General features: G+C 74.6%; 50 protein-coding genes and 2 pseudogenes (2 of these 52 only partly in view). 28 read left to right on the forward strand and 24 right to left on the reverse strand.

Translation table 11 applies throughout. The features are described from left to right. From fusA to ACIPXM_RS33185, 4 genes are all read right to left on the reverse strand, one after another. Nucleotides 1-1,560: the 5' portion of an elongation factor G gene (gene fusA, locus ACIPXM_RS33170; RefSeq protein WP_401663220.1), read on the reverse strand. It extends 510 nt beyond the left edge of the window; only the first 1,560 of its 2,070 coding nucleotides appear in the window; its start codon is at nucleotides 1,558-1,560; the stop codon falls past the left edge of the window. A 430-nt stretch (nucleotides 1,561-1,990) separates the two neighbouring features. Beyond that, nucleotides 1,991-3,244 (reverse strand): ThuA domain-containing protein, encoded by a 1,254-nt coding sequence (locus ACIPXM_RS33175; RefSeq protein WP_401663222.1) that lies wholly within the window; start codon nucleotides 3,242-3,244, stop codon nucleotides 1,991-1,993. Continuing rightward, the gene (locus ACIPXM_RS33180; protein ID WP_401663224.1) at nucleotides 3,241-5,436 is read right to left on the reverse strand and encodes an RICIN domain-containing protein; all 2,196 of its coding nucleotides are present in this window, start codon (nucleotides 5,434-5,436) and stop codon (nucleotides 3,241-3,243) included. The genes ACIPXM_RS33175 and ACIPXM_RS33180 overlap by 4 nt, the downstream gene beginning before the upstream one ends. Before the next feature lie 80 nt (nucleotides 5,437-5,516). Then, nucleotides 5,517-6,911, reverse strand: coding sequence for a ricin-type beta-trefoil lectin domain protein (locus ACIPXM_RS33185; RefSeq protein ID WP_401663226.1), 1,395 nt, complete (start codon nucleotides 6,909-6,911; stop codon nucleotides 5,517-5,519). Between the two features lie 418 nt (nucleotides 6,912-7,329). Between ACIPXM_RS33185 and ACIPXM_RS33190 the strand changes: the two genes are divergently transcribed. Both ACIPXM_RS33190 and ACIPXM_RS33195 read left to right on the forward strand, forming a co-directional pair. Further along, nucleotides 7,330-8,301 (forward strand): LacI family DNA-binding transcriptional regulator, encoded by a 972-nt coding sequence (locus ACIPXM_RS33190; protein ID WP_401663228.1) that lies wholly within the window; start codon nucleotides 7,330-7,332, stop codon nucleotides 8,299-8,301. A 113-nt stretch (nucleotides 8,302-8,414) separates the two neighbouring features. Next, entirely contained in the window at nucleotides 8,415-11,549 is a 3,135-nt protein-coding gene (locus tag ACIPXM_RS33195; RefSeq protein ID WP_401663230.1) for a glycoside hydrolase family 3 protein, read from the forward strand. A gap of 90 nt (nucleotides 11,550-11,639) precedes the next feature. Here ACIPXM_RS33195 and ACIPXM_RS33200 read toward each other — a convergent pair whose 3' ends face one another. From ACIPXM_RS33200 to ACIPXM_RS33210, 3 genes are all read right to left on the reverse strand, one after another. Continuing rightward, the gene (locus ACIPXM_RS33200) at nucleotides 11,640-12,713 is read right to left on the reverse strand and encodes a tetratricopeptide repeat protein (RefSeq protein ID WP_401663233.1); all 1,074 of its coding nucleotides are present in this window, start codon (nucleotides 12,711-12,713) and stop codon (nucleotides 11,640-11,642) included. Beyond that, nucleotides 12,710-14,002, reverse strand: a complete 1,293-nt coding sequence (locus ACIPXM_RS33205; RefSeq protein ID WP_401663236.1) for a tetratricopeptide repeat protein — start codon at nucleotides 14,000-14,002, stop codon at nucleotides 12,710-12,712. The genes ACIPXM_RS33200 and ACIPXM_RS33205 overlap by 4 nt, the downstream gene beginning before the upstream one ends. A 157-nt stretch (nucleotides 14,003-14,159) precedes the next feature. Continuing rightward, nucleotides 14,160-14,816 carry a hypothetical protein gene (locus ACIPXM_RS33210; RefSeq protein WP_401663238.1) on the reverse strand — a complete coding sequence of 219 codons (657 nt, stop codon included), beginning with the start codon at nucleotides 14,814-14,816 and terminating at the stop codon, nucleotides 14,160-14,162. Between the two features lie 509 nt (nucleotides 14,817-15,325). Between ACIPXM_RS33210 and ACIPXM_RS33215 the strand changes: the two genes are divergently transcribed. After that, entirely contained in the window at nucleotides 15,326-15,787 is a 462-nt protein-coding gene (locus ACIPXM_RS33215) for a DUF5709 domain-containing protein (RefSeq protein ID WP_401663241.1), read from the forward strand. 32 nt (nucleotides 15,788-15,819) lie between these two features. Here ACIPXM_RS33215 and ACIPXM_RS33220 read toward each other — a convergent pair whose 3' ends face one another. Beyond that, nucleotides 15,820-17,064 (reverse strand): SLC13 family permease, encoded by a 1,245-nt coding sequence (locus ACIPXM_RS33220; RefSeq protein WP_401663243.1) that lies wholly within the window; start codon nucleotides 17,062-17,064, stop codon nucleotides 15,820-15,822. 355 nt (nucleotides 17,065-17,419) lie between these two features. On the opposite strand from ACIPXM_RS33220, the gene ectA reads away from it, so the two are divergent. From ectA to ehuA, 8 genes are all read left to right on the forward strand, one after another. Then, nucleotides 17,420-17,965 (forward strand): diaminobutyrate acetyltransferase, encoded by a 546-nt coding sequence (ectA, locus tag ACIPXM_RS33225; protein ID WP_401663246.1) that lies wholly within the window; start codon nucleotides 17,420-17,422, stop codon nucleotides 17,963-17,965. Nucleotides 17,966-18,060: 95 nt separating this feature from the next. Next, complete coding sequence (ectB, locus tag ACIPXM_RS33230; protein ID WP_401663248.1) at nucleotides 18,061-19,365, forward strand: diaminobutyrate--2-oxoglutarate transaminase; 1,305 nt, start codon at nucleotides 18,061-18,063, stop codon at nucleotides 19,363-19,365. Between the two features lie 67 nt (nucleotides 19,366-19,432). Beyond that, nucleotides 19,433-19,861 (forward strand): ectoine synthase, encoded by a 429-nt coding sequence (locus ACIPXM_RS33235; RefSeq protein WP_401663250.1) that lies wholly within the window; start codon nucleotides 19,433-19,435, stop codon nucleotides 19,859-19,861. Nucleotides 19,862-19,944: 83 nt separating this feature from the next. Further along, complete coding sequence (gene thpD / locus ACIPXM_RS33240; RefSeq protein WP_401663252.1) at nucleotides 19,945-20,844, forward strand: ectoine hydroxylase; 900 nt, start codon at nucleotides 19,945-19,947, stop codon at nucleotides 20,842-20,844. A gap of 35 nt (nucleotides 20,845-20,879) precedes the next feature. Then, the gene (gene ehuB / locus ACIPXM_RS33245; protein WP_401663255.1) at nucleotides 20,880-21,896 is read left to right on the forward strand and encodes an ectoine/hydroxyectoine ABC transporter substrate-binding protein EhuB; all 1,017 of its coding nucleotides are present in this window, start codon (nucleotides 20,880-20,882) and stop codon (nucleotides 21,894-21,896) included. After that, nucleotides 21,893-22,573, forward strand: a complete 681-nt coding sequence (gene ehuC, locus ACIPXM_RS33250; protein WP_401663257.1) for an ectoine/hydroxyectoine ABC transporter permease subunit EhuC — start codon at nucleotides 21,893-21,895, stop codon at nucleotides 22,571-22,573. The genes ehuB and ehuC overlap by 4 nt, the downstream gene beginning before the upstream one ends. Then, the gene (gene ehuD, locus ACIPXM_RS33255; protein WP_401663260.1) at nucleotides 22,573-23,211 is read left to right on the forward strand and encodes an ectoine/hydroxyectoine ABC transporter permease subunit EhuD; all 639 of its coding nucleotides are present in this window, start codon (nucleotides 22,573-22,575) and stop codon (nucleotides 23,209-23,211) included. The genes ehuC and ehuD overlap by 1 nt, the downstream gene beginning before the upstream one ends. Further along, entirely contained in the window at nucleotides 23,201-24,043 is an 843-nt protein-coding gene (ehuA, locus tag ACIPXM_RS33260; RefSeq protein ID WP_401663262.1) for an ectoine/hydroxyectoine ABC transporter ATP-binding protein EhuA, read from the forward strand. The genes ehuD and ehuA overlap by 11 nt, the downstream gene beginning before the upstream one ends. A gap of 83 nt (nucleotides 24,044-24,126) precedes the next feature. On the opposite strand, the gene ACIPXM_RS33265 is transcribed toward ehuA, so the two are convergent. Continuing rightward, on the reverse strand, nucleotides 24,127-24,933 hold the full coding sequence (locus ACIPXM_RS33265) for a SigB/SigF/SigG family RNA polymerase sigma factor (protein WP_401663396.1): 807 nt from the start codon (nucleotides 24,931-24,933) through the stop codon (nucleotides 24,127-24,129). 329 nt (nucleotides 24,934-25,262) lie between these two features. Here ACIPXM_RS33265 and ACIPXM_RS33270 point away from each other — a divergent pair, with 329 nt between their 5' ends. Next, nucleotides 25,263-25,697, forward strand: coding sequence for an ATP-binding protein (locus tag ACIPXM_RS33270; protein ID WP_401663265.1), 435 nt, complete (start codon nucleotides 25,263-25,265; stop codon nucleotides 25,695-25,697). Nucleotides 25,698-25,812: 115 nt separating this feature from the next. Here the strand turns inward: ACIPXM_RS33270 and ACIPXM_RS33275 are convergent, their stop codons facing one another. Further along, nucleotides 25,813-26,331 carry an HPP family protein gene (locus ACIPXM_RS33275; RefSeq protein ID WP_401663267.1) on the reverse strand — a complete coding sequence of 173 codons (519 nt, stop codon included), beginning with the start codon at nucleotides 26,329-26,331 and terminating at the stop codon, nucleotides 25,813-25,815. A gap of 147 nt (nucleotides 26,332-26,478) precedes the next feature. On the opposite strand from ACIPXM_RS33275, the gene ACIPXM_RS33280 reads away from it, so the two are divergent. The 5 genes from ACIPXM_RS33280 (at nucleotide 26,479) to ACIPXM_RS33300 (ending at nucleotide 31,266) form a co-directional block, all read left to right on the forward strand. Further along, nucleotides 26,479-27,474, forward strand: a complete 996-nt coding sequence (locus ACIPXM_RS33280; RefSeq protein WP_401663269.1) for an aldo/keto reductase family oxidoreductase — start codon at nucleotides 26,479-26,481, stop codon at nucleotides 27,472-27,474. A gap of 75 nt (nucleotides 27,475-27,549) precedes the next feature. Next, nucleotides 27,550-28,392 (forward strand): N-formylglutamate amidohydrolase, encoded by an 843-nt coding sequence (locus tag ACIPXM_RS33285; RefSeq protein WP_401663272.1) that lies wholly within the window; start codon nucleotides 27,550-27,552, stop codon nucleotides 28,390-28,392. A gap of 67 nt (nucleotides 28,393-28,459) precedes the next feature. Further along, entirely contained in the window at nucleotides 28,460-28,720 is a 261-nt protein-coding gene (locus tag ACIPXM_RS33290) for a DUF6296 family protein (protein ID WP_401663275.1), read from the forward strand. Nucleotides 28,721-28,729: 9 nt separating this feature from the next. Then, nucleotides 28,730-29,071, forward strand: coding sequence for a hypothetical protein (locus tag ACIPXM_RS33295; RefSeq protein WP_401663279.1), 342 nt, complete (start codon nucleotides 28,730-28,732; stop codon nucleotides 29,069-29,071). Between the two features lie 164 nt (nucleotides 29,072-29,235). Continuing rightward, entirely contained in the window at nucleotides 29,236-31,266 is a 2,031-nt protein-coding gene (locus ACIPXM_RS33300; RefSeq protein ID WP_401663281.1) for a protein kinase, read from the forward strand. Between the two features lie 274 nt (nucleotides 31,267-31,540). Here the strand turns inward: ACIPXM_RS33300 and ACIPXM_RS33305 are convergent. The 4 genes and pseudogenes from ACIPXM_RS33305 to ACIPXM_RS33320 form a co-directional block, all read right to left on the reverse strand. Next, nucleotides 31,541-32,242: pseudogene (locus ACIPXM_RS33305) on the reverse strand (chitosanase); the annotation flags it as partial. A 105-nt stretch (nucleotides 32,243-32,347) separates the two neighbouring features. Beyond that, nucleotides 32,348-32,773, reverse strand: a pseudogene (locus ACIPXM_RS33310) (discoidin domain-containing protein); the annotation flags it as partial. Nucleotides 32,774-33,012: 239 nt separating this feature from the next. Then, entirely contained in the window at nucleotides 33,013-34,380 is a 1,368-nt protein-coding gene (locus ACIPXM_RS33315; protein WP_401663284.1) for a carbohydrate-binding protein, read from the reverse strand. A gap of 108 nt (nucleotides 34,381-34,488) precedes the next feature. Next, nucleotides 34,489-35,454 carry a LysR family transcriptional regulator gene (locus ACIPXM_RS33320; RefSeq protein WP_401663286.1) on the reverse strand — a complete coding sequence of 322 codons (966 nt, stop codon included), beginning with the start codon at nucleotides 35,452-35,454 and terminating at the stop codon, nucleotides 34,489-34,491. A 183-nt stretch (nucleotides 35,455-35,637) separates the two neighbouring features. On the opposite strand from ACIPXM_RS33320, the gene ACIPXM_RS33325 reads away from it, so the two are divergent. Further along, entirely contained in the window at nucleotides 35,638-36,414 is a 777-nt protein-coding gene (locus ACIPXM_RS33325) for a 2-phosphosulfolactate phosphatase (protein ID WP_401663288.1), read from the forward strand. Here ACIPXM_RS33325 and ACIPXM_RS33330 read toward each other — a convergent pair. From ACIPXM_RS33330 to rpmG, 3 genes are all read right to left on the reverse strand, one after another. Then, nucleotides 36,395-37,222: an aminoglycoside adenylyltransferase family protein gene (locus tag ACIPXM_RS33330; RefSeq protein WP_401663290.1), complete on the reverse strand. Its 828-nt coding sequence runs from the start codon at nucleotides 37,220-37,222 to the stop codon at nucleotides 36,395-36,397. The genes ACIPXM_RS33325 and ACIPXM_RS33330 overlap by 20 nt on opposite strands. Before the next feature lie 181 nt (nucleotides 37,223-37,403). Then, entirely contained in the window at nucleotides 37,404-37,526 is a 123-nt protein-coding gene (gene ykgO / locus ACIPXM_RS33335; protein ID WP_401663292.1) for a type B 50S ribosomal protein L36, read from the reverse strand. A gap of 68 nt (nucleotides 37,527-37,594) precedes the next feature. After that, nucleotides 37,595-37,759: a 50S ribosomal protein L33 gene (rpmG, locus tag ACIPXM_RS33340; protein WP_401663294.1), complete on the reverse strand. Its 165-nt coding sequence runs from the start codon at nucleotides 37,757-37,759 to the stop codon at nucleotides 37,595-37,597. 300 nt (nucleotides 37,760-38,059) lie between these two features. On the opposite strand from rpmG, the gene ACIPXM_RS33345 reads away from it, so the two are divergent. Further along, entirely contained in the window at nucleotides 38,060-40,084 is a 2,025-nt protein-coding gene (locus tag ACIPXM_RS33345; RefSeq protein WP_401663296.1) for a protein kinase, read from the forward strand. Nucleotides 40,085-40,209: 125 nt separating this feature from the next. Here the strand turns inward: ACIPXM_RS33345 and ACIPXM_RS33350 are convergent, their stop codons facing one another. Further along, nucleotides 40,210-41,346, reverse strand: coding sequence for a CU044_5270 family protein (locus ACIPXM_RS33350; protein WP_401663298.1), 1,137 nt, complete (start codon nucleotides 41,344-41,346; stop codon nucleotides 40,210-40,212). Then, entirely contained in the window at nucleotides 41,343-42,350 is a 1,008-nt protein-coding gene (locus tag ACIPXM_RS33355) for an RNA polymerase sigma factor (RefSeq protein WP_401663301.1), read from the reverse strand. Before ACIPXM_RS33355 ends, ACIPXM_RS33350 begins: the two co-directional genes overlap by 4 nt. A gap of 156 nt (nucleotides 42,351-42,506) precedes the next feature. Between ACIPXM_RS33355 and ACIPXM_RS33360 the strand changes: the two genes are divergently transcribed. From ACIPXM_RS33360 to ACIPXM_RS33380, 5 genes are all read left to right on the forward strand, one after another. Then, nucleotides 42,507-44,189, forward strand: coding sequence for a serine protease (locus ACIPXM_RS33360; protein ID WP_401663304.1), 1,683 nt, complete (start codon nucleotides 42,507-42,509; stop codon nucleotides 44,187-44,189). Nucleotides 44,190-44,351: 162 nt separating this feature from the next. After that, nucleotides 44,352-44,915, forward strand: a complete 564-nt coding sequence (locus tag ACIPXM_RS33365) for a helix-turn-helix domain-containing protein (RefSeq protein WP_401663306.1) — start codon at nucleotides 44,352-44,354, stop codon at nucleotides 44,913-44,915. After that, on the forward strand, nucleotides 44,912-45,283 hold the full coding sequence (locus ACIPXM_RS33370; protein ID WP_401663310.1) for a DUF4180 domain-containing protein: 372 nt from the start codon (nucleotides 44,912-44,914) through the stop codon (nucleotides 45,281-45,283). Before ACIPXM_RS33365 ends, ACIPXM_RS33370 begins: the two co-directional genes overlap by 4 nt. A 193-nt stretch (nucleotides 45,284-45,476) precedes the next feature. Next, on the forward strand, nucleotides 45,477-46,346 hold the full coding sequence (locus ACIPXM_RS33375; protein WP_401663312.1) for a class I SAM-dependent methyltransferase: 870 nt from the start codon (nucleotides 45,477-45,479) through the stop codon (nucleotides 46,344-46,346). A gap of 122 nt (nucleotides 46,347-46,468) precedes the next feature. Further along, on the forward strand, nucleotides 46,469-46,975 hold the full coding sequence (locus ACIPXM_RS33380; protein WP_401663314.1) for a hypothetical protein: 507 nt from the start codon (nucleotides 46,469-46,471) through the stop codon (nucleotides 46,973-46,975). A 20-nt stretch (nucleotides 46,976-46,995) separates the two neighbouring features. On the opposite strand, the gene ACIPXM_RS33385 is transcribed toward ACIPXM_RS33380, so the two are convergent. The 3 genes from ACIPXM_RS33385 to ACIPXM_RS33395 form a co-directional block, all read right to left on the reverse strand. Further along, nucleotides 46,996-47,886: an SDR family oxidoreductase gene (locus ACIPXM_RS33385; RefSeq protein WP_401663316.1), complete on the reverse strand. Its 891-nt coding sequence runs from the start codon at nucleotides 47,884-47,886 to the stop codon at nucleotides 46,996-46,998. A gap of 139 nt (nucleotides 47,887-48,025) precedes the next feature. Then, a complete protein-coding gene (locus tag ACIPXM_RS33390) occupies nucleotides 48,026-49,045 on the reverse strand; it encodes a sigma-70 family RNA polymerase sigma factor (RefSeq protein WP_401663318.1) in 1,020 nt (339 codons plus the stop codon). A 161-nt stretch (nucleotides 49,046-49,206) separates the two neighbouring features. Further along, nucleotides 49,207-49,671, reverse strand: coding sequence for a DUF4440 domain-containing protein (locus ACIPXM_RS33395; RefSeq protein ID WP_401663320.1), 465 nt, complete (start codon nucleotides 49,669-49,671; stop codon nucleotides 49,207-49,209). A 149-nt stretch (nucleotides 49,672-49,820) separates the two neighbouring features. On the opposite strand from ACIPXM_RS33395, the gene ACIPXM_RS33400 reads away from it, so the two are divergent. The 4 genes from ACIPXM_RS33400 to ACIPXM_RS33415 all read left to right on the forward strand — a co-directional run bounded on the left by ACIPXM_RS33400 (nucleotide 49,821) and on the right by ACIPXM_RS33415 (nucleotide 54,479). Further along, nucleotides 49,821-50,822, forward strand: coding sequence for a diiron oxygenase (locus ACIPXM_RS33400; RefSeq protein WP_401663322.1), 1,002 nt, complete (start codon nucleotides 49,821-49,823; stop codon nucleotides 50,820-50,822). Between the two features lie 179 nt (nucleotides 50,823-51,001). Beyond that, the gene (locus tag ACIPXM_RS33405; protein WP_401663325.1) at nucleotides 51,002-52,675 is read left to right on the forward strand and encodes an FAD-dependent oxidoreductase; all 1,674 of its coding nucleotides are present in this window, start codon (nucleotides 51,002-51,004) and stop codon (nucleotides 52,673-52,675) included. Between the two features lie 195 nt (nucleotides 52,676-52,870). Beyond that, nucleotides 52,871-53,890, forward strand: a complete 1,020-nt coding sequence (locus tag ACIPXM_RS33410; RefSeq protein WP_401663328.1) for a universal stress protein — start codon at nucleotides 52,871-52,873, stop codon at nucleotides 53,888-53,890. Nucleotides 53,891-54,020: 130 nt separating this feature from the next. Continuing rightward, the gene (locus tag ACIPXM_RS33415) at nucleotides 54,021-54,479 is read left to right on the forward strand and encodes an STAS domain-containing protein (RefSeq protein WP_401663331.1); all 459 of its coding nucleotides are present in this window, start codon (nucleotides 54,021-54,023) and stop codon (nucleotides 54,477-54,479) included. A 98-nt stretch (nucleotides 54,480-54,577) separates the two neighbouring features. On the opposite strand, the gene ACIPXM_RS33420 is transcribed toward ACIPXM_RS33415, so the two are convergent. Next, entirely contained in the window at nucleotides 54,578-55,309 is a 732-nt protein-coding gene (locus ACIPXM_RS33420; protein ID WP_401663333.1) for a GNAT family N-acetyltransferase, read from the reverse strand. 568 nt (nucleotides 55,310-55,877) lie between these two features. Further along, nucleotides 55,878-55,893, reverse strand: the 3' portion of a protein-coding gene (locus ACIPXM_RS33425; RefSeq protein WP_401663336.1) for a ribonuclease H. The gene runs 710 nt beyond the window's last position; only the last 16 of its 726 coding nucleotides appear in the window; its start codon lies beyond the right edge, outside the window; its stop codon occupies nucleotides 55,878-55,880.

The following is a 55,893-nucleotide window of genomic DNA, read 5'->3' on the forward strand; positions in this document are numbered from 1 at the left end:
CCCGGTCCGGTCGCCCGCCACCCGCTCACCCTCCTCCAACGGCGCGAGGTCGAGCACGGCGACCGCGAACTGCCCGGACCCGCCGTCCTGTTTGACGTGCCGGTAGGTCAGTCCGGTGACCGTCCCGGCGGGCGTCTCCCGGTACGCGACCCGGGGGCGGCCCACCGTCACCTCCAGGTTCCGGTCGCGGCGCAGCTTCTCCACCGCGACCTCCAGGTGGAGTTCGCCGAGGCCCGAGAGCACGGTCTGGCCGGACTCGGGGTCGGTCCGCACGGTCAGCGAGGGGTCCTCCTCGCTGATCCGGGCGAGCGCGGTGGCGAGCCGTTCGGTGTCGCGGCCGTGCCGGGCCTCGACGGCGACGGACACCACCGGGTCGGCGCTGACCGGCGGTTCGAGCCGGACGGGTGCGTCGGGCGCGCAGAGGGTGGCGCCGGTGCGGGCGGACTTGGGGCCCACGACGGCGACGATGTCGCCCGCCTCGGCGCGGTCGGTCTCGGCGGTGCGGTCGGCCTGGACGCGCAGGATGCGGGCGATGCGTTCGGTGCGGCCCGCGGTGGTGTCGAGCACGGTGTCCCCCTTTCTCAGGGTGCCCGCGTAGAGGCGGAGGTAGGTCAGGCGGCCGGTGGCCGTGGTGGTCACCTTGAAGGCGAGCGCGGTGAGCGGCGCCGTCGGGTCGGCCGGGTGCTCGCCCCGTACCGGCGGCAGGTCGGCGGGGGCGGGCAGGTAGGCGACGACGGCGTCGAGCAGCGGCTCGATGCCGCGGTTGCGGTAGGCGGAGCCGCACAGCACCACGACGGCCTCGCCGGACAGGGTGAGGTCACGCAGGGCGGCGGTCAGGGTGGCCGCGTCGAGGGTGCCGGTGGCGCAGAACTCCTCCAGGGCGCCCGGGTGGAGTTCGGCGACCGTCTCGACGAGCCGCCGCCTGCGCCGTACCGCCTCCTCGGCCAGGTGGTCGGGGACGGGCCCGGTCTCCTGGCCGCCGGTGCCGTCGTCCTGCGGTGGGTGCCAGGTGTGGGCACGCAGCCGGATCAGGTCGACGACTCCGGTGAAGCCGTCCTCGCGGCCGATGGGCAGCTGGACGGGCAGCGGTACGGTGCCGAGCCGGGTGCGGATCGACGCGACGGCGGTGTCGAGGTCGGCTCCGGCGCGGTCGAGCTTGTTGACGAAGGCGAGGCGCGGGACGCCGTGCCGGTCGGCCTGGCGCCACACGGACTCGCTCTGCGGTTCGACGCCCGCGACGGCGTCGAAGACGGCGACGGCGCCGTCCAGGACGCGCAGCGCGCGTTCGACCTCGTCGGCGAAGTCGACGTGCCCTGGGGTGTCGATGAGGTTGAGGCGGTGGCCGGCCCAGTCGCAGCTGACGGCCGCGGCGAAGATGGTGATGCCGCGGTCGCGTTCCTGCGGGTCGAAGTCGGTGACGGTGGTGCCGTCGTGGACCTCGCCGCGCTTGTGGGTGGCGCCGGTCAGGAAGAGGAAGCGCTCGGTGAGCGTCGTCTTGCCCGCGTCGACGTGGGCCAGGATGCCGAGGTTGCGGATGCGGGTACGGGTCTCGGTTCGCATGGGATGGGGTCCTTCGCGTGCGATGCGTGGGTGCAGGGCAGCGCGATTCCCGTGACGGAAGGGGTCGGCCGGGAAGGCCGTGCGGCGGGTCGTGGCACCCGGACGTGGGTCGGGTGCCGCGCGCCGGGTGCGGGATCGTCGCGGGTCAGCGGTGGCGGCCGCGCAGCCGGCACCGGAGCGACGAAGAGGCCAGGATCACGTCGTACCGGGCGCGGGGGACGACGGGGGCGGGGACGGCGGTGAGGGCCGTGGCGCGCATGGGTCATCTCCCTTCGGACGGTGTGGCGTTGATCGGTACAGCGGTGAGTGTAGGGAACGCCGGGCGGTGCGGTGAAACGGTTTTACGGGGCGGCGTTTCGAGCGGTCGTACGGGCAGGGGTGCGGGCGCCGCTGTCGGCGCGCCCGCACCCCTGCCCGTACCGTGGACGTGCTACGGCTGCGCCGTGAGCCGGAAGCTCTGGGACGGGGAGTCGTCGCAGGTGCGCTGGACGAGCGGAACGGAGTCGGCGGTGCCGGTGCTCGCGGTGAGGCATTTGCCGCTGTGGCGGGCGACGAAGCGGGTGCGGCCGGAGGGTTCGGTGACCGCGCGCCACTGCTGGTTGGTGCCGCCGCCGTAGGCCCACAGTTGCAGGGGTGCGCCGTCGGCGGTGGACCGGTCGGTGACGTCGACGGCCTGGGCGGGTGCGGTGCGGACGGCGAGGCGGCTGTAGCCGCTGTCGGTGGCGGTGATCCGGAACTGCTGCGCCTGGGTGCCGTTGCAGGTGTACTGCTGGACGACGGTGCCGTTGGCGGTGGCCGCGGCGCGGGTGTCGACGCAGCGGCCGTTGCCCTCGTTGGTGAGGGTGTACCAGGGGTCGGCGGGGGTGGTGGGCGCGTCGGCGAGCCACCTCAGCGCGTCGATCAGCATCCGGTTCTGGGTGGCGCTGGCGAAGGTGGAGGAGAGTCGGGTGTTGGTGCTGTAGTTCATGGCGTTGTGGCCGAAGTTGGCGTACAGCATGCGGTACTTGGTGTTGGTCCAGACGATCGGGTAGTCGCCGCTGTACCAGGACTGGTCGGGGTCGGTGCCGAGCGGGAAGCTCGACGGGTCGACCGAGGCGAGGACCTTGATGTCGGGGTTGGCCCGCAGGTTGTTCGACCAGCTGTACCACTCGCTGACGGCGGAGGTCCAGGTCGTGGGGAGGCTCGCGGCGACGGGGTGGGAGGCGTTCTCGGTGCGGAGCACGGCGGTGGTCGGACCCCAGGTGTTGGAGCGGAAGTTGCCGCTGCCGAGGAACTGGTTGTAGTACCAGTTCCAGCCGCCGGCGTCGGTGGTGAAGGCGGAGACATGGAAGCCGAGCCAGCCGCCGCCCGCGCGCATGTAGCGCTCGAAGCCCGCTCGTTGGGCGGCGGTCTGCGGAGCGTCGTCGAGGAAGAGGACGACGTCGTAGGCGTCGACGCCGCCGTTGGCGAGGAGGTTCCAGTCGGTGGTGGCGGTGTAGGAGAAGTTCTCGGCGGCGGCGGTCTTCGGGAACCAGGCGTTGGCTTCCTTGACGAAGTCGATGTGGGCGGCGTCCCAGGTGCCGTTGTAGAGGGCGAGGACCTTGAAGGCGGGGGCGGCGGCCACGGCGGCGGGGGCGGCCGTGCCGCCGGTGCCGAGGAGCAGGGCGGTGGTCAGGGCCAGGAGGCCGAGCAGGAGTCGTCTCACGGGTAGCTCACCAGATTCGCCACGTTGGTGGAGGAGTTGGAGGGTCCGCCACGGTCGTTGACGACGTGGCGGATGGTGCCGGTGCCGCCGAGGGAGACGGTGACCATGGAGCGGAAGCTGACGCCGGGCCGGTTGGGGGCCTCGATGGCGTGCTCGGCGGTGACGCCGGGGTTGACGTTGAAGTAGCAGTAGCTGCCGAGGCCGTAGGCGAGGTGGCTGGTGACGTTGTCGGCGACCTTGTAGGCGGCGTAGCCCTGGGTGCCGCCGTTCATCCAGGCGGCCTGGTTGGGCGGGTCGTACGGCATCTCGTTCTGGTAGAAGTAGGTCCGGCCGCGTTCGCCGTTCCACAGCGTCTGGTGCTTCTGGTAGTGCTCGACGAAGAGGCCGTACATGGTCACGTCGTCGCCGTTGACGACGAGTCCGGTGTCGGCGGTGTTGGTGGTCCAGCCGACGCCGCTGCCGTGGTCGGCGCGCCAGATCCACATGTGGTCGCCGATGACGTGGTCGCTGTTGACGACGAGGCTGGTGGTGGCCTTGCCGACGCCCGCGCCGCCGACGCGGAAGTACACGTCGTGCAGCGAGCTGGGGTTGGCGGCGTGCGAGGCGGTCGAGCCGGTGGGGCCGAGTTCGAGCAGCCGGGGCGAGGTGACGGTGCCCGCGTCGAACAGCAGGCCCGCGATCTTCACGCCGTCGACGTCGGCGACGGTCATCGCGGTGATGCCGTTGTCGGGGATCAGGGTGGCGAGGCCGAGGCCGAGCACCACGGTGTCGGGGCGGGTCACCCGCAGGGTCTGGTCGAGGTGGTACACGCCCGGGGTGACCAGGAGGTTCTTGCCCGCGTCCAGGGCCGCGTTGATCTGCCCCGCGGTGGCGCCCGGCTTGACCACGAAGAAGGTGTCCAGGCCGAGCTGGGTGCCGGGGCTGCCGCCGGTGGCCCAGCTGGTGGCGGTGGCGTCGGTGCGGACCGGCGGGACGACGACCTTGTAGGCGCCGGAGGCATCGACGGTGAGGTAGGGCTTCTCGCGGACCACGGGGGCGCGGTCGACGGTGGTGTACGGCGGGTTGGGGAAGCTGGTGGCGGGGACGCCCTGGCTGCCGACGAAGACCATGTTCCAGTTGGCACCGGTCCAGCTGCCGAGCTGGGAGTTGCGGGTGAGCCACTGCTGCTGGGTGCCGGAGCGGACCTGGCCGTCGACCTTGCTGTCGGCCATGAAGCCGCCGCTCGACCAGCCGCCGTCGCTGAGTTCGAGGTTGCCCCGGACGTGCATCCGGCGGTAGGCGGACGCCTGTGAGACGGCCCAGCGGTCGGTGCCGCCGGTGGGGTTGACGGAGAGGTTCTCGGCGCCGCGCCAGAAGTTCTGGGTGGCGTTCTGCGGCGGGAACCAGTCGGCCTCGACGTGCACGGCGCCGTTGATGGTGACCGCGTCGGGCGACTGGCCGAGGCCGATGACCTGGGTGTAGAAGCCGACGTTGACGTCGTTGGTGTAGGTGCCGGGCTTGAACAGGACGGCGTACCGTTCCGGCCCGAACTGGTTGGTCTCCTGGCGCTGGAAGATGCTGTTCAGGCGGCTCTGCACGGTCCCGGACGGCATGCTCGGGTCCATCACCACGACGTTGGGGCCGAGGTCTGGGTCGCCGGTGGGCGGGGCGACCTGGGTGACCTGGAAGCGCTGGGCGGCGGTGCCGTTGCAGGTGTACTGGACGAGCTGGACGCTGTCGCCGGTGGCGGCGCCGGGCACGTCGAGGCACTTGCCGCTGTTGCGGTTGACGAAGTGGAAGGCGCCGCCGCCGTCGTCGACGGGCTGCCACTGCTGGTTGAGGCCGCCGCCGTAACTCCACAGCTGGAGGCGGGCGTTGTCGGTGGTGGACACGTCGGTCACGTCGACGACCTGGTCGGCGGCGTTGCCGTTGCCGATCCGGTAGTAGCCGCCGCTGGTCGGGGTGAGCGTCCACTGCTGCGCGGTGGTGCCGTTGCAGGTGTACTGCTGGACGGCGGTGCCGTTGACGGTGGCGGCGGCGCGGGCGTCGAGGCACTTGCCGCTGCCGTTGTTGGTGAGCGTGACGGTGCCGGCGGGCGGTGCGGCGGCGGGCGCCGCCGTGGCGGGGGCGGGTGAGAGCCCGACGAGGACGGAGCAGAGCGCTCCGCCGGCGGCGAGCGCGGCGCCGAGGCGGCGCCGCTGGGGTATGGGCATGGTGCTCCTCGGGAACGTGCGGGCGGGGACCGTGACGGGGCCGGGCGGACGGGGTACGGAGGCGCGGGGGCCCGGCGGCGTCAGCCGGTGTAGCCGGCCAGGATCCGGGTGAAGTCCCAGGGCTGCTGGGCGATGCCGGAGCAGGTGTCGGCGCCGCCGCCGGTGCACGGGCGGTCGCGGTTGACGGACCAGAAGGTCAGCCGGGCGAGGTGGCTCTGGCGCGCGTAGCCGAGGATCGTGCGGAAGTCGTCCTGGGTGATGGTCTCGCCGACGTCGGTGACGCCGTTCATCGAGGAGATGCCGGTGTGCCGGTACGCCTGGTCGTCGCTGTAGCCGTAGGCGTTCTTGACGGCGGTCTTCAGGCCCTCGGCGGCGCGGACGGACAGGGTGCCCATGTTCTGGCCGTTGCCGCCGAAGTCGAACGGCATGATCGTCCAGCTGTCGACGGTGAGTCCGGCGCCGGCGGCCCGGTTGATCAGGCTGGTGTCGGGGCCGTTCTGGCCGGTGCCGAAGGTGACGTACACCTTCAGTCCCGGGTTCTTGGACCTGACCGTCTTCAGGGCGTCGACCGTGCGCTGCTGGACGGCCGGGCTGTCGTACGCCTCGGCCTCGATGTCGATGTCGATGGCCTTCAGGCCGTACGCGTCGATGACCTTCTGGTAGGCGGCGGCGAGCGTGGCGGCGCTGGTGCAGGAGCTCTCCAGCTTGTTGCCGCTCCAGCCGCCGAAGGACGGGATGACGTCGCCGCCCGCCGCGCGGACGGTGTTGACGGTCTGCTGGTCGACGCCGCCGGTGAGCGGGCGGGCGCCGTCCCACTGGGGGTTGCAGGTGCCGTTGGAGAGGACGAAGGCGAGGGTGAACCACTTCACCCCGGTGGCGTTCATGACGGTGGTCGGGCTGGGCGGGCTGCCCCAGCCGTTGTAGAGGTACGGGGCGACCGCCATGTTTCCGCCGGGTGCGGGGTCGGTGCCGCCGGGCGCGGGGGCGGTCCACTTCTGGTTGGCGGCGCCGGTGCAGCTCCAGATCTGCAGCCGGGTGCCGTTGGCCGAGCTGTTGCCGGTGGCGTCGAGACACTTGTCGGCCGCGGGGTTGACGAGGTCACGGGCGGCGGTGACGGTCCAGCGCTGTGCGGCGCTGCCGTTGCAGTCCCACAGCTGGATCTTGGTGCCGTCGGCAGTTCCGGCGGACGTGACGTCGAGACATTTGCCGAGGGCGCGGACGGTGCCGTCGGTGCGGACGTCCCAGTTCTGGGCGCTCGTGCCGTTGCAGTCGTACAGCTGGACGGCGGTGCCGTTGGCGGTGGCGGCCCCGGCGACGTCGACGCACTTGCCGCCGATGCCGGTGATGGTGCCGGTGGCGGCCTGGGCGGGGGCGCCGGTGGTGACGGCGAGGCCGCCGGCGGCGAGGGTGAAGGCCGCCAGGGTCAGCGGCAGCCGGGCGCGGTGCGTCCGGCGTGCGGGGTGGTTGCGGGGCATGGGGGGTTCAGGTCCTCTCGACAGGCGGACGGGCGCGTCGGTGGGAGCGGGGCGGGGGCCAGGAGGGCGCGCGGTGTGCGACGTGCGGGGGGGGGTACGAGATGGGTGGTGCGTGGTGCGAGGGTGTGCGGCGCGCCGTGGGCCGCCGGGCGGTGCCGGTCGGCACCACCCGTGGTCGTTCACCGTTGTGAACGGCATCCCGCCTTCTGAGCGGGGAACCTAGAGGTCTGAACCAGACACGTCAAGCGGTGGCGCATTCAGATCTTGAACACACAACTCCCCTCCCATCCCGGCCGGTTGAGTTCCGGCCGGTTCTGACGTGAAGTCTTGACGGCGGGTTCGGGCGGCTGTTGACTCACGGCCACGCTCCGGAACCGGTTCCGACAGCGATGTCAGACCTGCCTCGGGAGGCCCCTCGATGCGCGTCACCATCTCCGATGTCGCACGTGCGGCGGGGGTCAGCAAGACCACCGTGTCCCGGGTCCTGAACACCGGGGCCGAGGTCGGCACCGGCACCGCCGCCCGTGTTCGTGAAGTGATCGATCTGCTCGGCTATGTGCCCAGCTCGGGGGCGGTCGGTCTGGCCCGGGGCAGCAGCAGGACCATCGGCATGTTCGTGCCCTCGCTCACCTGGCCGTGGATGGGCGAGGTGCTGCAGGGCGTCGCCGACACCGTCGAGGCCGCCGGATACGGGATGCTGCTGCTCAGCCACGGGCGGGGCGCCCGGTCCCTGGCGCACGTCGCCGCCCAGGTCTCGGCCGGCGCCTTCGACGGCCTGCTGGCGATCGTTCCGGAGGAGGCCGTCGGCACGGTCGCCGCGCTGCGGCGGCGCGGGATGCCGGTGGTGGTCATCGACGACCACGGGCACCGGCCCGCCTTCCCCTCCGTGGCCACCACCCAGCACGCCGGGGGCGCCGACGCGGCCCGCCGACTGCTCGGCACCGGCCGCACCCGCCCCCTGGTGGTCACCGGTCCGCCGCGCTTCGGCTGCGTCCGCGAACGGCTCGCCGGATTCACCGGGCTGCTGCCCGCCGCCCTGGTCCTGGACGGCGAGTTCACCGAGGAGACCGGCCGTACGGCCGTCGGGCGGGCCCTCGCCGAGGGCCACGTCTTCGACGCGGTGTTCGCGCACAACGACCTGATCGCGGCGGGCGCGCTGCGCGTCCTGCGGGCGGCCGGGCGCCGGGTGCCGGACGACGTCGCCGTGATCGGCTTCGACGACCTGCCGATGGCCCGGCACACCGAGCCCGCGCTGACCACCGTGCGCCAGCCGATGCGCGCGATGGGCCAGGCCGCCGCCCGGATGCTGCTCGACGGGCTCGGCGGCGCGCCGCTGCCCGAAGAACCCCTGGTGATCCCCACCGAACTGGTCGTCCGCGCCTCCGCCTGATTCCCCCCCACCGGATCCACCGTCCCCACCGTCCCCACCGGATCCACCGTCCCCGGCCCCGTCTCCCCCACACCCCTTCCCGCGTCCCCCGCAGGCCCGTCCGAGGAGCTTCCATGCCGCACCAGGAACGCCCGCATCGACCCGTACGCATCCGCCGAAGGCGACATCGCCGGGCGGCGGGTGCCGCGCTGGCCGCCGCCACCGCCGTGCTCGCCGGACTGCTCGGCGGCGCCGTGCCCAGTGCCGCCGCGCCCGCCGAACCGGCGCCCCGGCCGGTGGACCGGTTCGAGGGCGAGGTCCCGTTCGCCGGGCCGCCCGCCGAGGGCCTGTTCACCTGGGGCAGCGACGCCGACGACCACCCCCGGCTGAGCCTCGCCGAGCGCGCCGACGCCCCCGAGGGCGGCACGGTGCTCCAGGGCGAGTACGGCATCAGCGGCTGGGGCGGCTTCACCCATGACTTCGCCTTCGACCGCCCGGCCCAGGACTGGACGGCGTACAAGGGGCTGCGGTTCTGGTGGTACGGGCAGAACACCGCGCCGCTGCCGCCCGGTTCGGGCCGCCGGATCAACTTCGAGATCAAGGACGGCGGGGCGAACGGCGAGGCGTCCGAGCTGTGGACGACCTCGTTCACCGACGACTGGGAGGGCTGGCACCTCGTCGAGATCCCGTTCTCGCGGTTCCAGTACCGCACCGACTACCAGCCGGTCGGCGGCATCGACCAGGTCCTCGGGCTCGACCGGATGTGGGGGTACGCGCTGACCCTGCCGACCGGCGCGCCCGGGTCGTTCGCGCTGGACGGCGTGGAGCTGTACGGGGCCGCCGAGCCGGTCGTGAACACCCGGGTGAGCACCACCTCCGTGGTGCACCCGGTGGCCGAGGGCGAGGCGGCGGTGGTCGAGCTCGCCGTCACCACGACGGGGTCCGCTCCGCTCGCCGCGCCGGTCACCGTCGCGTACACCACCGAGGAGCGTCCCGAGGGGACCACCGGCGGCGCCGAGCCCGGCAAGGACTACACCCCGGTCACCGGCAGCGTGGTGTTCCCGGCGGGCACCCCGTCCGGCGCCACCCGTCAGGTCACCGTACGGACCCTGCGGGACAGGGCGGCCGAGGCCGCCGAGACGATCCCGCTGACGCTCACCGTCGACGGCGCCAAGGCCCCGGCGGAGACCCCGGTGGTCGTGGTGAACGCCCACGGCCTGCCGTACCTCGACCCGCGGCTTCCGGTGAGGAAGCGGGTGGCGGATCTGCTCGGCCGGATGACCCTGGAGGAGAAGGCCGGGCAGATGACCCAGGCCGAGCGCAACGCGCTCCGCTCCCCCGGCGACATCGGCGGCTACGCGCTCGGGTCGCTGCTCTCCGGCGGCGGGTCGGTGCCGACCCCGAACACCCCCGAGTCCTGGGCCCGGATGGTCGACGGCTACCAGCTGCGCACCCGGGCGACCCGGTTGCAGATCCCGCTGATCTACGGCGTGGACGCGGTGCACGGGCACAACAACGTGCCCGGGACCACCCTGATGCCGCACAACATCGGCATCGGCGCGGCCCGCGACCCGGAACTCGCCGCGCGGACCGGCGCGGTGACCGCGAAGGAGGTGCGGGCGACCGGCGTGCCGTGGGACTTCGCGCCGTGTCTGTGCGTGTCCCGCGACGAGCGCTGGGGCCGCTCCTACGAGTCGTTCGGCGAGGACCCGGCGCTCGTCACGGCGATGGAGACGGTGATCCAGGGGATGCAGGGCGCCCCGGACGGCCGGGACCTGAAGCGGAACGACAAGGTGCTGACCACGGCGAAGCACTTCGTCGGCGACGGCGGCACCGTCTACGGTTCGTCGACGACCGGCTCGTACACCATCGACCAGGGCGTCACCCGGGTCACCCGGCAGGAGCTGGAGGCGGTGCACCTGGCGCCGTTCACGGAGGCGGTGAAGCGGGGCGCGGGCACGGTCATGCCGTCGTACTCGTCGCTCGACATCATCGGTGACGACCGGGGTCCGGTGAAGATGCACGCCGACGCCGAGATGATCAACGGGGTGCTGAAGGGCCGGATGGGCTTCGAGGGCTTCGTCATCAGCGACTGGCAGGCCATCGACCAGATCCCCGGCGACTACCCCAGCGACGTGCGCACCTCGGTCAACGCCGGACTCGACATGATCATGGTGCCGACCCGCTATCAGGAGTTCACGAGCACCCTGCTCGCCGAGGTCCGGGCGGGCCGGATCCCGCAGGCGCGGATCGACGACGCGGTGGCCCGGATCCTCACCCAGAAGTTCCGGCTCGGGCTGTTCGAGAAGCCGTACGCGGACACCACCCATCTCGCGGAGGTCGGCTCGGCCGGGCACCGCGCGGTGGCCCGGGAGGCGGCGGCCAAGTCGCAGGTGCTGCTGAGGAACGAGGGCGGGGTGCTGCCGCTCAAGCCGTCGCAGAAGGTGTACGTGGCCGGTTCGAACGCCGACGACCTCGGCAACCAGGCCGGTGGCTGGACCATCAGCTGGCAGGGCTCGTCCGGCCGGACGACCACCGGCACCACGATCCTGGAGGGCCTGCGCAAGGCGGCCCCGACGGCGGACATCGGCTGGTCCAAGGACGCCTCGGCGCCCACCGACGGCTATGACGTGGGCGTGGTGGTGGTCGGCGAGACCCCGTACGCGGAGGGGGTCGGCGATGTCGGCAACGGGCACGACCTGGAGCTGAGCGCGGCGGACCGGGCGGCCGTGGACCGGGTGTGCGGCGCGCTGCCGTGCGCGGTCCTGGTGGTGTCGGGGCGTCCGCAGCTGATCGGCGACCGGCTGCCCGCGATCGACGCCCTGGTGGCGTCCTGGCTGCCGGGCACCGAGGGCGACGGCGTCGCCGACGTGCTGTACGGCAAGCGGCCGTTCACCGGACGGCTGCCGGTGAGCTGGCCGCGCGCGGAGGCGCAGCTGCCGCTGAACGTCGGCGACGACCGCTACGACCCGCAGTTCCCGTACGGCTGGGGGCTGACCACGCTCGCCCCGGCGCCGTCCGGCGGGGAGCCGGCCCTGAAGGCGATGGGTCTCGCCGCCCAGGTGCTGCGGGCCGCCGGGCGCGGCGAATCGCCGGAGGCCCGTCGCCTGGTGGAGCGGGCGCGGCTGCTCGTCCAGGCCCGGATCGGGCAGCGGATCACCGAGGCGACGGCGAAGCCGTTCGCGCGGGCGGACCAGCTGCTGCTGTCCGGTGATCCGGCGGGTGCGGTGCGCGCGTTGACGGAGGCGTACCGGGCGGCGTCGGCCTGACGGCGGCACGTCGTACGTGAGCACCGGGGGTCCGGCGGGTGCGGGTGCCCGCCGGACGCCCGGCCCGTGCCGTGCGGGCCGCCGCCGGGTTCAGTTCTTCGGGGCGCGGCGCTGGAGCCGGGCGCGGCTCGCCCAGTAGGTGATGATCGCGGCCCAGAACAGCGGGAAGGCGAGGGTGCCGAAGAGCTGGACCCGCCAGAGCGCGAGGGTGAGCACCGAGTGGAGGGCGAGGACGCCGACCGCGGCGGCCATCGCGAGGACCGGTTTGCAGCCGCGCGAGACCAGCAGCAGCGGGCGGCGCAGCCGGGCCGGGACCCGCCGGGTCAGCCACAGGAACCAGCCGCCCCAGCCGGCGAGCAGCACCGTGGCGGCCAGGACGGTGGTGGGCAGGACGTCGCCGCCGCCGCGCAGCCGGGCCGAGGCGATGGAGGCGGTGGCGAAGCCGAGGAGGCCGACCCAGCGGGCGCCCGCGGCGATTCCCCAGGCCATGGTCTCCAGGTTGAACCGGGCCTGCCGGTCGGCCAGGTCGAGCGCCGCGGACTGCACGAAGCCGTCGGCGGCCTTCGTCCAGGAGCCGGGCCGCCACCAGCGGCGGCGCAGGTGCAGCAGGGACAGGTTGTTGTGGGCCTCGCTGCTCTGCGGGTCGAGCCGGAGCGCGGTCTCGTAGGCGCGTTCGGCGACCTGGTGGTTGCCGAGGCGCTGGGCGGTGAGTCCGACGAGGAAGTGGGCGTCGCTCTCCTCGGGGGCGAGGGAGACGGCGGTGCGGGCCGACTCGTAGGCGGCGCGCTTGCGTTCGGTGCGTACCGAGCGGTCGAGGACGGTGCCGAGGGTGTAGTGGGTGGCCCACAGCTGCGGGGCGAGGGCGACGGCCCGCCGGGCGGACTCCTCGGCCCGTTCGTGCTCCTTGAGGGTGAGCAGCACATGGGTGCGGGTCAGCCAGGCGCCGATCGACTCGGGTTCGGCGCGCAGCGCCCGCTCGACGAGTTCGAGGGCGAGCGGTTCGTCGCCGAGGTGGTGGTGGCAGCGGGCGAGCAGGGTGAGCGCGGTGGCGTCGTCGGGGTGTTCGGCGAGGTGGCGGCCGGCTTCGGCGGCGGCCTGCGGGTAACGGCCGAGGTCGTAGAGGGCGTCGGCCTGGAGCAGGGCGCGGCCGGTCGGTGAGGTCACAGCTTGCGCTTCTTCTTGAGGTAGCCGAGCAGGTCGTCGTACATGCCGCCGTCGTTGGCGAAGGTGGCCACGTTGCGGGCGGCGGTGAACCAGGACTCGCTGGACGGGCGGATCTGCCGGGCGGCGGACAGCAGGTCCTTGGTGCCGATCATGCGGACGGTGCCGGTGCGGGCGGAGTCGAGGAGCGCGGTCTCGGCGGCGCTCTCGCAGAGGTGGGCGAGGTCGGCGCCGGAGAAGTCCTCGGTGATCTTGACGATCCTGCCGAGGTCGACGGACTCGATGGGCCGCTCGCGCAGGTGGTAGCGGAGGATCGCCTCGCGGGCGGCGGCGTCCGGCGGCAGCACGAGCAGGGTGCGGTCGAGCCGTCCGGGGCGGCGCAGCGCGAGGTCGACGTCCCAGGGCACGTTGGTGGCGGCGAGCACGAAGACGCCGTCGTTGCGGTCGCCGTCGACGCCGTCGAGCTCGGTGAGGAGCTGGTTGACGACGTTGCGCAGGCCGCTGTGCTGCATCCGGGAGCGCTTGGCGCCGAGGGCGTCGAGCTCGTCGAGGAAGACCACGCAGGGGGCCTGGCGGCGGGCGGTCTCGAAGATGTCGTGGACGTTGCGCTCCGAGGCGCCGATGTACATGTCGAGGATGTCGGAGAGCGACACGGACAGGAACGAGGCGCCGAGTTCGCCCGCGACGGCCCGGGCGATGAACGTCTTGCCGCAGCCGGGCGGGCCGTACAGGAGCAGTCCGCCGCGCAGCGACTTGCCGTACAGGCGGCGCAGTTCGGGGTTGCGCAGCGGGGCGAGGAAGGCGGCCTCCAGGCGCTCCTTGACCTCGCTCATGCCGCCGACGTCGGCGAGGCGTACGGCGCCGGGGGCGTCGACCTCCCAGGCGGACGCGGTGCCGGGGTCGCCGGAGCCGTCGGCGGTGAGCGGCGCCTCGCGGGGTCCTTCCTGGTCGCTGAACCGGGGGCCGACGAGGTCCGCGACCTCGCGTTCGGCGGCGGCCCAGTCGAAGGGTCCCGTGGCGGGGGCGGCCGGGGCCTCGGGTGTGGCGGGGGCCGGGGCGGCGGGTGCGGCGGGTGCGGTGGGGCCCGGGAGGTTCATGGCGCGGGCCATCAGGTCCCGTACGGCGGGGTCGCCGGGGGCGTGCTGGAGGGCGACGGCGGCCTGGCCGACGGCCTCGTCGGCGCGGCCCTCCTGGAGCAGCAGCTCGGCGAAGTGGACGCGCAGGGGTACGTCGTCGGGCGCGGCGGTGACGGCGGCGCGCAGGCTGCGGAGGAGGGGTGACTCGTCGGGCATGGGCACAGCCTAGAAAGCCGCCCCGGGGCGCTGTCCAGCGGGTACGGCCCGGGGGTACGGACGGGGCCGCCGGGGCGGGGTGCGGGCGTCCGGGGCCGCCCGGGGGCCGGGGCGGGTGGCCGGTGCCGGGCGGTGACGGGGTGGGTGCCGGGGCGGGTCAGGAGCGGCCCCTGGCCGGGCGCTGCCAGCCTCCGCCGCCGCCCTGGCCACCGCGTCCGCCACCGCCACCCTGGCCGCCGCGTCCACCGGCGGCGCCGCCGCCGCGGCGCGGGCGCCTGCGCTGCGGTGCGGGCACCGGGGCGCCCTGGCCGCCTGCGGCCTCCGGGGAGGAGAACATCATCGGCACCGCGGGCGGGGCCGCGGGCTGCGGCGCGGGCGCCGCTTCGGGCGCGGCACCGGCCTGGGCCGCCGCCGGGGACTGGCCCTGCCGGGCCCCGGCGGGCGCGGCGGCCGCGCGGTGGGCGCCGGGGACCACGCTCGCGTGGGCGATCAGCGGCGCGCACGCCTGGCAGATCTCGGCGAGCGTCCAGACCTCGCCGACGACCGGGTTGTGGATGAGGACGAGCAGGGTCCGGCCGACGCAGGTGGTGCGGGTGGAGTGGTGTCGGCAGTCGCTCGCCCCGCAGGCGCAGGCCGCGTTGGGGCGGGCGCTGGCGAGCCGGGCGTGGGCGCGGACGTGTTCGACGGCGAAGGCCCGTACGGCGGAAAGGTCCTTGGACCGGGCCGGCATCCGGCAGCCGGGGGTGGAGCAGGCGACCGACGCGGAGTGGTCGGGGTGCCCGGTCAGACGGATCGTCCAGGTCCTGCCTGGCACACGCGATCCAGGGAGCATGCTCAACGCGCACGTTTCCGTTCAGGTAAGAGGGGTGTTGGCCATGGTTTTACCCCGTGCGCGTCGAAGGTTCACATCCGGAGGCCGTCCGGTTGCCCGTGGCGGCGCGATCCGGCCGCGTTTCCACCCCGCCGGACGCGCGTTCGGCGGGGCCCGGGGGTGTCTTCGGTCCCGGGGGCGGGGGTGACGGCCCTGGTGAGCGGGGTGGTCCCGGCGGGCCGCCGGGTGGCGACGGTCACCGGGGACGTGGCCGAGGTCCGTGCGCCGCGCCGGGGAGTACCGGGGCGGACGCGGGTGGACGGTGGCCGGATCCAGGGGTGTCCTGCCGATCATGCCCGACCGACGAGACACCCCCAGTCTCCCACGGCCTTCCGGGCGCCCGCCGCGCTGCCCGCTCGGCGGTACCGCGGCGGGCTGCGGTGGCGGTGCGCGGGGCGGGCGCCCAGCATGGATCTTGTACGGGCCGAGCGACGAGTGGCTGGAGTGTTCCGATGACCGAGAACGAGGTCTGGGGCGACGAGGTCTACCAGCCCGACGGCAGCGAGGTGCAGGACGACGCGGGGCTGCTCGACGCCTCCGACACCCTCGACGGGCCGCTCGACAGTCCGCTGGACGAGGGGTACGTACCGCCGGACCGGCCGTGGGCGGTGGAGCGGGAGGGTGTGACGGCGGCGGAGCGGCTGCGCGGCGAGAGCCTGGAGCGGCGGCTCGCCGAGGAGCTGCCGGACGACGGGCCCGATCCGGACTGGGACGGCATCGGGGACGCCGTGGGCACCGACGGCGAGCCGCTGGACAGCGAGGTCGGCGGCCGCAGGGCGGGCCGGATCATGGCGGGTGAGGGCGCGCTCGCGTTCACCCCGGTGGACGGGTACGCCCGGGACGTCGGCATCGACGGCGGGGCGGCGTCCGCCGAGGAGGCCGCCATGCACGTCGTCGTCGACGACGAGGAGTGAGGCCCGCCCGGCCCGGGCCGCGCCGAGCCGGTTCAGCCGAACAGGGCGAGTGAGGCCCACAGGGCGAGGGTCGCGGCGGTCAGGCCGAGCGGGACGGTGAGCAGGCCGAGCCGGGTGAACTCGCGGAGTTCGACCTCCTGGCCGTGCTGGTGCGCGATGCGCCGCCACAGCAGGGTGGCGAGGGAGCCCGCGTAGGTGAGGTTGGGCCCGATGTTGACGCCGAGCAGCACGGCGAGCACCGCGCCGGGTCCCGAGGGCGCCGCGAGCGGGGCGAGGGCCAGGACGGCGGGCAGGTTGTTGATCAGGTTCGCCAGGACGGCGGCCAGCGCGGCCGTGCCGAGCAGGGCGGGCAGCGAGCTGCCGTCCGGGAGCAGCGCGCCGAGGGCGGTGCCGAGGCCGTTGTCGACCACGGCCCGCACGACGATGCCGAGGGCGAGCACGAAGGCGAGGAAGGGCAGCGCGGCGGAGCCGACGATCGCCGCCGGTGTGGTGTGCCGCCGCAGCAGGGCCCGTACGGCGAGGACGGCCGCCCCGGCGGCCGCGGCCCACGCCGGGTCGATGCCGAGCGCCGAGGTCAGGCCGAAGCCCGCGAGCGTGGCGGCGACGGTGACCAGCGCGAACAGCGGCAGTTCGGGGCGTTCGGGGGCGGCGCGGGGCTGCGGCGGGGCGGCGAGTTCGGCGGCGAAGAAGCGGCGCACGACGGCGTACTCGACGGCGATCGCCGCGAGCCAGGGCAGCAGCATGAGCAGCGCGAAGCGGGTGAAGCCGAGGCCGGTGGCGGTGAAGGCGAGCAGGTTGGTGAGGTTGGAGACCGGCAGGAGCAGCGAGGCCGAGTTGGACAGGTGGGCGGCGGCGTAGCTGTGCGGGCGGGCGCTGGTGCCCATCCGGGCGGCGGTGGCGAACACGACGGGGGTCAGCAGGACCACGGTGGCGTCCAGGCTGAGGGCGGCGGTGATCACCGAGGCGAGCGTGAAGACGGCGCCGAGCAGCCGGCGCGGCCGGGCCCTGGCCCAGCCGGCCATCCAGGTGCCGCAGGCGTGGAAGAGGCCCTCGTCGTCGCAGAGCTTGCCGAGCACCAGGGCGGCGGCGAGGAAGCCGACGACCGGGCCGAGCCGGGCCAGTTCCTCCTGGACGTGCCCGAGGGGTATCGCGCCGGTCAGGATCAGGAGCAGGGCCGGGGGGATCGCGAAGACCGCCTCGGGCAGTCCGCGCGGGCGGACGACGGCGCAGATCAGCACCACGGCGAGCGCGGCGACCGACAGGGACTCGTACAGCATGCGGTCGATCATGCGGTACGGGGCGCGGGGCGCCCGAGCCGGGGGCGGTGCGCCGGGGCGCGGGCACGGCGTCGTGGGGCGGGGCGGGGGAACCCGTACACCTCACCCGTCCGCCGGGGTTCAAACGCGGAACCAGGCAGACTCTCATGGGATTGTGATGAGCGCATCGGCGCAGGCCGAGCCGTTACCCAGCCGTTATAAACGGTCATTTCACGCCGTTTGACGGTGGTTTGACCGCCGTCGCGCGCCGAAGTCCGCGATGGGTATCCGCCCGCGCACCTATCGCACCGACCGTTGGGCGCGCAAGGGGGCAGGACCAGGAAGTTCATCCCACCGGTCGGTAGCTTCGGCGCCCATGACCACAGCGCACCTGACCTTCACGCGGGCCGCCGTCGACATCGGACCGGCCCGGCCGACGGACGGCGCCGAACTCTGGCGGATCGCCCGCGGGGCCCGCGACCTGGACCTCAACTCGCCGTACAGCTACCTGCTGTGGTGCCGCGACTTCGCCGCCACCACCGCCGTCGCCCGGGACGTGACCGGCCGGCCCGTCGGGTTCGTGACCGGCTATCTGCGGCCACGGGCACCGGAGACCCTCTTCGTCTGGCAGGTGGCCGTCGACGATTCGTATCGCGGAAGCGGGGTAGCCGGAGCACTGCTCGACGCCCTGGCCGCCCGGGTCACCGCGGCCCGGCGCGCCCCGATCCGGCTGGAGGCGACCGTGACCCCCGGAAACGTGGCGTCCGACCGGCTGTTCCGCTCCTTCGCGCGCCGTCGCGGCGCCGAGCTGACCCGGACGGTGCTGTTCCCCGCCGAGGCGTTCCCCGACGGACCGCGCGCCGGCGTCGACGGCGGCCACGAGCCTGAGCTGCTCTACCGGATCGGCCCGCCGGCCGCCTGACCACCCGGCGCTGCGGCGACCCGGCCCGGACCGGACCGGACTGGCCCGCCGCCACCGGACGACCCAGCCCCCACCCCCTCGACTACGGGAGAACCGTGACCCTCACCGACACGTCCGCCACCACCACCGCCTTCGCCCCGTCCGTCTTCGAGACCGTCGAGTCCGAGGTGCGCAGCTACTGCCGCGCCTGGCCGGTGGTCTTCGAGCAGGCCAGGGGCAGCCGGCTGTACGACGAGGACGGGCGCCCCTTCCTGGACTTCTTCGCCGGGGCGGGGTCGCTGAACTACGGCCACAACAATCCGGTCCTCAAGCGCGCCCTGCTCGACTACCTCGCGGACGACGGCGTCACCCACGGCCTCGACATGTCGACCACCGCGAAACGCGCCTTCCTGGAGACCTTCCGGTCCGTGGTCCTGGAGCCGCGCGCCCTGCCGTACAAGGTGATGTTCCCCGGCCCGACCGGCACCAACGCCGTCGAGGCCGCCCTGAAGCTGGCCCGCAAGATCACCGGCCGGGAGACGGTGGTGTCCTTCACCAACGCCTTCCACGGCATGTCGCTCGGTTCGCTCGCCACCACCGGCAACGCCGCCAAGCGGGCGGGCGCGGGCGTGCCGCTCCCGCATGTGACGCGGATGCCGTACGACCACTACCTCGACGGCCGGATGCCGGACTTCCTGTGGTTCGAGCGGCTGCTCGGCGACCCGGGCTCCGGTCTCGACCGGCCGGCCGCCGTCATCGTCGAGACGGTGCAGGGCGAGGGCGGCATCAACGTGGCGCGCGCCGAGTGGCTGCGCGGTCTCGCCGAGCTGTGCCGCCGCCACGAGATGCTGCTGATCGTCGACGACGTGCAGATGGGCTGCGGGCGCACCGGGGAGTTCTTCTCGTTCGAGGAAGCGGGCATCACCCCCGACATCGTGTGCCTGTCGAAGTCGATCAGCGGCTACGGACTGCCGATGGCGCTCTGCCTGTTCCGGCCCGAGCTGGACCAGTGGCAGCCGGGCGAGCACAACGGCACCTTCCGCGGCAACAACCCGGCCTTCGTCACGGCGACCGCCGCGCTCGACACGTACTGGCGCGACGACGCCCTGCGCGACCGCACGCTCGGCCGGGCCGGGCGGGTCGAGGCGGCGCTCGCCGAACTGCTCGGCGAGGACGGGCGGTCCGGCGTCGCGTACCGGGGCCGCGGCCTGGTCTGGGGCCTGGAGTTCGCCGACGGGGCGCGGGCCGCGGCCGTCTGCCGCCGCGCCTTCGAGCTGGGGCTGCTCCTGGAGACCTCGGGGCCGCGCGACGAGGTCGTCAAGCTGCTGCCGCCGCTGACCGCGACGGACGACGAGCTCGACGAGGGCCTGGGCATCCTGGCCCGCTCGGTGCGGCACACCGCCGACCGCCGCACCGGCTGACCGGGCCCTTCCCGCCCCCTTCCCGCAGCCATCGCGCACCCGTCACCGACGAGAGGAACCACCGCACATGATCGTCCGCAGCTTCGCCGAGCTGGAGAACACCGAGCGGCACGTCCGCGCCGCCTCCGGCACCTGGGAGTCCAAGCGCATCGTGCTCGCCCGCGAGCGGGTCGGCTTCTCGCTGCACGAGACCGTCCTGTACGCCGGGACGGAGACCTCCATGTGGTACGCGAACCACGTCGAGGCCGTCGTCTGCACGGCGGGCGAGGCCGAACTCACCGACGAGGAGACCGGCCGGACCCACCGGATCGTGCCCGGCACGATGTACCTCCTCGACGGCCACGAGCGGCACACCCTCCGGGTCAAGGAGGACTTCCGCTGCCTGTGCGTCTTCAACCCGCCGGTCACCGGCCGCGAGGACCACGACGAGAACGGCGTCTACCCGCTGCTCACCGAGCCCGAGCCGGAGCCGGAGCCGGGGTCCGAGCCCCGCTGAGCCGGACCGCACCCGTCCGGGCCCATGCCGGCCCGCCCCGCCCCACCCCGCTCCCTCACGAGTCGAGAAAGGCACCGCACGTCATGACCTCCGCCCCCACCCGTCCCGTCGACCTCTATCCCACCCGAGGCAGCGACGAGCTGCTGATCGGCCGCAAGGATCCCGTGGTGTGGTCCGAGCCCGGCACGCCAGGGCCGTTCTGGGCCCGTGAGCTGGACGACTTCGAGCGCGACGGCTTCGCCACGGTCGACGCCCTGGTGACCCCCGACGAGGTCGCCGAGCTGCGGGCCGAGCTGGACCGGCTCGTCGCCGACCCGACGGTCCGGGCGGACGAGCGGGCCGTGGTCGAACCGCGGTCCCAGGAGATCCGCTCGGTCTTCGAGGTGCACCGGATCAGCGAGGTGTTCGGCAGGCTCGCCGCCGACCCCAGGGTGGTCGGCCGGGCCCGGCAGATCCTCGGCTCCGAGGTGTACGTCCACCAGTCGCGGATCAACGTCAAGCCGGGCTTCGGCGCCAGCGGCTTCTACTGGCACTCCGACTTCGAGACCTGGCACGCCGAGGACGGACTGCCCCGGATGCGCACGGTGTCCGTGTCGATCGCCCTCACCGCGAACCACACCACCAACGGCAGCCTCATGATCATGCCGGGTTCGCACCGCACCTTCCTCGGCTGCGCGGGCGAGACGCCGAAGGACAACTACAAGAAGTCGCTGCGGATGCAGGACGCGGGCATCCCCTCGCCCGAGGCGCTGACCACGTTCGCCGACGCGTGCGGCATCCGGCACTTCACCGGCGCGCCGGGCTCGGCGACCTGGTTCGACTGCAACGCGCTGCACGGCTCGGGCGACAACATCACGCCGTACCCGCGCAGCAATGTGTTCCTCGTGTTCAACAGCGTGGAGAACGCGCCGGAGGCGCCGTTCGCGGCGCCGGTGCGGCGCCCGTCGTTCGTCGCCGCCCAGGACACCACCCCGCTGGGCTGACCACCCGCCACCCGTCGACCAGCGAGAGGAACCCCATGCCCCTGCCCCGTCCGATACGCCCCGGACCGCCCGGCGGTCCCGGATCGCCCGACGGCCCCGGCTCCCCCGGCCCGCGCGGCCCTCTCGACCGCCGGGGCTTCCTCGGGCGGTCCGCGCTGCTCGCCGGGGTCGCCGTCGCCGCGCCCGCCCTGCTCACGGCGTGCAGCCGCACCGAGGTGGGCACCGGCGCGCCGAAGGCGGACGCCGGGCTGCTCGCGAAACTCCGCGACCAGGGCCATGTCCGGGTCGGGTTCGCCGGGGAGGCGCCGTACGGCTTCCAGGACGGCGGAAAGCTCGTGGGCGAGGCGCCGACCCTGCACCAGGAGGTGTTCAAGGCCCTCGGGGTGCCCGAACTGCGGCCGACGCTCACCGAGTTCGGGGCGCTGATCCCGGGGCTGCTCGCCGGCCGGTTCGACGTGGTGAGCGCCGGGATGTCGATCACTCCGGAGCGGTGCGCCAAGGTGATCTTCTCGGCGCCGGAGTTCGTCTCGCCGACCGCCCTGCTGGTCCGGCGCGGCAATCCGAAGCAGCTGCGCGATCTGGTGTCCTGCGCCCGCGCCGGTGCCACGGTCGGTGTCCTGTCGGCCGCGGTGGAAGCCTCGTACGCCAAGGCGGCGGGGGTCCCCGACGGCTCGGTGAAGACCCTCGCCCGGCAGCAGGACGGCCTGGACGCGCTGCTCGCGGGCCGGATCGACGCGTTCGCGCTGACCGGGATCTCGCTGCGCTGGCTGGCCCGCACCAACCAGGGCGCGGCGGTGGAGGTGACGACGCCGTTCGTGCCCGAGGTGGACGGCGTGCAGCAGTGGAGCGCGGGCGGCGCGGTGTTCCGGCCCGGCGCGCGGGACCTGCGGGACGCCTTCGACCGCGAACTGACCCGGATCACCGGTGACCCGGCCCGCTTCGTCGGTCTGGTCGGCCGCTACGGCTTCACCGAGCGGGAGGCGCCGCCGCGCACGCTGCGCACCGCCGATCTTTGCGCGGGCAAGGCGCCGGAGGGTGCGGGGGCGGCGTGAGCGGGTTCCTGGAGGAGATCCGGCGGGCGCTGCCGCGGCTCGGCGAGGGGCTGCTCGTCACCGTGGAGGCCACCGTGCTGGGGGCGGCGCTCGCGCTGCTCCTGGCGTACGGCCTCGGGCTCGCGGCCGGGTCGCGGCGGCGGGCGGTGCGCGGCACGGCCCGGGTGGTCGTGGAGTTCTTCCGCGGCACCTCGCTGTACGTGCAGCTGTTCTGGCTGTTCTTCGCGCTGCCGATCCTCGGCTTCCGGCTGGAACCGCTGGCGTGCGGGGTGCTGGCGCTCGGCCTCAACTTCGGTGCCTACGGGGCCGAGGTGGTGCGGGGCGCGGTCGCCGCGGTGGCGCCCGCGCAGCGGGAGGCGGCGGTCGCGCTCGGCATGGGTCCGGGGCTGCGGCTGCGCCGGGTGGTGCTGCCGCAGGCGCATCCGCTGATGGTGGCGCCGTTCAAGAACCTGCTGGTGCAACTGCTCAAGGCGACCCCGCTGTTGTCGCTGGTGACGGTGCCCGACCTGACCTTCGAGATCGACCAGGTGCGGTCGGCGACGGGTGACACGGCGGCGGCGTATCTGCTGCTGCTCGTGGTGTACGGGGTGTTGGCGGGCGTTTTGAGCCTCGGGATGAACGCCCTTGAGCGGGCGGCGCGGACGCGGGTCGGGACCGGGACGGGCGGTGGTCGGTGATGGTGTGGGACGGAGCGGCGGCCTGGGACGCGCTGCCGGTGGTCCTCGCGGGCTTCGGGGTCACCCTGGTGGCGACGGTGGTGGGCTTCGTGGTGGCGGCGGTGCTCGGCCTGGTGCTCGCGCTCGTCGGACGGGCCGCGCCGCGCTGGGTGGCGGCCCCGGTGAACGGCGCCGCCGCGTTCGTACGGTCGACGCCGCTGCTGGTGCAGCTGTTCGCGGCCTGGGTGCTGCTGCCCGGTCTCGACGCGCCGGTGATCGGGGTCCTGGTGCTCGGCGCGCACTACGCCACGTACCTCTCGGAGGTCTACCGGACCGGCATCGACTCGGTGCCCAAGGGTCAGTGGGAGGCGTGCACGGCGCTCTCGCTGCCCCGCCGGCGGGTGTGGCGGGCGGTGGTGCTGCCGCAGGCGGTGCGCGCGGTGCTGCCGCCGCTGGGGAACTACGCGGTCGCCATGTTCAAGGAGACGCCGCTGCTCTCGGTGATCACGGTGCACGAGATGGTGCACGCGGCGAACACCTTCGGCAGCGCGCACTTCGCCTATCTGGAGAGTTTCACGCTGGCCGCCGCGGTGTTCCTGCTGGCGAGCTGGCCGACGTCCGTGCTGGTACGACGACTGGAGGCACGCCTTGCTCACTGAGCGCGCGACGAAGGAAGCCAGGAGCGGCACCACGGCCGCGGTCCGGTTCGACCGGGTGACGAAGCGGTACGGGGACCACACGGTGCTCGACGGCCTCGATCTGACGGTGGGCCGGAGCGAGCGGGTGACGCTGATCGGGCCGAGCGGTTCCGGCAAGACGACGATCCTGCGGCTGCTCATGACCCTTGAGCGGGTGACGGAGGGCGTCATCGAGGTGGGCGGCGCGCCGTTCTCGCACATGCCGGGGCGGGACGGCGGGGCGCGGGGGACGGACCGGACCGTCCCGGCGGCGGGGCTCGTACCGGCGAGCGAGCGGTATCTCGCGGAACGGCGGCGTGGGATCGGCATGGTGTTCCAGCACTTCAACCTGTTCCCGCACATGAGCGTGCTGCGCAATGTGATGGAGGCGCCGGTGCACGTCCTGAAGGAGGACCGGGACGAGGCCGCCGAGCGGGCCCGGGAGCTGCTCGGGCTCGTCGGCCTCGCGGACAAGGTCGACGCGCGGCCGACCCGGCTCTCCGGCGGCCAGCAGCAGCGGGTGGCGATCGCCCGGGCGCTCGCGATGCGGCCGGAGATCCTGCTGCTCGACGAGGTGACCTCGGCGCTGGATCCGGAGCTGGTGGCGGAGGTCCTGGACGTGCTGCGGGACGTGGCGCGGGACACCGACATCACGCTGTTGTGCGTGACGCACGAGATGGGCTTCGCGCGGGACGTCTCGGACCGGATCCTGATGTTCGACCAGGGCCGGATCGTGGAGTCGGGCCGCCCGGCCCAGCTGCTCGACGAGCCCGGGCACGAACGGACCCGGGCGTTCCTGCGCGCGGTGCGCTGAGGGACGCCCGGGTCGGCGGGGCCGTCGCTCGGAGCTTCGGAGCTTTCGTCCCGGTGGTCCTGCTACGCCTGGCCCGTCTCCTGTTACGCCTTGCCCGTCTCCGGGAGCATGCCCTCGCGGAGGCGGGCAAGGGCGCGGGCGAGCAGCCGGGAGACATGCATCTGGGAGACGCCGAGCCGGGTGCCGATCTCCGACTGGGTGCGCTCCTCGACGAAGCGGAGGTGGAGCAGCAGCCGGTCGCGTTCGTCGAGGCGTTCGACGAGCGGGGCGAGGGTGTGAAAGTCCTCGAAGAGTTCCAGCGCCGGGTCCTCCTCGCCGATGACGTCGACGAGCGCGGCGTCCGCCGCCTCCTCGTCGCCGTTGCCGAGGGCCGCGTCGAGGGAGGCCGTGTGGTAGCCGTTGGCGGCGATCTGCGCCTCGACGACCTCTTCCTCGGACAGGTCGAGCGCCTCGGCCAGTTCGGCGACGCGCGGCGCGCGGCCGAGCCGGGCGCCGAGTTCGTCGTTGGCCTTGGCGAGTTCGACCCGGGCCTCCTGGAGACGTCGTGGCACGTGCACGGCCCAGGTGGAGTCGCGGAAGAACCGCTTGATCTCGCCGACGATGTAGGGGACGGCGAAGGTGGCGAACTCGACCTCGCGGCTGAGGTCGAAGCGGTCGATGGCCTTGATGAGGCCGATGATGCCGACCTGGACGATGTCCTCCATCTCGTCGCCGCGGGCGCGGAAGCGGCCGGCCGCGTAGCGGACGAGGGAGGTGTTCATCTCGATCAGGGTGTTGCGGACGTACTGGTGGCCTTCGGTGCCCTCCTCGCGCACCGCGAGTTCCCGCAGGAACACCTTCGTCAGGGCGCGCGCGTCCCGCGGCGCGACCTCGTACGGAGCTTCGATCATGGGCAGGTCGCCGCTCGCTCCGTCTGCCACGGCCGTCGTCGTCGCCTCGACCCTCTCGGTCCGCACGGTGACAACCTCCTGTATCTCGCCGGACGTTCATCTGTGGCGGTTCGCCTACCCGCCCTCGCGGATGACACGCGTCCGGATCGGTGAGGATCGGTGAGGGAACTGCGAAGGCCGGGCGACGGGGCCGGGGCGGGGCCTGCGTGGGCCCGGACCCGGGGTTTTCGGGCATCTTTTCGGACGTACGGGGCAGGCGGGAGCTGCCGAGGACCGGCGCCGCCGGAGGAACCGGCAGGGCCGGACAGGATCGGGGAGAGGAGCCCGCCATGAACTCGAGGAACACCGCCGCCGCGGTCGCGGTCCGCACGCCCGCGGAGGCGCGCAGCTCCGTCCGGCGTGCGGTGAGCTGGACGTCGCCGGAGGTCGACGATCTGCTCCTGGTGACGTCGGAGCTGGTGACGAACGCGGTACGGCACGGGGGCGGGGTCACCGGCTTCGCGCTCGACGTGGGCCGGGGCAGCGTCACGGTCGCGGTCAGCGACGCGAGCCGCCGTCCGCCGCGGCGCCGGGAGGACGGCGGATTCGACCGGGGGCCCGGGGGTTACGGGTGGCCGATCGTGCTGCGGCTCGCGCGCGAGGTGTCGGTGGAGGTGGGCCCGCGGGGCAAGACGGTGCGGGCGGTGGTCGCGCTCGAGCGCGGTGCCGCGACGGTGACCGGCGCGGTGGCCGGGGCCGGGCCCGGGGGTGGCGCGGCCGGATGACATGGCCGGATGACGTGACCGGATGACGGCGACTTCGTATACCAGAAGCCCCGCTCGGGCCTCGCCCGCGTCGCGACCGGCACGCCGTCACCCGTACGCCGTCACCGGCGGGCCGTCACCAGTAGCTGGGGTACTTCGGCGCGCCCGGGCGGAGGCGGGAGACCGCGTACTCCAGGAGGACCAGGACGACGGTGGCGCCGAGGAGGAGCGGGACGAAGCGGGCCGGGGAGGGGGACTGGAGGACGACCACCACGGCGGTCGCGCAGGCCGGGGAGTGCGGGGTGCGGGCCAGGGTGGTCAGGGCGAGGGTCGCGCCCGCGGCCAGGGCTGCGGCCCAGGAACCGGGGCCGGCCAGGGCCAGGGTGGCGTAGCCCGCGGCGGCGGCGAGCAGGTGGCTGATGATGACGCTGCGCGGCTGGGACAGCGGCAGCGTCGGGGCGCTGTGGACGAGCGCGGCGCTGGCGGCGAGCGGCGGTATCAGGACCGGCTCGTGGATCACCGCGCCGATCCCGACGAGCATGAGGAGCCCGACCGTCACCGCGCCGACGCTGTGGAACGCGGCCGCGGGCGCCGGGCGGGCCGGGGCGCCGCCGGTGGTCCCGGGGCGGGTGCGGGGTGAGGTGTCGAGGGGCATACCGAGAGATTGTATACAAACTGTTGAAGCGGCGACGACCGGCCCCCTCGGCCCCCGTCCGCGCCCTGCCCCGCCGCCCCGACGCGCGGCGGGAACCCGCCCGCCCTCGCGCCCCTGCCCCGTCGCCGCCTGTGGCAGGGTGACCCCGTGACCTCGACCGAGACGAACGAACGTACCGGCTCCGCCGACGACCGCGTGATCCTCGGCTGCATGGGCCTGGGCGGGACCTGGGACACCGCGCCCTACTCCCCCGGCGACATCGACACCGCCGAGGCGGCGATCCAGGCGGCCCTGGAGAGCGGCATCAGCACCTTCGACCACGCCGACATCTACCGCAAGGGCAAGGCGGAGTCCGTCTTCGGCGAGGTGCTCGCCCGCACCCCCGGCCTGCGCGAGCGGATCACCCTCCAGTCGAAGTGCGGCATCCGGCAGGCCGAGGGCGACCTGCCCGGCCTGTACGACCTGCGCGGGCCGACCATCCTGCGCCGGGTCGAGGACAGCCTGACCCGGCTGCGCACCGACCACCTCGATCTGCTCCTGCTGCACCGGCCCGACCCGCTCGCCGACCCGGCCGAGATCGCCGAGGCCCTGGAGTCCCTGCACCGGCAGGGCCTGGTGCGCCGGTTCGGCGTCTCCAACATGAACGCCGCCCAGATCGCGCTGCTCCAGCACCACCTCGGGCTCCCGCTGGTCGCCAACCAGCTGGAGATGAGCCTGCACCGCCGCGACTGGGTCGAGGACGGCGTCCTCGTCGACACCCCCGAGTCGGCCGCCGTGGGCTTCCCCACCGGCACCGTGGAGCACTGCGTACGGCACGGGGTGCGGCTCCAGGCATGGGGGCCGCTGGCCAAGGGCCGCTACACCGGGCGCCAGGAGACCGCCGCCGACCACGAGACGGCCACGCTCGTCGCCGAGTTCGCCAAGGCCAAGGGCACCACGCCGGAGTCGGTCGTGCTCGGCTGGCTGCAGCGGCACCCCGCCCGGATCGTCCCGGTCATCGGCACCACCGATCCGGAGCGGATCCGCGCCTGCCGGGACGCCGCCACCGACGACGACGCGGGCACCGCGCGCGGCACCGCCCGGCTCGGGCACGAGGAGTGGTACCGCCTCTGGATCGCCGCCCGCGGCCACCGGCTCCCCTAGGTCGTCTCCGGAAAGTCCCGCCCCACCCCGTCGCAGTTTCCACATCTCACCGACCGGCCCGAGGAGTCCGCCCCCATGACCGACGCCCGCCACGACGGCGTCCGGGACGACACACGCGACGAGCACGGCGCGCCGTTCGCCGTGCTCGCCGGGAACCCGGACTCCCCCGTGCTGCTCCATGTGCCGCACTCCTCACGGGTGGTGCCGCCCGAGGTGCGGGCCGGGATCCTGCTCGGGGACGCCGAACTCGCGCGCGAACTGGACCACATGACGGACTCCCACACGGCCGAGATCGCCGCCGTGGCGGCGGCGTCGGCCACCACCGCGCCCTGGCGGTTCGTCAACCAGCGCTCGCGTCTCGTCGTCGACCCGGAACGCTTCCCGGACGAGCGCGAGGAGATGCTCGCGGCCGGGATGGGCGCGGTGTACACCCGGACCTCGCACCGCGCCGAGCTGCGCCCGGCCGGGTTCGACCCGGCACCGCTCGTCGCGCGCTACTTCGAGCCGTACGCGGAGGCGATGACCCGGGCCGTCGCGGACCGGCTCGCGGCGACCGGCCGCGCGGTCGTCGTGGACGTCCACTCCTACCCGACCGCGCCGCTGCCGTACGAGCTGCACGGCGACGGCGAGCGGCCGCCGGTGTGCCTGGGCACGGACGCCTTCCACACCCCGCCGGAGCTGCTGGCCGCCGCACGCCGGGCCTTCGCCGGGTTCGGCGGGGTGGGCACGGACAGCCCGTTCGCCGGGACGTACGTGCCGCTCGCGCACTACGGGCACGACGCCCGGGTGAGCGCGCTGATGGTGGAGCTCCGGCGGGACGGCTACATGACCGAACCGGGCGGCCCGGCGGGCCCGGGCGTGCGCACGCTCGGCATGGCCCTGGCGGCCCTGGTGGACGCGGTGACGGACGAGCACTGAGCCGGCGGCCGCCGGAACGGCCGGTGCGGGCCGGGTGGGGCCGGGCCCGCGGACGTAAACTGGTCCGATGAGCGTACGTCGGTACGAACTGGTCTTCTCGGACGGCGCGGGCGCGGCCCGCGACGCGGTCGTCGTCGCGCGCACCCCGGCCACCGGACCCGGCGGGCACCCCGTCTACGCGGACCCCACCGGCATCATCCGGGCGGAGATCAGCGACCGGGCCGAGGTACGGATCCTCGCCTCCGGCGGGCACCAGGAACGGCCACAGGGAGTGGTCGCCCGGGCACTGCCCGAAGGGCTGGACGGCTCTGTCGGTGAGGTCCCCTAAGCTTCCGGGGTGAGCACTTTCGAGCACCCTTCCGACGCCGCTTCCGACGAGTCCGCCCCGCGCTACGTGCGCGTGAACATCGAGCTCATCGCCGAGATCACCGATGAGCAGGCCCTCAAGGCCGCCGCCCTGACGCAGGTCAAGGACGACACCTACATGGACGACGAGGAGCGTGCCGAGGCCCTGGAGGCCATCGACATCGACCCCTCCGGTTCCCTCGCCCACTTCGTCGACCCGGTCGCGCTGCTCGGCAACGTCCCCGGTGTGGAGCTGGCCTCCGCCACCTGGGAGTCCGCGCAGACCGAGTACGACCCGGACGACGAGACCTGGGAGGAGCACGAGCTCGGCTGAGCACGAGCTCGGCGGGCCGGGTGACGGCGGTCCGGGAACGGCTCGCCGCCCGGCCGTCGTCCTCACCCCCGACGCGGCGGTGCTCGACCGGAGCACCGCCCGGCTGGTAGGAGATCCCTGCACGGGGTGAGCGCCCCGCGCGGTTCGTCTTGCGAGGGGGCACCATGAGGCCGCTGGAGGCAGGGGATCCGGAATCCGTCGGCGACGGCAGATACCGGCTGGTGGGGCGGCTCGGCCAGGGCGGCATGGGCGTCGTGTACCTGGGCCGGTCGCGGTCCGGCCGGGCGGTGGCCGTCAAGGTGGTCAGGCCCGAACTGGGCACCGACCCCGCCTTCCTGCGCCGGTTCGCCCGTGAGGTGGCCGCCGCGCGCCGGGTCGGCGGCTTCCACACCGCGCCGGTGGTCGACGCCGACCCCGACGCCCGCCCGGCCTGGCTGGTGACGGCGTACGTGCCGGGACCGACCCTGCGCACGGTGCTCGACGAGCTCGGCGCGCTGCCGCTCCCGACGCTGACCGTGCTCGCCGCCGGGCTCGCCGAGGCCCTGGAGGCGATCCACCGGGCCGGGGTGATCCACCGGGACCTGAAACCGGCGAACATCGTGGTCGCCGAGGACGGTCCCCGGGTCATCGACTTCGGCATCGCCCGGGCCCTCGACGGGGCCGACCCGGCCCTCACCCAGGCCGGTTTCCAGGTCGGCACGCCCGGCTTCCTGGCGCCCGAGCAGCTGACCGGCGGTGCCGTCACCCCCGCCGTCGACATGTTCGCGCTCGGTGTCGTGCTGTGCCAGGCGGCGGGTGCGGCACCGTTCGGCGACGCCTCGTCGGCGGCCTGGCCGTACCGGGTGGTCCACGAGGAGCCCGACCTCGAACCGGTGCCGGACGCGCTGCGCCCGCTGGTCGCCGCCTGCCTCGCCAAGGACCCGGCCCAGCGGCCCACCCCCACCGCCTTCCTGGCCCGGCTGACGGTCCACCACCCGCCGGACGGCGCCTGGCCGCCGGACCCGGCGACGCTCCTGGTGGCCGAGGTGCCCGAGCCGGTACGGGAGGACGCGCCGGATCCCGTACGGGAACCCCGCCCCGCCCCCGTACCGGAGCCGGCACCCCTCCCCGTACCGGAGCCGGAACCGGAACCGGAGACCGCGCCGCTGCCCGAGGCCACGCCCGGGGCGGCCACCGCGCCGCACCCGACCCCGCCCGGGCGTCGGCGGCGGCTGCTCGCGCTCGGCGCGCTGTCGGTGGTCGCGGCGGTGGCGGTGACCGTGGTGGCGCTGCGGCCGTGGGAGGGGGAGTCCGGGACGAGCGGTGGTCCGGGGGCGGGCAAGGGCAAGGCCACGGGGACGGCCCGTGGGGCGGAGCCCGCGGCGTTCCCGACGGCGCCGCTGCTCGTCCGGCAGGACACCGCGCCCGGCTGGCCGCGCGAGTGCCACGGCGTGATCGCGCTGCGGCCCGCAGCGCAGGACACCCCGCGCCGGCTGCTGCCCTCCGGCAGCTGTGACGTGCTCCCCCAATGGGCGCCGGACCGGAAGTCGTTCGCGTTCACCCGGGTGGCACCCGGGGGCGGGGCCGCGGTGTGGACGGCGCGCGCGGACGGCTCGGGGGCGCGGCGGATCGCGACGATCGCGGGCGGCCGGGTGTCGTGGTCGCCGGACGGCACACGGCTCGCGGTGCTGCGGACGCGGGACGGCGTGCAGCAGTTGTTCGAGGTGACGGTGGCGGACGGCTCGGCGCGGCAGCTGACGCACGGCACGGGCCGGGTGGAGGATCCGGCGTGGTCCCCGGACGGCGGCCGGATCGCCGTCTGTCTGGAGACCCGCGGACCGGGCACCTGGCAGATCCACACGGTCGACCCGGCGGCGCCGGACGAGGCCCCGGTCCTGGTCACCAGGCTGCCGCACCAAGCGCTCGACCCGGTCTGGTCGCCGGACGGGCGCACCTTCGCGTACACGGCGGGCGGGTACACGGATCCGTCCAAGGGGGACATCCGGCTGGTGGGCACGGACGGCGGGAACGACCGGCCGCTGGTCGGGACGGAGGCGCACGAGATGGATCCGGCGTGGTCGGCCGACGGGCGCTGGCTGGCGTTCGTGCGGGGGCCGTACGAGAGCCCGGTGGTGTGGGCGGTCCGCGCGGACGGCACGGGCGAACGGCGGCTGACGACCGGCGGCCTGCCCGAGGGGCATCCGGCCTGGCGCTGATGCGCGCGGGCCCGGGGGAAGCGCGGTGGGGGCCGCCCCCGGTCGCCGTGCGCGGTCGGAGCGATTCCGCGTACGGCGGGCCGGGTGCGGCCCCCACGAGGGGCGCGGTGCGCGCCGACGGCCGGACCACCCCATGCCCACTGCGCCGTCGGATCGCGCCGTACCGCGCCCGCGTCCCCGGGGGCCGCCGAGGCCCCACCGGCCATCGGCCCCCGGGGAACGGACTCACCGGATCACCGGCCGACCGGCTGAGCCGGCCGGTCGGCCGACCGGCTCAGCTGGTGATCGAGAACGTTTCCCCGTACACGCTCCAGTGCAGCGGCGTGTTGAGGTCCAGGTTGTTCTCGTTCAGGAAGCGGCGCTGGGCGGTGCTGACCCGGGTGGTGTCGCTGTGCGCCTCCTCCTTGCGCATCTCCTCCTCACGCGCGTCGAGGAACGCCTTCAGGTACGCCTTCTCGTCGCCGCCGCGGGACGGCGGGGTGGCGCGGGACAGGGCGACCGAGCGGATCGAGCGGAAGCCGTCCTCGCCGTGCATGACGGCCGCGTCGTAGTACGCGAACTGGCCGAGCGCGCGCAGGCCGTCGGCCTTGGCCTGGGCGAGCGCCGGGTTGAAGTAGACGCGGTCGCGCTCCGACTCCTGGGTCTGCTGGAAGACGGAGTCCTGGGCGGCCTGGCGCCAGGCGTTGACGAAGCCGGGGTCGAGGCCCTCGTGGGAGTCGGTCCCGTCGACGCGGCGCAGCGCCGGCAGGTAGGAGGCCAGCGGATTGCCGGGCTTCTTGGCGGTGTAGCGCTCGACCAGGTCGAGCATGTCGCCGGTGCCGGAGCAGAAGCCGACGATGCCGGCGGTGTAGCCGCGGCCGTCGCCGATGTCCTCGATGTAGGAGAACTGGGCGCGCCAGTCCAGCGAGGAGTTCTCGAAGGAGGAGACCAGCTTCATGGCGACCTCCTTCTTCTTCGGGTCGTCCAGGTTGACGCCCGAGGACGGCGGCGGGGTGGTGCCGCCGGTGCCGTACGCCTCGACCTCGTAGAGCGAGTAGCCGTACGCGGTGGCGCGCTTGGTGCCGAAGACGCGGAGGTAACGGCCGGTGCCGTCGACGGCGAGGTCGTCGGTGCCGCCGTCGCCGGTGGTGGTGGCGTAGACCTGGCGCCAGGTGGAGCCGTCGTCGGACAGTTCGACGCGGTACGCCTTGGCGTAGGCGGCCTCCCACTTGAGGACGACCCGCTTGACGGCGGTGCCCGCGCCGAGGTCGACCCGGAGCCACTGGTTGTCGACGCCTTCGGTGCTGGCCCAGCGGGTGGTGGTCGACCCGTCGACGGCCTTGGCCCCGGCGAGCGAGCTGGTCTCGTTCGACGAGGTGGTGACGGGACGGCCCTGGGCGAGGTTCCCGGCGGCGGCGCTGGCGCTGGGGACGAGACCGGTCAGGGCGGGGAGCAGGAGCCCGGTCGCGGCGGCGGCGACGAGGGCGGCGGTGCGGTGGCGCCGGAGTGCGTTGTTCGTGGGGGACATGTCACTCCACTTTCTCGGGCGGTTCCCGTGTTCGAAGGTGCGGACGGGGGGATTCCTTGGCCGAAAAACAGTTAGGAAAGCTTCCTAACTTGAGGCCCGGAGCGTATGGTCCGCGTCCGGATCGGCGCAAGGGGCCGGAAAGCAAAGGGAGTTGAAACTAGTGGGCGGGCACGCCGAACGGCGGCCGGGGTGGGATCCCGGCCGCCGTCGGTGGGTCGCCCCGGGTGGGGCGGGGCAGGTCAGAGGCGCTGCCAGAGCGCCGGTACGTTCGGGGGTTCCCAGCCGGTCTGCGCCTGGTGGCCCTGGAGACAGCGGTAGCTCGCGCCGCCGTACGTGACGGTCGCGCCGGACTGGTAGACGGTGCCCGCCTTCCAGGTGCCGCCGGGCTCGGGGTCGCCGGGGCCGGGGCCCGGGCCGGGGTCGGAGCCGGTGGTGCGCAGGGTCAGACCGTAGTTCTGCAGGATCGGGTTGAGCGGCTGGAAGAAGGTCGTACCGCCGCTGGAGCAGTTGCCGGAGCCGCCGGAGGTGACGCCCTGCGCCTGGCTGCCGGAGATGTACGAGCCGCCCGAGTCGCCCGGCTCGGCGCAGACCGTGGTCCGGGTGACCCCGGAGATGGTGCCCTCCGGGTAGGTGACGCTGGTGTTGTGCTGCTGGACGGTGCCGCAGTGCCAGCCGGTGGTGGAGCCCGAGCGGCAGACCGAGGCGCCGACGGGCTGCAGCACCGAGCCGGTGACCTGGACGTTCCCACCGGAGCCCTTGACGTACGGGGTGGCGGTCCAGCTGCTGTTGGCGGCGACCCAGGCCATGTCGTTGCCGGGGAAGACCGACGCCTGGAAGGTGCCCTGGGCGACCTGGTTGAAGCCGGTGGTGGCGGTGCCCGCCCGGCCGCAGTGCCCGGCCGTGGCGAAGCCCTGGGTGGTGCCGCGGGTGACCGGGAAGCCGACCGAACAGCGGCCGCCGCCCATGTAGTACGCGTCGCCGCCGCGCAGGTCGTACAGCGGGCGGGGCGCCGCCGCGGTGCGGACGACGGTCACCAGCGCGCGCGGCACGCCGGTGGCGGCGAGCAGCCGGGCCGCCGCGCCCGGGCGGCTCTCCTCGACGACGATGCGGTTGGTCCTGACGTCGACGTACCGCACGGGCGCGTCGACGCCCGCGGCCCGGTCCAGGGTGGCCTGGGCGCGCTCCAGGGCGGTGAGGCTGTGGCCGACGAGCCGGGCCCGGGCGCCGGTCGCGCGGATCGCGGGCAGGTCGGCGGCGCGGGTGGTGGCGACCGTGAGGGTCGCCGACTCGGCGCCGTCGACCCAGGCGCCCGCGAAGGTGCCGCCGAGGTGCTGACGGACCCGGGCGGCGGTGGCCCCGGCCTCGGCCTCGTGGGCGAGGCGGCTGAGCGCCTGGGTACGGTCCAGGCCCAGGTCGCGGCCCATCGCCGCGAGCAGTTCGGGCGAGGCGGCGGCGGTGCGGAGGGTCTCGGCGGCCGGGGTCTGCCGCGCGGTGGTCGGGGCGGGGGCGGCCGGGGCGGCGCTGGCGGGGACGGCCTGGGCGGCGGTCAGGGCGAGTCCGGCGGCGGCCAGCGCGGTGCCGACCGCGCGGACGGAGCGTCGGAGCATACGGGTCTCCTCGGTTTCGTGGGGGTGCCGACGCGTGGGGACGCGTCGCTCACACCGTAGAAATCCCTTGGCCGGTACGGGAGTTGTCAGTCCGCCCCTGCCCTCGCGTTATGGCCCGGCGACCGGGGTGCGGGCGGCGCTGCGGGCCAGTGCCTCGGCGTGCGCGGCGCGGGCGTGCGCGAGGACATCGGCGGCCCGGCCCGCGGCGCGCCCCTCCGGGTGCCAGCCGAGCAGATGGCGCCAGATCAGCGGGGTGCCGACGAGGGGCCGGGTGACCAGGCCGGGGGTGGCGGGGAAGGTGGCCCGGCAGAGCCCGACGGCCCGGCCCACCTGGACCAGGTGCACACAGGACGCGGTGTCCGTCTCGTACACGCACAGCGGGGTGAACCCGGCCCGCACGCAGGCGGCGGCGAAGCAGTCGCCGAAGCAGCCGTCGCCGGGCACGTCGGTCCAGGAGGCGTCGGCGAGCGCGGCGAGGTCGATCTCGGCGCGGGGCGCGAGCGGGTGGTCGGCGGCGAGCATCACGTACACCGGATCGCGGGCGACCTCGGTCCAGGCGAGCCGTCCGGCCTCGGGCGGGGCGCTCTCGCCGCACGCCCCGACGAGCGCGAAGTCGAGCCGCCCGGCGGCCACCCCACCGGCGATCTCGCGTTCGGACCAGGAGGTGTACGTGGTGACGGGCGCGCCGCCGGGCCGTGCCGGTCCCGCCGGGCCTTCGGGGTGTGCCGGGGCGGCGGCCAGGCGGTCGACGAGCCCGCCGAGGAGGGGTCCGTGGGTGCCGCCGAGCCGGTAGCCCGCAGCACCCTCGCGGGCGAACCGCACGGCCTCCTCCTGGAGTTCGCAGACGGCGGGCAGCACCACCCGGGCCCGGTCCAGGACCAGGTCCCCGAGCGCGGTCACCCGCACCCCGTCCCGGCCTCGCTCGAACAGCGCCCCGCCGAGGGCCCGTTCGATCCGCTTGAGCTGCGCGCTGAGCGCGGGCTGGGCGAGCCCGAGCGCGGTGGCGGCCCGGGTGAGGCTGCCCGCGTCCGCGATGGCCCGGATCGTCTTCAGATGCCGCAACTCCAAGTCCATGCGCCGAGCTTGCCGCCCCCGCCCCGCAAGGTCCAGACCAATGCGGGGGCGGGGATGGCCGTACGGGGCGGGCCGGTGTCGTACGGGACGGGGTCCGCGTACGGCGCGAGGGCGGCGTACGGGCGGCGTACGGCCCGCGAAAAGGGGCGGCGGGGCGGGCGGTTCGCGCCGCATCATGATCCGATGGAGTCCCGTTTCCTCAGCATTCCCGAGGTCATCGAGCGCGCGGAACACGGCGAGTCGCCCTCCGTGGCGGTGGTCGTCGACGTCATGCGCGCCTTCACCGTGGCCGCGTGGGCCTTCGGCCGCGGCGCCGAGCGGATCGTCCTCGCCGAGTCCCTCGACGAGGTCCTGGCGCTCAAGGCCCGCCACCCCGACTGGGTGGCCCTGAAGGACGGCCCGTCCGCGCCCGGGTTCGACACCGTCAACTCGCCGGGCCTGGTGCGGTCGCTCGACCTCGCGGGCCGGACAGTGGTGCAGAAGACCACGGCGGGGACGGTCGGCGCCCTGGCCGTGAAGGACGCCCCGCTCGTCCTGTGCGCGAGCTTCGCGGTGGCGGAGGCGACGGCGCGGGTGGTGCGGAACCACCGGGCCGAGGCGGCCGGCCAGGGCAGTCAGGTCGGCGCAGCTCGCCAGGTCACGTTCGTGGTCACCGGCGAGGACGGCCGGGCGGACGAGGATCTGGCGTGCGCGCAGTACATCGCCGGGCGGGCCGCCCGCGGCGGTGCCGGTGACCCGGCGGCCGAGGCGGCTCCGTTCCTGGACCGCGCCGCCGCGTCACGGGCGGCGAGGGAACTGGCGGAGGGAGTCCGCGAAGGCGTCCACCCCGACGACGTCGCCCTCTGCGTCGAGCTCGACCGCTTCCCCTTCGCGATGGCGGCCGCCGTGGAGGACACACTCCTGGTGCTGCGGCCCTGGCCGCCGTCCGGGTCCGGGCGGCTCAGTCGGCGAACCCGCTGATCCGTTCCAGGAGCAGTTCGGCGTGGGGGCGTACGCCGCCTCGGAGCGGGGTCCAGTTCTCGGTGGCCTCGCCCCGGTAGACGGCCCGGGCGTGGGCCAGGACCGGATGCTCGGCGGCCGGGAGATGGGCGAGAGCCCAGGTGGCGGCCTCGTCCTTGGGGCGGATCAGACCGGTCGCGAGGGTCGACCAGATCCGGGCGAGGGTCAGCAGGACGTTGCGGGTGTCGGTGTCGAGGTCGGCCATGAGTCCGGGGACGCCGTGCCGGATCGCCCGCCGGAGGTCGGCGACGGGGACCGGGTCGAGCAGGGTGACGGGCGGCGGGCCGAAGAGGGCCGTGTTCGCGGCGCGGGCCATGGTGACGAGCGGCGCGAGGTCCGGCATCGCCTCGGGCGACGGCATGTCGTCCCGCTCGTACTCCGCGCGCAGCCACTCGCCGTACAGGTAGTCGCAGACCGGCGGGTAGCGCCAGGGCCGGACCGCTTCGGCGGCGACCACGATCAGTTCGACGGGACGGGCGGGGCCGCCGTGCGCCTCGGCGCCGGACAGCGCGAGCAACCCGCGGGTGAGGTCCCGGCGTTCGCCGGGGGTGAGACCGCGACGGGCGACGACCAGGACGTCGATGTCGCTGTGCGGGCGCAGCCCGCCGAGGACGGCGGAGCCGTGCAGACAGGCCCCGAGGGCCTGGTCGGCCAGGACCGCGCGGACGAGCCGTACGACGGAGCGGGTCTGGGGGTCGGAACCGGGCCGGGGGTCGGGCGCAGGAGCGGACCGGGAATCAGGTCGGGGATCGGGCGTGGGATCGGTCATGAGCGGGGGTCGGGATTCGGCCACGGGGTCATGTCGGGGATCGGGCATCGCATCGGCTCTCCGGGGGCGGCTGCTCGGGCGCCGAAGGTATCAGCGCTCCGGCCCCGTCCGCTCGGCGCGGACGGGGCCGGGACCCGATCAGGTCATGCGGTCACGGCGTGCCGCCGCCGTGCGGTCCGCGTCAGCCCTGGCGGGCCTTCATGCGCGGGTCCTTCTTGTTCAGGACGAAGACCCTGCCCTTGCGGCGGACCACCTGCGAACCGGGCCGCGCCTTCAGGGAGCGCAGGGAGTTGCGTACCTTCATCTCGTGCTTCCTTCCCATCGTGTCCCGAGTCGTGGTCCTGGGGACCGCTCGGCGGAACGGCCGAGCGGTCAGCGCTGCTCGCGGAACTCGACGTGCGCGCCGAGGACCGGGTCGAACTTGCGCAGGACCAGGCGGTCGGGGTCGTTCTGGCGGTTCTTGCGGGTCACATAGGTGACGCCGGTGCCGGCCGTGGAGCGGAGGGTGACCACGGGGCGCTGGGTGGAACGGGACATGGTGCTCCTTCCGGCTGCCACCACCGGATCTGATTGACTCGGGCATGTCAGCCTCGGTGGATGTAACAGTGGCACCCGGTGGCTCATTCCCGCCCCTCGGAGGACATCGGTGGGTGCGCGTGCGGTCACCCACCGCGATCGCCGGTACGGGGGCCGCGCACAGGCCCGGGTCGTGCCCTTCGCGCGTACGGGAGGGGCCGGGGCGGGGGCTCCGGCGCGTGGTCACGGCGGTCACCCGCAGCCGATAGGGTGCCGGGCGAGAAAGCGGGAGCCACAGTTCCGTACGGGGAGAGCGAATTGATGAGTGGTCAGCAACCAGGACACGCCGCCGAGGATCCGGCGGTCTTCCAGCCGCTCGCCGCGGACGACCCGACGACCGTCGCCGGATACCGCCTCGCCGCCCGCCTGGGCGCGGGTGGCATGGGAAAGGTGTACCTCTCGTACACCCCCGGCGGGCGCGCCGTCGCCATCAAGGTGATCAGGCCGGAATTCGGCGAGGACGCGGAGTTCCGGCGCCGGTTCGCGCTGGAGGTGCGGGCGGCGCAGCGGGTGCAGGGGCTCTTCACCGCGCCCGTCATCGACGCCGACGCCGAGGGCACCCGGCCCTGGCTCGCGACCGCGTACGTGCCGGGCCCGTCGCTCGCCGACGCGGTCGTCGCGCACGGGGCGCTGCCGGTCGAGACCGTGCTGCTGCTGGTCGCGGGCATGGCCGAGGCGCTTCAGGTGATCCACGGCGCGGGGCTCGTGCACCGTGACCTCAAGCCGTCCAACGTGCTGCTGGCCTCCGACGGCCCGCGCGTCATCGACTTCGGCATCGCGCACGCCGCCGACGCGACCTCGCTGACGGGCAGCGGTGTCACCATCGGCACGCCCGCCTTCATGGCGCCGGAGCAGGCCGCGGGCAGCCGGGTCACCCCGGCCACCGACGTGTTCGCGCTCGGCCAGGTCGCGGCGTACGCGGCGAGCGGGCTGCCCGCGTTCGGCGAGGGCACCGGGCACGGCATCCTCTACCGGATCGTCCATGAGCAGCCCGATCTGAGCACGGTCCCGGAGCGGCTGACCGAGCTGGTGAGCCGCTGCCTCGCGAAGGACCCGGCGGACCGGCCGTCGGTCGCCGAGGTGATCCGGCTCTGCCAGGCGGCGAACGCCGCGACCGTGCTGCGCCGCCCGGAGGACTGGCTCCCGAGCGCCGTGTCCGCCGAGATCACCGCGCGCGTGGCGATCCCGGCGCCGGTGCAGGCGCCGCCGCCCCCGATCTCCGCGCCCACGATCGCCCCGGCCGCATCGGTGGCGCCTGCCGCCCCGCCCACGGCGCCCGCGAGTCCCGTGGCCCCCGCGACTCCTCCCGCGACCGCGCCCGCCGGTCACGCGCCGACGGCGGCCCCCGGCCCTTCGGGACCCGCCGTGCCGCCCGCTCCCCCGCACCCGCAGCACCCCTACGCGCCGACCCAGGGCGTGGGCGGCGGTTACCCGACGGTGGTCCCCCAGCCCGGCCCGTACCAGAACCCGACCCCGAACCCGGGGCTCCATCAGGGCCCGAATCAGGGCCCGAATCAGGGCCTGAATCCGCATCCGACCGGCTATCCGGGTGGGGCCCCGACCGGGTACCCGTCCGGCTATCCGACCTCCCCGACCGGCTATCCGACCCCGTTCCCGCAGGCGCCGGGACAGCCGCCGACGGGCGGCCGGAAGCCCGGCAACGGGAGCGGCTCCGGTCGGCGCACGCTGCTCGTGGGGCTGGCCGCCGCGCTCGTCTTCGGTGTCGGCGGGGCGACGGCGGCGTACGTCGCGACGAAGGACGACGGCACGGGGAACGCGGCGAGCAAGGACAACACGCCCGGCGACCGGACCGGTTCGGGCGGTACCGCGAGCGGCAACGGTTCCGGCGGGAGCGGTACGGGCGGTACGGCGTCGTCCGCCAAGCCCTCGGTGAAGCCCGCGGCCGCGCCCCGCGCGTACCGGAGCATCAACCTCCCGGCCGGATACCACCTCACGCTCAGCGACACCGGCATGCGCCCGCAGGACGGCGAGGACGGCGGCTACGACCTGTCCTACGACACCGGCGGCTACCTGGACGCCGAGAGCACGGGCGGCCATCTGGTGCTGCTCGACCCGAGCCAGGAGGGCTCGCTCGCGGTCTGCCGCGCGGACACCCGCTTCACCGGCCAGGTGTACCTCGACAAGCTGTCCCCGGGACGCCAGCTGTGCGTCATCACCGGGTCGGGGCACATGGGCATGGTGACGGTGCGGGGCTTCTCGGCGGAGAGTTCGCCCAGTACGTACATGACGCTCGACGTCACGGTGTGGCCGGGCGGGGCGGTCTGAGCGGGAGCCCGGCGGGGCCGGGGCGGGGCTTGAGCAGTGGCCCCGGCCCCGGCGGGCCGGTCGCCGGGCGGGGGGCCCGGGGTACGGGGTACGGGGTACGGGGTACGACGGTCCCGCTCACCGGCTCAGGACCGGGGCGGCGTGGGGGTCGCGCCCGGGCGGGTGGCCGCCGCCTTGGTGAGGACGGCGGTGCTGCCGAGGACGGTGCCGGCCGGGCCCGCCGCCGTGGCGCGCGTGAGAACGGTGCGTTCGCCGAGGAAGGCGGACGAGTGCCGGTCGAAGATCCACTGGGTCTGTGCGCCGTCGCGCCCGGTACGGGCCACGGCCACGCCCTCGCGCCCCGCCGCGTCCCGCACGGCGGGCAGCACCGTCGTGCCGGGGATCCGGGCCGCCGCTTCGAACAGCGCGGCGGTCACCTTCGGCGGCGCCCAGGTCTCGGCGAGCAGCGTGCCGATGGCGGTGAAGGCCCGCTGCTGCGGGTCACCGCCGTCCGGCGTGGTCGTGGGGGTGACACCGGAGGTGGCACCGGTCGGGCGGGTCCGGTCCCGGATCAGGCCGAGCAGTGTGTCGGGGTCGGTGGGCAGCGCGGCCACGTAGGCGTGGGTCGGCCGGTCGATCGACGGCGCGCCGGGGCCCATGGTGCTCGGCCTCGGGGTCGCGCCCCGGTGGTCGATCACCTCGACGGGCCCGGACACGTCCAACGGGCTGTCCGGCGCCCCCTCCTCGCGCAACAGCCCCTCCTGGGTGCCGTCGGCGGACAGCCACACCTGGCGTCGGTGCGGCGACCCCGGCGTCGCGGGTCCCGTGCTGTCGGCCGCCCGGGCGGCGTGCGCGACCAGGCTCTCGATGTAGACGTAGCCGCCCGGCGGGACGACCGGCGCGGGCGCCGCGGCGGCGGCGTGCGCCGCCCGGGCGAGAAGCCCCGCGGCCGGTTCCGCGGCGGGTGTGGTCGCCGCCGATCCCGGCGGCACGGGCGACTCCCCCGTCGCCGCCACGGCGACCACCGCGACGGCCAGCGCACCGGCGAGCGCGGGGACCGCGAAGCCGACGCGGAAGGGTGCGGTACGGCGAGCGGTACGGCTCCGAGCCGTACGGCTCCGAGCGGTCGTCAGGACGGTACGGCGCAGGGCCTGTCGGCGCGGCGCGGTCAGACCGGGCACGGTGGGCGCGGGCAGCAGCTCCGTGAGATCGGCGCGCAGCCGGGCGTCGTCGCGGGCGCCGGGGCTGTCGAGGCCGTCGAAGCCGTCGAGGGGGCGGTTCACAGCGAGTCCTCCGGGACGGGAAGGGGGCGGACGGAGCAGGGGGTGGGGGCGGGGGTGGTGATGGCGGCCGGTGCGGCGCTCCGGACGGTGCGCGGGTCCGCGCGCGGACCCGTACCGAGGTGAGCGTGGGGACGCGTACCGAGGGCGGCCCGGGGATCGGAGCCGAGCCCTGCGGCCGGGCGGGCGTCGCGGTCCGCGCCGCGACCGACGCCGAGGCCCGTACCGGTGTCCGTACCAAAGTCCGCACCGAGGTCCGCACCGAGGTCGATACCGAGGCAGGGACCGGAATCCGGGCCGAACTCCCCGCTGACGTCCGCGCTGACGTCCCCGCCGCGGCCCGGTGCTCCGCCTCGCGCACTCGGCGGGACCGGGCCAGGGACCGGGCCAGGGACCGGGCCAGGGACCGGGCCAGGGACCGGGCCAGGGACCGGGGCCGCCTGTCCCGCGCGCTGCGCGCGGGACGCGCGGCTCGCCCGCAGTTCGGCGTCCGCCAGGGACCGGAGCCGTTCGCGCGCCCGGGAGAGCCGGGAGCGGACCGTGCCGACCGGGATGGACAGGGCCTCCGCCGCGGCGGCGTAGTCGAGGCCCGCCCAGATCACCAGGGCGAAGACCTCGCGGTCGCGGCGCCGCAGCCGCTTCAGGGCGGCGCGGGCGGCGGCGAGTTGTTCGGTGGTGTGGAGGCGGCCGACGATGTCGTCGGCGGGGTCCGGCAGCACGCCCCGGTCGGCGAGGCGGGCGAAGGCGGCGTCGCGGCGGCGGGCCTCGCGCGCCGACCCGCGCAGGATGTTGGTGGCGATGCCGAGCAGCCAGGGGCGCAGGCTGCCGCCGTCGGGCCGGAGGCTGCCGCGGCAGCGCCAGGCTTCGAGCAGGGTGGCGGACACCACGTCCTCGGCGGCCGCCGGGTCGCCGCCGACGCGCAGCGCGTACCGGTACAGCACGTCCGCGTGCTCGTCGTACGCCTCGCCGAGCGCGGCTGGGTCGCCCGCCCGGAAACGATCTCTCATGTCTGGTTCCACATGAGGTACTGGGCGTGGGTTCGCCCGGGTTCCCGTGACCCGCGCCACACTCGCCGCCGCCGCGCCACGAAAGGGCACCGACAGGGGGCCCCGGTGTGGCGCAGGTCACGGGAACGCGGGCCGCCCGTGCGCCCAGTGCAGGTCATGAACGTTTCTCCGACGCACCGCCGCACCGTCCTGCGCGGCCTCGCCCTCGCCACGGCGGGCACCGTCCTGCCCACGGTCGCCGCCGCGACCGCCCACGCCGCCCCTGCCCCCGCCCCGGGCACCGCCGCCGCCCGCTCGGGCGCCGAGCCCGACACGTACGCGTTGACGCTCGTCCATCTCGACCGCGCCGGTGCGCCGACCGGCGCGTACACCGTCCGGCTCGCCGCGCTCGAAGGGCCGGACGCGGGCGTGCTGCGCAAGCCCCACGACCCCTCGGGCACCGTCACCCTCCGGCTGCCCAGGGGCCGTTACCTGTTCGACAGCTCCATCGCCGCGTACGACGCGGCGGGCGCGGAGATCATCGGCACCGACTGGATGGTGCGGCCGCGCCTCGACCTCGACCGGGACATGACCGTCGTGGTCGATGCCCGCACCGCCCGGCAGATCGACGTCCGGCCGCCGGACCCGACGGCGCAGATGCAGATCGGCGGGGTGTTCGTGGAGGTGACGTACGGCGGCCGGCGCACGACCGCCAATCTGGTGCACACGAACCCGAACACCCGGATGGCGCACCTGGGTCCGGCGGCCGAGCCGGGTTCGGTGCGTTCGTGGGTCGACGCGTACTGGAAGGGCGACCGGACCACGTACGTGATCGCGGACGTGCTCACGTCCGACCGGACCTGGACCGGGATCGTCCGGCGTCCGGAGCCGGCCGAGCTGGGCACGCTGGTCGTGCGCGCCGTCGCGCCGCCCGGCGGGCCCGGCTACGGCCTGGTCGACTGCACGCCGCAGGTGGGGGCGACGCCCGGGTTCGGCCAGGCGATGCGTGTGCCGGGCGCGACGACGATCATGGTCTCGCCGGAGCGCGGGGACTGGGACGTCACGTACACGGCGCCGATGGAGGACCCGGAGTCGGAGGAGCCGAAGGAGCCCAACCGGTACTTCGTGCGCGGGATCACGGTCCCGGCGGGGCGCACCGTCGTGCACACCTTCGACGCCCCGGTCTTCGGGCCCGCGCTCGACCCGTCCCCCGACGCCCGGCCGCCGGGCGTCCGTACCGGCGACACCCTGGAGCTCGCGCTGCCGCTGCTCGCGGACGGCGACGGACATCTGCCGACCGCGCCGCCGCACCGCTCGGCCCGGACGACGCTGCACCGTGACGGGAAGCTGCTCGCGAGCCACGACGGTGACCCGGGGCTGGCCACGTTCACGGTGCCGCCGGGGCGCGCCGCGTACCGGCTCACCGCCACCGCAGCACGGCCGGTGGGTACCGTCACCGCCTGCTGGTCCTTCCTGTCGGCGACGACCCGGTCGCCCGTCGAACTCCCGCTCAGCGTCGTACGGTTCACCCCGCCGCTGGCCCCGGACGGCACGGCGGCCCCGGGCCGCACCCACTATGTGCCGGTGGCGGTGCGGGGCGCGGCGGCGCGGTCGGGGTCAGGGACAGGGACAGGGCCGGGGATGGGGATGGGGCCGGGGGTGCGGTCGCTGACGGTGCGGGTGTCGACGGACGGCGGGGTCCGCTGGTCCGTGGCGCCGGTGGTCGGCGGCCGGTTCGCGGTGGCGGCGCCGGGGCCCGGCGGGACGGTGTCGCTGCGCGCGGAGCTGGTCGACAGCTCGGGCAACACCCTCACCCAGACCCACATCGACGCGTACGGAACGAGCCCGGCCACGCTCTGATCCCCCCTCTCCCTGTCCTCGTTCCCTCACCTTAACGCCCTGCACCTTCCCTTGCTTCCCTTTATCTCCCCTAGAGTTCCCTATCGATCTCTCAAGGTGGTAGATTGAGCGCCGTAAGGGAAGGTAAGGGTAAGAGGCAGTAAGAGGATCGAGGCCGGGCGCATGAGCATGGTGGAGCGCTTCTACACGGTGGAGCAGGTCGCCGAACTGCTCGATCTGCATGTGAAGACCGTTCGGGGTTACGTCCGGGACGGTCGACTTCCGGCCACCCGTGTCGGGCGCCAGTACCGGATCGCCGCGGCGGACCTGGAGGCGTTCACCGCCACACCGGCGGTGCTGCCCGCCGCGTCCGCTCCGGCGCCCGCGGCGGCGCCGACGGTCCGGGCGCCGCGCGCCGACGCGTCGACCGTCGTGCAGATCGACGGGGTGGACCGGCACACCGCCGACCGGATCGCGAACGCGATCATGGCCACCCAGCTGGGGCGGCACGAACGGGAGCGGGGCGGGGCTGGGGCTGGGGCCGGAGCCGAAGGCGCCTTCGGGTTCGGGTCGGGAGCCGGGCCGGGAGCCGGGTCCGGGTCCGTCGGTGCCTCCGGAAGCCGACTGCGGGTCGAGGCCGTCTTCGATCCGGACCGGGACGCGCTCAAGTTCGTCATCCTCGGCGATCTCGACCTCACCGCCGACCTGCTGAAGGTGCTCGACGCCATGATCGGAGGCATGAAGTGACCAACACCGTGCGCGACATCCACGGCACGCCCGTCTTCTTCTGCGCGGCGGAAGGTCCGCCGCTGCTGGGTGAGCGGGACGCGCTGGACGTGATCGGCGAAGGCTCGTACGCCGGTGCCTCCTGGGCGGCGGTGCCGGTCGAGCGGTTCGGCGACGACTTCTTCCGGCTGCGTACGAAGCTGGCCGGGGACATCGTCCAGAAGTTCGCCAACTACCGGCTCGGGCTCGCCGTGGTCGGGGACATCTCCCGGCATCTGGAGGCCAGTTCGGCCCTGCGGGACTTCGTCCGCGAGTCCAACCGGGGCACACAGCTCTGGTTCGTGACGGACGAGCGGGCGTTGGCGGAGCGGTTGGCGCCGTCGGCCTGAGGCCGGGTGGGACCGGTCGCCCGCGCGGCCCACGGGGCGACACGTGGGGCCGCCCTCTCCACGGGATCAGTGAGTCCACGGGATCGGTGAGTCCACAGGTCCAACGAGAACTCGGAGGCGCCGCCGCCCGTACGTCTCGTACCATCGGCGCGCATCCACCCCCACGCCCGCCTCTCGGATCACCAAGGACTCTGTGAACCACTCCGATCTCCACGCCAAGGCTCCCTCGCTCGCCGCCGGTATGGCCGCCGCCGACCACAGCCCGGACAGCCAGCTCGCCCAGACCCGCCACCGCGCCGCGCTCGTGGCGGGCTGGGGCATCGAGGCGGGTGCCACCGTGCTCGAACTGGGCTGCGGTCAGGGCGACATGACCGCCGTCCTCGCGGAGGCGGTCGGGCCGGAGGGGCGCGTGGTGGCCGTCGACGTGGCCGACCCCTCGTACGGGGCACCGGTCACGCTCGGAGAGTCCGCCGCGCGGCTGGAAGCGGGCCCCCTCGGGCCCCGTATCGACTTCCGCTTCGGCACCGACGTCCTCGACCCGGCGGTCGACTTCCCGAAGCACGCCTTCGATCATGTGGTGCTCACCCACAGCTCCTGGTACTTCAGCTCGCTCGGGCAGTTGCGGGACACCCTGGTCCGGGTACGGCCGTGGGCGCGGCGCCTGTGGTTCACCGAGTGGGACCTGACACCGACGTCCGGGGACCAGCTCGCGCACCTGCTCGCCGTGCTGGTCCAGGGCCAGATCGAGGCCGCCGGATCGCACGGCCAGGGCAACGTCCGCACCCCCTTCTCCCACGAGGCGCTGCTGCGCCTGCTCCCCGAGACCGGCTGGACCGTGGACGGCGGCGGGCCGGTCGTCACCGACGGACTCCAGGACGGCGACTGGGAGATCGCCGCGTGCCTCGACCTGATCGGCCCCGACCCCTCGGCCCCGGCGGACGCCCTGTCCGGGCTCCCGGATCCGGTCCGTCACCTCGTCCTGAGCCAGGCCGACACCCTCAGGGCGATCGCCCTGCCCGACGGCAACCGCCCGCTCCCCGCGTACTCGGTCACCGCGCACTGACCGACGGTCGGGGGCCGGGGGCCGCTCCCCCACGGCCCCGCAGGGCGCCCCCGTCACCCGTGCGCATGGACCTCACCCCGACCTCGCCCCCGTACCGGCCCGCCTGCGCCATCGTGAGATCCATGCGCCCGCGCCCGATCCTCGCGACAGCCGTGCTCCTCCTCGCCGTGACCGCCACCGTCACCGGCTGCGTCGCCGTACCCGAACTCCCGCCCCGCACCACACGACCCGCCGTCGAACTCGCCCCGCACGACGACCGGCCGCCCACCCCGCTCCCCTCCGCCTGGCCGCCGCCCACCCAGGACGCGCCCCGCGAAGCCCTCGCCCTCACCGACCCCACCGACCCCGCCAGCGCGGCCCCGTCACCGGCCGGAACACCCCGCGCCACCGCTCGCCCTCCCGCCGTCGACGCCTCCCCGGCCCACCCGCCCGGTCACGCGCAGCGGTCCGCCGACAAGCCGCGGTCGGCGAAGAAGCCCCGGCCGAAGCCGGCGGCCGTGCCGAAGCGAACGGTCGCGCCACGACCGGCCTCCACGGCGGGCGATCTGCGTGCGCTCTGCCGTGAGGCCGAACGCGTCCAGATCCCGTACGGGGTCCCCGCCCTGTGTCGCGGCACGTACGGCCGGTGATGACCGGCCCCAACGGTCGTTCAGCCCGGTGACGGGCCCGGGCCGTTCAGGAACTCGCGTGCTCCGCGCAGGGTCGAGCGCAGCGTCCGCAGGGTCGCCGTGCTGTCCAGGCGTACGTCGAGCGCGCCGGGCAGCGGGCTGTGGGCACGAAGAGCGGACGGGAGGCGCGCCGCGGCCAGGCCGTCCCTGCGGGCGATGAGGGTGCCGAGTTCGTACCGGCTGAGGGCGTCGGGGCCCGCGAGGTGGTGCACGCCCGCCGCGTCGGACGCGGCCAGTTCGAGCAGGGCCTCGGCCAGGTCGGTGACGTGGACGGGGCAGCGGATGTCGTCGGTGTAGAGGGCGCCTGCCCTGGTTCCGGCGGCGAGGTCGTGGACGAGGCGCTCGTGCTCCGAGCGCCCATGGCCGATGATCAGCGACGTGCGGACCACGGCGGCGGCGGGATGGACGACGAGGATGCCGGTCTCGGCCGCGGCCTTGGCCGCCCCGTAGGGGGTGACGGGGTCGAGCGGGCACGACTCGTCGTACGGCGAGGCCCGTCCGGAGAACACCGCGTCGCTGGAAAGGTGGACCAGGCGGATGCGGTGGCGGGCGGCGGCGACCGCGAGCCGGACGGGGCCCTCGGCGGTGACGGCCCAGTCGGCGCCCCCGCTCGACGTGTTGATGACGACGTCGGGCTGTACGGCGGCCAGGACGGTGTCGACCTCATCGGCGTCCCGCAGGTCGAGGCGGTGCCAGTCGACGGTGGCCGCGGCACCGGCCGCGACACCGGGCCGGGTGGCGTAGGTCGCGGCGGTGGCCCACCCCGAGTCGGCAGCCCGGCGGATCAGTTCACCACCGAGGAAGCCGCTGCCGCCGACGACGAGAACCGACGTGGCCCCGGCCGGAGCCCCGGTCGGAGCCCCGGTCGGCACGACGGGGTCGGTGGTCCGCCCCAAGATCCCCCGCACGCGAGGCGGCGACTGACGGAAGCGCATCGCCCCATGCTGCCGGACGCCACCCCGCGCCGGACAGAGGGCCCCGGGTGGAGCACTCCCGCTGGGGCGCCACGCCTCACTCCTCGCCGGACACCGCCTCCGGCACCGCCACGACCATCGCGTCGAGCCGTTCCGGCTCCGCCACGACCTCGATGCCGGTGATCAGACCGTCCGTCAGGACGAAGGTGAGCACGATCCGCAGGCGGCCCTGCGGCGCCATCACCAGGCCGAACGCGCCGTCGACCAGGGCCAGGCCGGTGAACTGGGCGCGGCCGATCGCCGCCATCGCGCCCTGTGCCACCGTCCGGCCGCCCGCGACCAGGACCGGCTCGGGGGTGGGGATGACCATGCGGTCGGCGCGGAGCACGACGTCGGGGTGGAGCAGCCTGAGGAGGGCGTCGAAGTCGCCGCCGCGGGTGGCGGCGAGGAACGCGGCCACCACTTCGCGCTGGCGCCCGGCGTCCGAGGCCACGGCGGTGGCACGGACGGCGGACCTGGTGTCCGAACCGATGCCCGAACCGGCGCGGCCAGCGGCACCGGCACCGCCGCCGACGCCGGTGTCGCCCTTCACCCGGCGGCGGGCGCGGGAGGCGAGCTGGCGGACGGCGGCCGGGGTGCGGTCGAGCATCGGGGCGATGTCCTCGAAGGGGACCGCGAACATGTCGTGGAGCACGAAGGCCAGGCGTTCGGCGGGCCCGAGGGTGTCGAGCACCACGAGGAGGGCGACGCCGACCGCGTCGGCGGCCAGGGCCTCCTCCTCGGGGTCGATGCCGCGCGTGCGACCGCCGCCGATGCCGTCGCCCTCGACGTCACCGGGACCGATGTCGCCGGGTCCGTTGTCGAGCCGGGCGTCGAGGGAGTCCTCTCGGCGGCGGTCGCGCGAGCGCAGCATGTTGAGGCAGACCCGGGAGACCACGGTGGTCAGCCAGCCGCCGAGGTTGTCGACCCCGACGATGCCCGCGCTGTCCGCCCGCAGCCACGCCTCCTGGAGCGCGTCGTCCGCCTCGGCGAGCGAGCCGAGCATCCGGTGGGCGACGGCCCGCAGCCGTGGCCGGTCCCGCTCGAAACGCTCGGTGAGCACCGCGCTGTCACCCATGGTCCGTCCCTCTCCCCCGCCACACGTCGCTCGTGTGCCCGTCACTCGTGGCCGCCGCCCGCCCTGCGTGGCGCTGCCCGTCCATCGTCGCCGCTGCCCGTCGCGCGTGTCCCGCCGCCCCCGTGAGGAGGCTCGGGCTCACCCCTCCCCGAACCGGGAGGTCAGTCGTCCCCGAACGGGGTCCCCTGGTGGTAGTACAGCCGCCAGCCGTCGACACCGACCCGCGCCGCGGACTCCGCTTCGCCCGGCTCCGCCGCCCTGCGCCAGATCGAGCTGCGGCGGGCCTTGCGGTCGCCGAACCGCGTCTCGTACGTGAGGTGGACGAGGTCCGGGGCGAGCAGCACTCCGCGCAGGGACGACACCTCGAAGCGCGGGCCCTCGGCCGCGCCGCCGTCGAGTCCGGGCAGGGCGGCCAGCATCTCCTCGTACGTCCAGCGTCGTCCGGAGGCGCCGACCTCGACGAACTCCGGGTCGAAGAACCGGGCCGCCTCCGTGGCGGAGCCGCGCACCGCCGGGTCCAGGAGGCGGAGTTCCCCGTCGATGGCGGCCGCGATCGCGGCCTCCTGCCCGGCCCGGTCCACGCCCGTGCCGGCGCGGCGCACCGTGCCCTCGGAACTGTCGATCATGAACACATCCTCTCCCACCCGGCGCCACCGCGGCAATGAATTCCGTACCGTCGGGTAGGCGCGCGCCTCGTCTTGCTATACGGTCCGTCCAACAAGCTTGCTAGACACCGCGTCTAATAAGGCCCGCGAGGTCCCGAAGGAGCCGCACCATGGCACGCAGCACCGTCCCGCAGCCGAAGGAGACCGCACGGGAGTCGGAACGGGCGCCGGAACGGGAGTCGGAACAGCGGTCCGCACGGCTGTCGGCGCGGGAGGCCGCCCGGCGGTCCGCCCGGCAGTCCGAGCGCGAAGCGGCCAGGCGGCTGCTCGAGTCCTCGGCCGCGCTCTCGTACGACCCCGCCGTCGAGGTCGACTGGGACGCGCCGCTCGACGAGGACTTCCACGGGATGAGCCCGGAGTGGAGCACCCTCTACGGCACCCGCTACTGGCAGGAGCTGACCGAGCCGCAGCGCAAGGAGCTGACCCGGCAGGAGTCGGCCTCGGTGGCCAGCATCGGGATCTGGTTCGAGATGATCCTCCAGCAGATGGTGCTGCGTGACATGTACGCCAAGGACCCCACCGACCCGCGCTTCCAGTGGGCGCTGACCGAGATCGCGGACGAGTGCCGGCACTCCATCATGTTCGGGCGCGGCGCCGCGAAGCTCCGCGCCCCCGCCTACCGGCCGCCGCGCCTCGCCCTCGAACTCGGCCGCGCCTTCAAGACCTTGGCGGTCGGCGAAGCCGCGTACGCCTCGATCCTCGTCGCCGAGGAGGTGCTCGACGTGATGCAGCGCGACTGGATGCGCGACGAGCGGGTGGTCCCGTTCGTGCGGACCATCAACAACATCCATGTGGTGGAGGAATCGCGGCACATGAAGTTCGCCCGCGAGGAGACCCGGGCCCGGCTGGCCGGGGCGGGGACGCTGCGGCGCCGGGCGCAGGCGCTGGTCGTCGCCATCGCCTCGTACTTCATCGTCACCAGCATGGTGAGCCGTGAGGTGTACGCGCGGGCCGGGCTCGACGTCGAGCGGGCGCTCGCCGAGGCGCGGGCCAACGAGCACCACAAGTCCCTGCTGCGGTCGAGCTGTTCGGGCCTGATGGAGTTCCTGTCCTCGGCCGGACTGCTGACCCGGCCGGCCGTGACCGTGTACCGGCGCGCCCACCTGATCTGAGCCCCGAAGTCCCGGAGCCCCCGAGCCCCCGAGCCCGGGCCGATCCCGAGCCGAGCCTGTACCCGAGCCGGGCCGATGCCCGACCTGGCCCCGGCCCTGGCCCCGGCCCGTCACTGATCCCGCCCCTCCCCTGATCCCGCCCCTGATCCGACCCCCAGTGGAACCCCGAGCGGACCCCGATGACCTACGCGATCACCCAGACCTGCTGCAACGACGCCACCTGCGTCGCCGTCTGCCCGGTCAACTGCATCCATCCCACGCCCGACGAACCGGACTTCGGCCGCACCGAGATGCTCTACATCGACCCGCGCGCGTGCATCGACTGCGGCGCCTGCGCCGATGCCTGCCCGGTCGACGCCGTGTTCCCGGCGGACGCGCTGACCGCCCCCGGCCGGCAGGAGTACGTCGCCCTCAACGCCGACTTCTACGCGGAACGCCCACCGCTCCCCCCGGTGCCGGACGAGGGCCCGGTCTTCCACTCCTGGGGCGCGCCCTCGTTCCCGCGCAGCCTGCCCGCCGACTTCGGTCCGATCCGGGTCGCCGTGGTCGGCACCGGGCCCGCGGGCATGTACGCCGCCGAGGACCTGCTGCTGCACACCAACGCGGAGGTGACGCTGGTCGACCGGCTGCCGGTGGCGGGCGGTCTGGTGCGGTACGGGGTGGCACCCGACCATCCGGCGACCAAGCGGATCGGGGAGACCTTCGCCCGCTTCCACACCCACCCCCGGGTGCGCATGTATCTCGGCGTCGCTGTCGGCACGGACGTCACGGCGGCCGAACTGGCCGCGCACCACGACGCGGTGGTGTACGCGGTCGGCGCGGCGGGCGACCGGCGGCTCGGGGTGCCGGGCGAGGAGGTGCGTACCGCGAGTCTCTCCGCGACCGACTTCGTGGCCTGGTACAACGCCCATCCCGAGGTCGCGCCCGATGCCGTGGACCTGTCGGGGGTGGCGCGGGTCGTGGTGGTCGGCGCGGGCAATGTGGCGCTCGACGTGGCCCGCCTCCTGGTCACCGATCCGGAGGTCCTCGCGACGACGGACATCGCCGACCACGCCCTCGCCGCGCTGCGCGCCTCCGCCGTGCGGGAGGTGGTGCTGCTCGTACGGCGCGGTCCCGAGGATCTGTCCTGCACCGGGCCCGAGTTGCTGGCCCTCGGGGCGCTGCCGGGGGTCCGGCTCGTCGTGGACGACCACGATCCGCGCGCGTGGGCGGCGGTGACGGCGGCCGGGCCGCGCGACAAGGCGGCGCTGCTCGGCGGCGCGGTGCGCGAGCGGGTGGACTGGGGCGCGCCCGCGCGGTCTGCGGACACGGCCCCGGAGGGTGAGCGACGGATCGTGTTCCGGTTCCATTCGGAGCCTGCGGAGGTGCTGGCCGACGGCGGGGTACGGGTGACGGGCGCGGCCGGGCCGGTCGAGCTGCCCGCGGGGCTCGTCCTGCGGGCGATCGGCTATCGCGGACTCCCGCTGGAGGGGCTGCCGTTCGACCCGGAGAGCGGCACGGTGCCGCATCAGGGCGGCCGGGTCGAGGGCCGCACCGGCGCGTACGTGGTCGGCTGGATCAAGCGGGGTCCCTCGGGCGGCATCGGCGCCAACCGCACCTGTGCGGCGGAGACCGTGGGCAGTCTCCTCGCCGACGCCGTCGCGGGCGGCCTGCCGGCGCCGGCCGGCACCGCGCGGGCCTTCGACCGGCTCGTCCGGCGCCGGGTGCGGCAGGTGGTGGACGCGCGCGGTCTCGCCGCGATCGAGCGCGCCGAGCGGGCCAGGGGCGAGGCGGCGGGCCGCCCCCGGGTGAAGCTGGCCACGCTGCCCGAGCTGGTCGCGGCGGCGCGGGGACGGCGCGGACTGCTGCGCTGAGCGGGGCGGAGACCGCGCCGGGGCGGGCGGGGCCTGGCCGGGGGCGGGGGCGGGGGCGGGGGGGAGTTCGCTCCGGTGCCGTGCCGGGCGCGGCCCTCCCCTCTCCCCCCTGCTCCCCCTCTCTGCTCGCCATCTCCGCCCGTGCTCGGCGTGGCAGCCCGATCGGGGCGAATGATCCCGATATGAGTTCGAACCATGAGCTCACACACCGACCACAACACCCCGAGCCCCGCCCACACCCCGAACACGAGGAACTCCCCCAGCACGTCGAACTCCCCCGGCTCCTCCCCTCACGCCTCGGGCGACGCGGCCGTCGTGGTCGCCGTCGACGGATCCGACCACAGCCTGCGCGCCCTGGACTGGGCGCTCGCCGCGGCCCGCAGTCTCGGCGCGCCGCTGACCGTCGCGCACGTCCGGCCGGACGCGCTCCAGTTGGGCGGCGCGCGGATCGCGTCGCTCGGCCGGACACCGGAGCTGCCGGACACGCTGCTCGACGCGCTGGCGGCCGACGTCGGGGCCCGGGCCGAGGGGATCGCCGTACGGTACGCCTCGCTCGACGGGTCGGTCGTCGACGCGCTGTCGGCGGCGGCCGCCGGGGCCCGGCTCCTGGTGGTGGGATCGCGGGGGCGGGGCGGCTTCGCGAGCCTGCTGCTCGGGTCGACCAGCCGGACGCTCGCCTCCTCCGCGCCGTGCCCGGTGGTCGTGGTGCCGCACGAGGCGCGGGCCGCGTCGCTGGAGATCGGGGCGGGCGCGGGCCGGGTGCTGCTCGGGCTGCACATCGAGGAGACCGACGACGTGGTGGTCGAGTTCGCCTTCGAGGCGGCGCGGCGGCGCGGGGTGCCGCTCGAGGTGGTGACCGCGTATCCGGTGCCGCCCTCCCCCGCACTGCTCATCGGCGCGCCCGCGCCCGCGCTCCAGGTGCCGCCGCCGATGCCGGACGAGACGCCCGAGCTGGTGGACACCACGACACGGCGCCAGGAGGAGCGGCTGCGGCCGTTCGCCGCCCGGCACCCGGAGGTCGAGGTCATTCCGACGGTCACGCCCGCGGACGCGGCGGGCCGTCTGGTCGACGACTCGCGGGAGGCGGGGCTGCTCGTCGTGGGACGGCACCGCCGCCACCGGGTCGAGACGCTGCTCGTGGGCTCGGTCGCGCACGCCGTCCTGCATCACGCGAGCTGCCCGGTGGCCGTCGTACCACCCGCGCAGCAGCCGTGAACGACTCCGCGAGCGGGCGAGAATGCTCCGTTTTCACCTCTTCGGGTGATGGCGGATGTGGAGAAACGTGTCTGCCTCTGCTCGGCCCGCGAACCTCGTTCCACGGGGACCGATCCAGTGGAGCGTGTCCATGCATCTGATCCGACGCGGCGATCCGCAACTCGCCGTCCGGTCGAGCGAGGGCCTGACCACGGCCGAGCTGTACGGAGAGCTCGACCTGGTCCTGGTGCAGCGCGTCCGGCACGAGCTCGACGTGCTGGCCCGTGAGGCGACGGCCCTCACCGTCGACCTGCGCCACATCACGTTCTGTGACGCCTCGGGGCTGGGACTCCTGGTCCGCTGCGCCCAGCGCGTGCAGTCGCGCGCCGCCCCTTGGCGCCTGGTCTGCGACCATCCGATGACCCTGCGGCTGATCCGGCTCGCGGCTCTGGACGAGGTCCTGAGGCCGACCCCGCCGGGTCCGCACGACCCGCTGGGCCCGCCCGCGCCGCCGAACGGCTCGGCGACCCCGGCCGTACCGGCGAGTCCCCCCGTACCGGCGGGTCCGCCGCCGCAACGGGCGGGCCTGCCGGGCCGGTTGTCGGTGTGAGGGCGACGCCGGGCGCCTCGCCGGTGGTGCCGCACCGTTCCGGTGACGGCACCACCGCTGTCGCGCGCGGCCGTGGCGCGGGGCCGGGCTCCCGGCCGTCAGGCGGGAAGCAGTTCTCCCGCTCCGCCGTGCTCGCGCGTCTCGCCCGGATAGCCGCCGGTCGTGAGCGTGGCCGGGCGGCGCAGCCGGGCGGACATCCGCAGCTCGACGATGCCCCGCACGGTCGGCCATTCCTCGTCGAGGACGGAGTAGAACGCGGTGTCGCGGACGATGCCGTCGAGGCCCCGCGAGTGGGCCCGGCGGATGCCCTCGCAGGAGGCACCGAGCCGCTCGATGGCGACGCACGAGCGGGTGTTGCGGGCGTCCGCGCGCATCGAGATGCGGCGCACGCCCCAGGTCTCGAAGGCGTGCCGGAGCATGAGGTACTTCGCCTCGGTGTTGACCCCGGTGCCCCGCGCCTCGCTGGAGATCCAGGTGTTGCCGATCTCCGCCGCGTCCGGGACCGAGGTCAGGGGATCCCCGTACGGGACGCCGGTCATCGGCGGCCACACGACGGGGCCCCGCCAGTAGTCGAGTTCCAGGAAGCGGGTGGACCCGAGCACCCGGCCCGTCTTCGGATGGACCACGGCGAAGGGGAGGACCCGGCCGGCCGCCTGTTCAGCGAGGGCGCGGGCGATGTAGTCGCACGAAGCGTCGAGGCCGTGGGGCACGGAGGTGTAGGCATACGCCGCACGATCCAGTGCGCCGGCCCAGGCGATGCCCTCGGCATGGCGCATCGCCAGCGGCTCCAGGCGCACAGTGCGTCCGGAAAGGACTACAGGTACTGGCACGGGACATCGGGTCTTTCGCGGGCAGGGGTCATCGCACGCCGAATCGCGGCGACGATGCAAGGGAGGGGTTCCCGCCCGTTGCCGACCGCTTCGCCCAAGGGGAAAAGGGCAAGTGAAACGGTTCGCCATCGGTGGCGGGAGGAACAGTATGCAGCCCCGAAGGCCCCGAGAACAGAACCCCACACGAACCCGCGCGCACGGCTGGGTGAATGTCCGGTTTACCCCATCCCCCGTTCGGCTCAGCGAGCCCTGCGGGACACCCCGCGTACCCCCTGAGGAAGATCGCTCAGGGCCGCCCAGGAACCCCTCCGGAGCCGGTCCTGAACCGGTCCTGAGCGCCGCCCCGTGCACGCCCCGCGCCCGGCCCTCGGGCGTCCGAAATCCGCCCTCCGCGCGTCCGGAATCCATCCGGAGCCCGCCCGGAACACCCCGCGCCGCACCCTGAGACCGGGGCGCGCCCAGCGGCGAAACCCCCGTACTTTCCCGGGACTTACCCTGAATTTCGCCAGGGTTTCCCCTGGCGATCCAGGGGAAACCTCCACGGCGAACGGCCGGTGGGGCGGACCACCTAGGAGGCGGCCTCC

Source organism: Streptomyces sp. NPDC090025 (assembly GCF_044748125.1).
In the GTDB taxonomy this organism is placed as follows: domain Bacteria; phylum Actinomycetota; class Actinomycetes; order Streptomycetales; family Streptomycetaceae; genus Streptomyces.

Coding starts and splice junctions, on each gene's coding strand:
- ACIPXM_RS33180 (WP_401663224.1), bottom strand. CDS start 5,436: ATGCCCATACCCCAGCGGCGCCGCCTCGGCGCCGCGCTCGCCGCCGGC.
- ACIPXM_RS33185 (WP_401663226.1), bottom strand. CDS start 6,911: ATGCCCCGCAACCACCCCGCACGCCGGACGCACCGCGCCCGGCTGCCG.
- ACIPXM_RS33190 (WP_401663228.1), top strand. CDS start 7,330: ATGCGCGTCACCATCTCCGATGTCGCACGTGCGGCGGGGGTCAGCAAG.
- ACIPXM_RS33195 (WP_401663230.1), top strand. CDS start 8,415: ATGCCGCACCAGGAACGCCCGCATCGACCCGTACGCATCCGCCGAAGG.
- ACIPXM_RS33205 (WP_401663236.1), bottom strand. CDS start 14,002: ATGCCCGACGAGTCACCCCTCCTCCGCAGCCTGCGCGCCGCCGTCACC.
- ACIPXM_RS33215 (WP_401663241.1), top strand. CDS start 15,326: ATGACCGAGAACGAGGTCTGGGGCGACGAGGTCTACCAGCCCGACGGC.
- ACIPXM_RS33220 (WP_401663243.1), bottom strand. CDS start 17,064: ATGCTGTACGAGTCCCTGTCGGTCGCCGCGCTCGCCGTGGTGCTGATC.
- ectA (WP_401663246.1), top strand. CDS start 17,420: ATGACCACAGCGCACCTGACCTTCACGCGGGCCGCCGTCGACATCGGA.
- ACIPXM_RS33235 (WP_401663250.1), top strand. CDS start 19,433: ATGATCGTCCGCAGCTTCGCCGAGCTGGAGAACACCGAGCGGCACGTC.
- thpD (WP_401663252.1), top strand. CDS start 19,945: ATGACCTCCGCCCCCACCCGTCCCGTCGACCTCTATCCCACCCGAGGC.
- ehuB (WP_401663255.1), top strand. CDS start 20,880: ATGCCCCTGCCCCGTCCGATACGCCCCGGACCGCCCGGCGGTCCCGGA.
- ehuD (WP_401663260.1), top strand. CDS start 22,573: ATGGTGTGGGACGGAGCGGCGGCCTGGGACGCGCTGCCGGTGGTCCTC.
- ACIPXM_RS33265 (WP_401663396.1), bottom strand. CDS start 24,933: ATGATCGAAGCTCCGTACGAGGTCGCGCCGCGGGACGCGCGCGCCCTG.
- ACIPXM_RS33270 (WP_401663265.1), top strand. CDS start 25,263: ATGAACTCGAGGAACACCGCCGCCGCGGTCGCGGTCCGCACGCCCGCG.
- ACIPXM_RS33275 (WP_401663267.1), bottom strand. CDS start 26,331: ATGCCCCTCGACACCTCACCCCGCACCCGCCCCGGGACCACCGGCGGC.
- ACIPXM_RS33285 (WP_401663272.1), top strand. CDS start 27,550: ATGACCGACGCCCGCCACGACGGCGTCCGGGACGACACACGCGACGAG.
- ACIPXM_RS33290 (WP_401663275.1), top strand. CDS start 28,460: ATGAGCGTACGTCGGTACGAACTGGTCTTCTCGGACGGCGCGGGCGCG.
- ACIPXM_RS33300 (WP_401663281.1), top strand. CDS start 29,236: ATGAGGCCGCTGGAGGCAGGGGATCCGGAATCCGTCGGCGACGGCAGA.
- ACIPXM_RS33315 (WP_401663284.1), bottom strand. CDS start 34,380: ATGCTCCGACGCTCCGTCCGCGCGGTCGGCACCGCGCTGGCCGCCGCC.
- ACIPXM_RS33320 (WP_401663286.1), bottom strand. CDS start 35,454: ATGGACTTGGAGTTGCGGCATCTGAAGACGATCCGGGCCATCGCGGAC.
- ACIPXM_RS33325 (WP_401663288.1), top strand. CDS start 35,638: ATGGAGTCCCGTTTCCTCAGCATTCCCGAGGTCATCGAGCGCGCGGAA.
- ACIPXM_RS33330 (WP_401663290.1), bottom strand. CDS start 37,222: ATGACCGATCCCACGCCCGATCCCCGACCTGATTCCCGGTCCGCTCCT.
- ykgO (WP_401663292.1), bottom strand. CDS start 37,526: ATGAAGGTACGCAACTCCCTGCGCTCCCTGAAGGCGCGGCCCGGTTCG.
- rpmG (WP_401663294.1), bottom strand. CDS start 37,759: ATGTCCCGTTCCACCCAGCGCCCCGTGGTCACCCTCCGCTCCACGGCC.
- ACIPXM_RS33345 (WP_401663296.1), top strand. CDS start 38,060: ATGAGTGGTCAGCAACCAGGACACGCCGCCGAGGATCCGGCGGTCTTC.
- ACIPXM_RS33355 (WP_401663301.1), bottom strand. CDS start 42,350: ATGAGAGATCGTTTCCGGGCGGGCGACCCAGCCGCGCTCGGCGAGGCG.
- ACIPXM_RS33360 (WP_401663304.1), top strand. CDS start 42,507: ATGAACGTTTCTCCGACGCACCGCCGCACCGTCCTGCGCGGCCTCGCC.
- ACIPXM_RS33365 (WP_401663306.1), top strand. CDS start 44,352: ATGAGCATGGTGGAGCGCTTCTACACGGTGGAGCAGGTCGCCGAACTG.
- ACIPXM_RS33380 (WP_401663314.1), top strand. CDS start 46,469: ATGCGCCCGCGCCCGATCCTCGCGACAGCCGTGCTCCTCCTCGCCGTG.
- ACIPXM_RS33390 (WP_401663318.1), bottom strand. CDS start 49,045: ATGGGTGACAGCGCGGTGCTCACCGAGCGTTTCGAGCGGGACCGGCCA.
- ACIPXM_RS33395 (WP_401663320.1), bottom strand. CDS start 49,671: ATGATCGACAGTTCCGAGGGCACGGTGCGCCGCGCCGGCACGGGCGTG.
- ACIPXM_RS33400 (WP_401663322.1), top strand. CDS start 49,821: ATGGCACGCAGCACCGTCCCGCAGCCGAAGGAGACCGCACGGGAGTCG.
- ACIPXM_RS33405 (WP_401663325.1), top strand. CDS start 51,002: ATGACCTACGCGATCACCCAGACCTGCTGCAACGACGCCACCTGCGTC.
- ACIPXM_RS33410 (WP_401663328.1), top strand. CDS start 52,871: ATGAGCTCACACACCGACCACAACACCCCGAGCCCCGCCCACACCCCG.
- ACIPXM_RS33415 (WP_401663331.1), top strand. CDS start 54,021: ATGCATCTGATCCGACGCGGCGATCCGCAACTCGCCGTCCGGTCGAGC.